General features: G+C 41.5%; 61 protein-coding genes and 9 tRNA genes. 59 read left to right on the top strand and 11 right to left on the bottom strand.

The window, feature by feature from the left end:
- From PFZ69_RS20100 to rocF, 7 genes are all read left to right on the top strand, one after another.
- A tRNA-Thr gene (locus tag PFZ69_RS20100) sits at positions 1-76 on the top strand.
- Between the two features lie 9 nt (positions 77-85).
- Positions 86-170 (top strand) — tRNA-Tyr (locus PFZ69_RS20095).
- Positions 171-174: 4 nt separating this feature from the next.
- Positions 175-250 (top strand) — tRNA-Lys (locus PFZ69_RS20090).
- A gap of 6 nt (positions 251-256) precedes the next feature.
- A tRNA-Gly gene (locus PFZ69_RS20085) sits at positions 257-331 on the top strand.
- Between the two features lie 9 nt (positions 332-340).
- Positions 341-414 (top strand) — tRNA-Gly (locus PFZ69_RS20080).
- A gap of 4 nt (positions 415-418) precedes the next feature.
- Positions 419-494, top strand: a tRNA-Ala gene (locus PFZ69_RS20075).
- A 218-nt stretch (positions 495-712) separates the two neighbouring features.
- Positions 713-1,615: an arginase gene (rocF, locus tag PFZ69_RS20070; RefSeq protein WP_270182877.1), complete on the top strand. Its 903-nt coding sequence runs from the start codon at positions 713-715 to the stop codon at positions 1,613-1,615.
- 24 nt (positions 1,616-1,639) lie between these two features.
- Here the strand turns inward: rocF and PFZ69_RS20065 are convergent, their stop codons facing one another.
- A complete protein-coding gene (locus tag PFZ69_RS20065; RefSeq protein WP_270182876.1) occupies positions 1,640-1,828 on the bottom strand; it encodes an aspartyl-phosphate phosphatase Spo0E family protein in 189 nt (62 codons plus the stop codon).
- 210 nt (positions 1,829-2,038) lie between these two features.
- Between PFZ69_RS20065 and sigW the strand changes: the two genes are divergently transcribed.
- The 6 genes from sigW (at position 2,039) to glmS (ending at position 8,998) form a co-directional block, all read left to right on the top strand.
- Positions 2,039-2,599, top strand: a complete 561-nt coding sequence (gene sigW, locus PFZ69_RS20060) for an RNA polymerase sigma factor SigW (protein WP_270182875.1) — start codon at positions 2,039-2,041, stop codon at positions 2,597-2,599.
- A 19-nt stretch (positions 2,600-2,618) separates the two neighbouring features.
- On the top strand, positions 2,619-3,242 hold the full coding sequence (locus tag PFZ69_RS20055; protein ID WP_270182874.1) for an anti-sigma factor family protein: 624 nt from the start codon (positions 2,619-2,621) through the stop codon (positions 3,240-3,242).
- Between the two features lie 181 nt (positions 3,243-3,423).
- Positions 3,424-4,242 carry a diadenylate cyclase CdaA gene (gene cdaA / locus PFZ69_RS20050; protein ID WP_270182880.1) on the top strand — a complete coding sequence of 273 codons (819 nt, stop codon included), beginning with the start codon at positions 3,424-3,426 and terminating at the stop codon, positions 4,240-4,242.
- Positions 4,242-5,201, top strand: a complete 960-nt coding sequence (locus tag PFZ69_RS20045) for a CdaR family protein (RefSeq protein WP_270182873.1) — start codon at positions 4,242-4,244, stop codon at positions 5,199-5,201. Before cdaA ends, PFZ69_RS20045 begins: the two co-directional genes overlap by 1 nt.
- Positions 5,202-5,384: 183 nt before the next feature.
- Positions 5,385-6,728: a phosphoglucosamine mutase gene (gene glmM, locus PFZ69_RS20040; RefSeq protein ID WP_270182872.1), complete on the top strand. Its 1,344-nt coding sequence runs from the start codon at positions 5,385-5,387 to the stop codon at positions 6,726-6,728.
- 464 nt (positions 6,729-7,192) lie between these two features.
- Positions 7,193-8,998, top strand: a complete 1,806-nt coding sequence (glmS, locus tag PFZ69_RS20035; RefSeq protein ID WP_270182871.1) for a glutamine--fructose-6-phosphate transaminase (isomerizing) — start codon at positions 7,193-7,195, stop codon at positions 8,996-8,998.
- A 250-nt stretch (positions 8,999-9,248) separates the two neighbouring features.
- Here the strand turns inward: glmS and PFZ69_RS20030 are convergent, their stop codons facing one another.
- Positions 9,249-10,292 (bottom strand): metal ABC transporter solute-binding protein, Zn/Mn family, encoded by a 1,044-nt coding sequence (locus tag PFZ69_RS20030; RefSeq protein WP_270182870.1) that lies wholly within the window; start codon positions 10,290-10,292, stop codon positions 9,249-9,251.
- A gap of 315 nt (positions 10,293-10,607) precedes the next feature.
- On the opposite strand from PFZ69_RS20030, the gene PFZ69_RS20025 reads away from it, so the two are divergent.
- The 6 genes from PFZ69_RS20025 (at position 10,608) to PFZ69_RS20000 (ending at position 15,297) form a co-directional block, all read left to right on the top strand.
- Positions 10,608-11,744, top strand: a complete 1,137-nt coding sequence (locus PFZ69_RS20025; protein ID WP_270182869.1) for an FAD-dependent oxidoreductase — start codon at positions 10,608-10,610, stop codon at positions 11,742-11,744.
- Positions 11,745-11,784: 40 nt separating this feature from the next.
- Positions 11,785-12,957, top strand: a complete 1,173-nt coding sequence (locus PFZ69_RS20020) for a GTP-binding protein (protein ID WP_270182868.1) — start codon at positions 11,785-11,787, stop codon at positions 12,955-12,957.
- Between the two features lie 15 nt (positions 12,958-12,972).
- Positions 12,973-13,242, top strand: coding sequence for a 30S ribosomal protein S14 (gene rpsN, locus PFZ69_RS20015; protein ID WP_270182867.1), 270 nt, complete (start codon positions 12,973-12,975; stop codon positions 13,240-13,242).
- Between the two features lie 17 nt (positions 13,243-13,259).
- Positions 13,260-13,598 (top strand): hypothetical protein, encoded by a 339-nt coding sequence (locus PFZ69_RS20010; protein ID WP_270182866.1) that lies wholly within the window; start codon positions 13,260-13,262, stop codon positions 13,596-13,598.
- 260 nt (positions 13,599-13,858) lie between these two features.
- Positions 13,859-14,485, top strand: coding sequence for a LysE family translocator (locus PFZ69_RS20005; protein ID WP_270182865.1), 627 nt, complete (start codon positions 13,859-13,861; stop codon positions 14,483-14,485).
- A 62-nt stretch (positions 14,486-14,547) separates the two neighbouring features.
- The gene (locus tag PFZ69_RS20000) at positions 14,548-15,297 is read left to right on the top strand and encodes a YqcI/YcgG family protein (protein WP_333489754.1); all 750 of its coding nucleotides are present in this window, start codon (positions 14,548-14,550) and stop codon (positions 15,295-15,297) included.
- Here the strand turns inward: PFZ69_RS20000 and PFZ69_RS19995 are convergent.
- Positions 15,294-16,604: an amino acid permease gene (locus tag PFZ69_RS19995; RefSeq protein WP_270182863.1), complete on the bottom strand. Its 1,311-nt coding sequence runs from the start codon at positions 16,602-16,604 to the stop codon at positions 15,294-15,296. The two genes, PFZ69_RS20000 and PFZ69_RS19995, sit on opposite strands and share 4 nt — an antisense overlap.
- 139 nt (positions 16,605-16,743) lie before the next feature.
- On the opposite strand from PFZ69_RS19995, the gene PFZ69_RS19990 reads away from it, so the two are divergent.
- The 4 genes from PFZ69_RS19990 to PFZ69_RS19975 all read left to right on the top strand — a co-directional run bounded on the left by PFZ69_RS19990 (position 16,744) and on the right by PFZ69_RS19975 (position 21,210).
- On the top strand, positions 16,744-17,685 hold the full coding sequence (locus PFZ69_RS19990; protein ID WP_270182862.1) for an arginine deiminase family protein: 942 nt from the start codon (positions 16,744-16,746) through the stop codon (positions 17,683-17,685).
- Positions 17,686-17,778: 93 nt separating this feature from the next.
- Positions 17,779-18,495, top strand: coding sequence for a ZIP family metal transporter (locus PFZ69_RS19985; protein WP_270182861.1), 717 nt, complete (start codon positions 17,779-17,781; stop codon positions 18,493-18,495).
- A 104-nt stretch (positions 18,496-18,599) separates the two neighbouring features.
- On the top strand, positions 18,600-20,702 hold the full coding sequence (locus PFZ69_RS19980; RefSeq protein WP_270182860.1) for a heavy metal translocating P-type ATPase: 2,103 nt from the start codon (positions 18,600-18,602) through the stop codon (positions 20,700-20,702).
- Between the two features lie 160 nt (positions 20,703-20,862).
- Positions 20,863-21,210, top strand: coding sequence for a DUF1516 family protein (locus PFZ69_RS19975; RefSeq protein WP_270182859.1), 348 nt, complete (start codon positions 20,863-20,865; stop codon positions 21,208-21,210).
- 35 nt (positions 21,211-21,245) lie between these two features.
- Here the strand turns inward: PFZ69_RS19975 and PFZ69_RS19970 are convergent, their stop codons facing one another.
- The gene (locus tag PFZ69_RS19970) at positions 21,246-21,758 is read right to left on the bottom strand and encodes an acyl-CoA thioesterase (RefSeq protein WP_270182858.1); all 513 of its coding nucleotides are present in this window, start codon (positions 21,756-21,758) and stop codon (positions 21,246-21,248) included.
- Between the two features lie 146 nt (positions 21,759-21,904).
- Here PFZ69_RS19970 and PFZ69_RS19965 point away from each other — a divergent pair, with 146 nt between their 5' ends.
- Positions 21,905-22,675, top strand: a complete 771-nt coding sequence (locus tag PFZ69_RS19965) for a divergent polysaccharide deacetylase family protein (RefSeq protein ID WP_270182857.1) — start codon at positions 21,905-21,907, stop codon at positions 22,673-22,675.
- Positions 22,676-22,752: 77 nt separating this feature from the next.
- Positions 22,753-23,139 (top strand): DoxX family protein, encoded by a 387-nt coding sequence (locus tag PFZ69_RS19960; protein ID WP_270182856.1) that lies wholly within the window; start codon positions 22,753-22,755, stop codon positions 23,137-23,139.
- 75 nt (positions 23,140-23,214) lie between these two features.
- Here PFZ69_RS19960 and PFZ69_RS19955 read toward each other — a convergent pair whose 3' ends face one another.
- Positions 23,215-24,117, bottom strand: a complete 903-nt coding sequence (locus tag PFZ69_RS19955; RefSeq protein WP_270182855.1) for an aldo/keto reductase — start codon at positions 24,115-24,117, stop codon at positions 23,215-23,217.
- Between the two features lie 658 nt (positions 24,118-24,775).
- On the opposite strand from PFZ69_RS19955, the gene PFZ69_RS19950 reads away from it, so the two are divergent.
- The 6 genes from PFZ69_RS19950 to PFZ69_RS19925 all read left to right on the top strand — a co-directional run bounded on the left by PFZ69_RS19950 (position 24,776) and on the right by PFZ69_RS19925 (position 28,150).
- Entirely contained in the window at positions 24,776-25,210 is a 435-nt protein-coding gene (locus tag PFZ69_RS19950; protein WP_270182854.1) for a disulfide oxidoreductase, read from the top strand.
- On the top strand, positions 25,210-25,674 hold the full coding sequence (locus PFZ69_RS19945) for a thioredoxin family protein (protein ID WP_270182853.1): 465 nt from the start codon (positions 25,210-25,212) through the stop codon (positions 25,672-25,674). The genes PFZ69_RS19950 and PFZ69_RS19945 overlap by 1 nt, the downstream gene beginning before the upstream one ends.
- 118 nt (positions 25,675-25,792) lie before the next feature.
- Complete coding sequence (gene mscL / locus PFZ69_RS19940; protein ID WP_270182852.1) at positions 25,793-26,281, top strand: large conductance mechanosensitive channel protein MscL; 489 nt, start codon at positions 25,793-25,795, stop codon at positions 26,279-26,281.
- Between the two features lie 85 nt (positions 26,282-26,366).
- Positions 26,367-27,089 carry an alpha/beta hydrolase gene (locus tag PFZ69_RS19935; protein ID WP_270182851.1) on the top strand — a complete coding sequence of 241 codons (723 nt, stop codon included), beginning with the start codon at positions 26,367-26,369 and terminating at the stop codon, positions 27,087-27,089.
- Positions 27,090-27,118: 29 nt separating this feature from the next.
- Positions 27,119-27,757 carry a nucleotidyltransferase domain-containing protein gene (locus PFZ69_RS19930; protein ID WP_270182850.1) on the top strand — a complete coding sequence of 213 codons (639 nt, stop codon included), beginning with the start codon at positions 27,119-27,121 and terminating at the stop codon, positions 27,755-27,757.
- Between the two features lie 63 nt (positions 27,758-27,820).
- Entirely contained in the window at positions 27,821-28,150 is a 330-nt protein-coding gene (locus PFZ69_RS19925) for a tRNA-binding protein (protein WP_270182849.1), read from the top strand.
- A 32-nt stretch (positions 28,151-28,182) separates the two neighbouring features.
- On the opposite strand, the gene PFZ69_RS19920 is transcribed toward PFZ69_RS19925, so the two are convergent.
- Both PFZ69_RS19920 and PFZ69_RS19915 read right to left on the bottom strand, forming a co-directional pair.
- Entirely contained in the window at positions 28,183-30,132 is a 1,950-nt protein-coding gene (locus PFZ69_RS19920) for an NADPH-dependent 2,4-dienoyl-CoA reductase (RefSeq protein ID WP_270182848.1), read from the bottom strand.
- A gap of 113 nt (positions 30,133-30,245) precedes the next feature.
- On the bottom strand, positions 30,246-31,100 hold the full coding sequence (locus PFZ69_RS19915) for a DegV family protein (RefSeq protein WP_270182847.1): 855 nt from the start codon (positions 31,098-31,100) through the stop codon (positions 30,246-30,248).
- A 145-nt stretch (positions 31,101-31,245) separates the two neighbouring features.
- Between PFZ69_RS19915 and uvsE the strand changes: the two genes are divergently transcribed.
- Positions 31,246-32,211, top strand: coding sequence for a UV DNA damage repair endonuclease UvsE (gene uvsE, locus PFZ69_RS19910; protein WP_270182846.1), 966 nt, complete (start codon positions 31,246-31,248; stop codon positions 32,209-32,211).
- A gap of 200 nt (positions 32,212-32,411) precedes the next feature.
- Here uvsE and PFZ69_RS19905 read toward each other — a convergent pair whose 3' ends face one another.
- Entirely contained in the window at positions 32,412-33,008 is a 597-nt protein-coding gene (locus PFZ69_RS19905; protein WP_270182845.1) for a TetR/AcrR family transcriptional regulator, read from the bottom strand.
- A gap of 124 nt (positions 33,009-33,132) precedes the next feature.
- Here PFZ69_RS19905 and PFZ69_RS19900 point away from each other — a divergent pair, with 124 nt between their 5' ends.
- On the top strand, positions 33,133-34,131 hold the full coding sequence (locus PFZ69_RS19900; RefSeq protein ID WP_270182879.1) for an NADPH:quinone oxidoreductase family protein: 999 nt from the start codon (positions 33,133-33,135) through the stop codon (positions 34,129-34,131).
- Between the two features lie 55 nt (positions 34,132-34,186).
- On the opposite strand, the gene PFZ69_RS19895 is transcribed toward PFZ69_RS19900, so the two are convergent.
- A complete protein-coding gene (locus PFZ69_RS19895) occupies positions 34,187-34,831 on the bottom strand; it encodes an O-methyltransferase (protein ID WP_270182844.1) in 645 nt (214 codons plus the stop codon).
- Between the two features lie 168 nt (positions 34,832-34,999).
- Here PFZ69_RS19895 and PFZ69_RS19890 point away from each other — a divergent pair, with 168 nt between their 5' ends.
- From PFZ69_RS19890 to PFZ69_RS19860, 7 genes are all read left to right on the top strand, one after another.
- Positions 35,000-36,058, top strand: a complete 1,059-nt coding sequence (locus PFZ69_RS19890) for a hypothetical protein (RefSeq protein ID WP_270182843.1) — start codon at positions 35,000-35,002, stop codon at positions 36,056-36,058.
- Between the two features lie 146 nt (positions 36,059-36,204).
- Positions 36,205-36,687, top strand: coding sequence for a PH domain-containing protein (locus PFZ69_RS19885; protein WP_270182842.1), 483 nt, complete (start codon positions 36,205-36,207; stop codon positions 36,685-36,687).
- Complete coding sequence (locus tag PFZ69_RS19880; protein ID WP_270182841.1) at positions 36,677-38,122, top strand: PH domain-containing protein; 1,446 nt, start codon at positions 36,677-36,679, stop codon at positions 38,120-38,122. The genes PFZ69_RS19885 and PFZ69_RS19880 overlap by 11 nt, the downstream gene beginning before the upstream one ends.
- A gap of 18 nt (positions 38,123-38,140) precedes the next feature.
- Positions 38,141-38,446 (top strand): antibiotic biosynthesis monooxygenase family protein, encoded by a 306-nt coding sequence (locus tag PFZ69_RS19875; RefSeq protein ID WP_270182840.1) that lies wholly within the window; start codon positions 38,141-38,143, stop codon positions 38,444-38,446.
- Positions 38,443-38,811 carry a hypothetical protein gene (locus PFZ69_RS19870; protein ID WP_270182839.1) on the top strand — a complete coding sequence of 123 codons (369 nt, stop codon included), beginning with the start codon at positions 38,443-38,445 and terminating at the stop codon, positions 38,809-38,811. Before PFZ69_RS19875 ends, PFZ69_RS19870 begins: the two co-directional genes overlap by 4 nt.
- Positions 38,812-38,824: 13 nt before the next feature.
- Positions 38,825-39,478 (top strand): cobalamin B12-binding domain-containing protein, encoded by a 654-nt coding sequence (locus tag PFZ69_RS19865; protein ID WP_270182838.1) that lies wholly within the window; start codon positions 38,825-38,827, stop codon positions 39,476-39,478.
- Positions 39,471-40,220: an STAS domain-containing protein gene (locus PFZ69_RS19860; protein WP_270182837.1), complete on the top strand. Its 750-nt coding sequence runs from the start codon at positions 39,471-39,473 to the stop codon at positions 40,218-40,220. Before PFZ69_RS19865 ends, PFZ69_RS19860 begins: the two co-directional genes overlap by 8 nt.
- Positions 40,221-40,265: 45 nt before the next feature.
- Here PFZ69_RS19860 and PFZ69_RS19855 read toward each other — a convergent pair whose 3' ends face one another.
- The gene (locus tag PFZ69_RS19855; RefSeq protein WP_270182836.1) at positions 40,266-41,027 is read right to left on the bottom strand and encodes a rhomboid family intramembrane serine protease; all 762 of its coding nucleotides are present in this window, start codon (positions 41,025-41,027) and stop codon (positions 40,266-40,268) included.
- A gap of 153 nt (positions 41,028-41,180) precedes the next feature.
- On the opposite strand from PFZ69_RS19855, the gene acpS reads away from it, so the two are divergent.
- The 15 genes from acpS (at position 41,181) to PFZ69_RS19780 (ending at position 53,843) form a co-directional block, all read left to right on the top strand.
- Complete coding sequence (acpS, locus tag PFZ69_RS19850) at positions 41,181-41,537, top strand: holo-ACP synthase (RefSeq protein WP_270182835.1); 357 nt, start codon at positions 41,181-41,183, stop codon at positions 41,535-41,537.
- 57 nt (positions 41,538-41,594) lie between these two features.
- The gene (locus tag PFZ69_RS19845; RefSeq protein WP_270182834.1) at positions 41,595-43,121 is read left to right on the top strand and encodes an NAD(P)H-hydrate dehydratase; all 1,527 of its coding nucleotides are present in this window, start codon (positions 41,595-41,597) and stop codon (positions 43,119-43,121) included.
- A gap of 60 nt (positions 43,122-43,181) precedes the next feature.
- A complete protein-coding gene (locus PFZ69_RS19840; protein ID WP_270182833.1) occupies positions 43,182-44,186 on the top strand; it encodes a LolA family protein in 1,005 nt (334 codons plus the stop codon).
- 319 nt (positions 44,187-44,505) lie between these two features.
- Complete coding sequence (alr, locus tag PFZ69_RS19835; protein WP_270182832.1) at positions 44,506-45,672, top strand: alanine racemase; 1,167 nt, start codon at positions 44,506-44,508, stop codon at positions 45,670-45,672.
- A gap of 129 nt (positions 45,673-45,801) precedes the next feature.
- Positions 45,802-46,086, top strand: coding sequence for a CopG family ribbon-helix-helix protein (locus PFZ69_RS19830; protein ID WP_270182831.1), 285 nt, complete (start codon positions 45,802-45,804; stop codon positions 46,084-46,086).
- Positions 46,087-46,090: 4 nt separating this feature from the next.
- Positions 46,091-46,441, top strand: coding sequence for a type II toxin-antitoxin system endoribonuclease NdoA (gene ndoA / locus PFZ69_RS19825; protein ID WP_048312992.1), 351 nt, complete (start codon positions 46,091-46,093; stop codon positions 46,439-46,441).
- Positions 46,442-46,679: 238 nt separating this feature from the next.
- Positions 46,680-47,504, top strand: a complete 825-nt coding sequence (locus PFZ69_RS19820; RefSeq protein ID WP_270182830.1) for an STAS domain-containing protein — start codon at positions 46,680-46,682, stop codon at positions 47,502-47,504.
- A 12-nt stretch (positions 47,505-47,516) separates the two neighbouring features.
- A complete protein-coding gene (locus tag PFZ69_RS19815) occupies positions 47,517-47,873 on the top strand; it encodes an STAS domain-containing protein (protein WP_224885320.1) in 357 nt (118 codons plus the stop codon).
- A 3-nt stretch (positions 47,874-47,876) separates the two neighbouring features.
- Entirely contained in the window at positions 47,877-48,278 is a 402-nt protein-coding gene (locus PFZ69_RS19810; RefSeq protein WP_270182829.1) for an anti-sigma regulatory factor, read from the top strand.
- Positions 48,279-48,293: 15 nt separating this feature from the next.
- Entirely contained in the window at positions 48,294-49,304 is a 1,011-nt protein-coding gene (locus tag PFZ69_RS19805; RefSeq protein WP_270182828.1) for a PP2C family protein-serine/threonine phosphatase, read from the top strand.
- Positions 49,305-49,386: 82 nt separating this feature from the next.
- A complete protein-coding gene (locus tag PFZ69_RS19800) occupies positions 49,387-49,716 on the top strand; it encodes an STAS domain-containing protein (RefSeq protein ID WP_270182827.1) in 330 nt (109 codons plus the stop codon).
- A gap of 23 nt (positions 49,717-49,739) precedes the next feature.
- On the top strand, positions 49,740-50,195 hold the full coding sequence (gene rsbW / locus PFZ69_RS19795) for an anti-sigma B factor RsbW (protein ID WP_442865232.1): 456 nt from the start codon (positions 49,740-49,742) through the stop codon (positions 50,193-50,195).
- Positions 50,164-50,958 (top strand): RNA polymerase sigma factor SigB, encoded by a 795-nt coding sequence (sigB, locus tag PFZ69_RS19790; RefSeq protein WP_270182826.1) that lies wholly within the window; start codon positions 50,164-50,166, stop codon positions 50,956-50,958. Before rsbW ends, sigB begins: the two co-directional genes overlap by 32 nt.
- Positions 50,959-50,960: 2 nt before the next feature.
- Positions 50,961-51,563, top strand: a complete 603-nt coding sequence (locus tag PFZ69_RS19785; protein ID WP_270182825.1) for a SpoIIE family protein phosphatase — start codon at positions 50,961-50,963, stop codon at positions 51,561-51,563.
- Between the two features lie 105 nt (positions 51,564-51,668).
- The gene (locus tag PFZ69_RS19780) at positions 51,669-53,843 is read left to right on the top strand and encodes a Tex family protein (protein WP_442865230.1); all 2,175 of its coding nucleotides are present in this window, start codon (positions 51,669-51,671) and stop codon (positions 53,841-53,843) included.
- A 9-nt stretch (positions 53,844-53,852) separates the two neighbouring features.
- On the opposite strand, the gene cmpA is transcribed toward PFZ69_RS19780, so the two are convergent.
- The gene (gene cmpA / locus PFZ69_RS19775) at positions 53,853-53,966 is read right to left on the bottom strand and encodes a cortex morphogenetic protein CmpA (RefSeq protein ID WP_270182823.1); all 114 of its coding nucleotides are present in this window, start codon (positions 53,964-53,966) and stop codon (positions 53,853-53,855) included.
- A 101-nt stretch (positions 53,967-54,067) separates the two neighbouring features.
- Here cmpA and PFZ69_RS19770 point away from each other — a divergent pair, with 101 nt between their 5' ends.
- The 4 genes from PFZ69_RS19770 to PFZ69_RS19755 all read left to right on the top strand — a co-directional run bounded on the left by PFZ69_RS19770 (position 54,068) and on the right by PFZ69_RS19755 (position 54,962).
- Entirely contained in the window at positions 54,068-54,526 is a 459-nt protein-coding gene (locus PFZ69_RS19770) for a SprT family protein (RefSeq protein WP_270182822.1), read from the top strand.
- A gap of 185 nt (positions 54,527-54,711) precedes the next feature.
- Positions 54,712-54,786 (top strand) — tRNA-Asn (locus tag PFZ69_RS19765).
- A gap of 3 nt (positions 54,787-54,789) precedes the next feature.
- Positions 54,790-54,880, top strand: a tRNA-Ser gene (locus PFZ69_RS19760).
- Positions 54,881-54,887: 7 nt separating this feature from the next.
- Positions 54,888-54,962, top strand: a tRNA-Glu gene (locus tag PFZ69_RS19755).

The following is a 54,962-nucleotide window of genomic DNA, read 5'->3' as shown; positions in this document are numbered from 1 at the left end:
GCCGGTCTAGCTCAATTGGTAGAGCAACTGACTTGTAATCAGTAGGTTGGGGGTTCAAGTCCTCTGGCCGGCACCATCTATTTGTGGAGGGGTAGCGAAGTGGCTAAACGCGGCGGACTGTAAATCCGCTCCCTCAGGGTTCGGCGGTTCGAATCCGTCCCCCTCCACCATTTAGAGCCATTAGCTCAGTTGGTAGAGCATCTGACTTTTAATCAGAGGGTCGAAGGTTCGAGTCCTTCATGGCTCACCATTTTTCGCGGAAGTAGTTCAGTGGTAGAACACCACCTTGCCAAGGTGGGGGTCGCGGGTTCGAATCCCGTCTTCCGCTCCAATATCATATGCGGGTGTAGTTTAGTGGTAAAACCTCAGCCTTCCAAGCTGATGTCGTGGGTTCGATTCCCATCACCCGCTCCATAATGGGGCCTTAGCTCAGCTGGGAGAGCGCCTGCCTTGCACGCAGGAGGTCAGCGGTTCGATCCCGCTAGGCTCCACCATTTATCCTTATATATCGGTATAAGGTTTTTTTTATGTCTAAATTTCCTCAACTATTAAACCTCTTCTCGGAATTACTTCTCCTCTTGTACTTATAAATATCCGAAAATTCGTAGAAATGTTGTCATGACATGAATACTTATTCAAAAAACTGTCCAGTTGAGTCATTAAAAACGGAATGGTTACAATATAGGTAGACATAACTCTAGGAGGACGAGATATGAATAATCAACTATCGATAATTGGAGTACCTATGGATTTAGGTCAAATGAGACGTGGGGTCGATATGGGACCAAGCGCAATAAGGTACGCAGGAATTGTAGAACGATTAGAGAAACTGAATTATGATATAGAAGATCTTGGAGATATTGAAATCGGTAGACCTGAGCAACGTCCAGAGAATCAAGACCATCAGTTAAAGAATCTAAAAGAAGTTGCAGATGCTAGTGAAAAGCTTGCTTCAAGGGTTAACGAAGTGATTGAACGTAAGCGCTTCCCGCTCGTATTTGGAGGAGATCATAGTATCGCAATTGGTACACTCGCAGGAGTTTCGCAGAGCTATAATAATCTTGGTGTGATTTGGTACGATGCTCATGGAGATTTAAATACTGCTGATACATCACCATCCGGTAATATCCATGGTATGCCGCTTGCGGTGAGTCTAGGTATTGGCGATGAGTCGTTAACAGGAATCGCAGGTTACAGTCCAAAGATTAAACCTGAGAACATCGTCATTATCGGAGCTCGTTCTCTTGATGAAGGTGAGCGAGTGTTGATAGAGGAAAAAGGAATCAAAGTGTTTACGATGCATGAAATCGATCGATTGGGAATGACAAAAGTGATGGAAGAAGCAATTGCCCATGTGTCCAATGGCACAGATGGTGTTCATCTAAGTCTTGATCTTGATGGACTAGATCCTCACGATGCACCAGGTGTTGGTACACCAGTTCTTGGAGGAATCAGCTATCGTGAGAGCCACCTCGCTATGGAGATGCTTGCGGAATCCGATATCCTTACTTCTGCTGAGTTCGTTGAAGTGAATCCTATTTTGGATGAGAAGAATAAGACAGCAACAGTAGCTGTTGCACTGATGGGATCTTTATTCGGAGAAAAATTAAAATAACATGATTAACGGCTCTCTAAGAAGTTAGAGAGCCGCTGTTTTATTATTTTTACATTCATCGTATTTATTCAGTAGGTTATCAAGATAAGTGCTGATTTCTACTATTTCTGAGGAACTTAATGGCTGCTTTCTTGCTAAGAGATTCATCTTCTTACGAGAGTCTTCAATTTCCTTAAGTAAAATTTCTTTTTCCCGCCCCTTTGCAAAATCCATTTGCAGACCATCCCTTTCATTCATTTTCCTCTATATACCCGATATGTATGGATTGAAAACCTCTTTTTTAGAAATATATGTATTTTGGTTATTAATAAAGTTTTCTCGTGCTAAAATAGGGGAGGATAAAAAAATTATAAAAAAAACGAAACTTTATTTTTCCTGGAACGTATTGAATAATAGCCGCAGGGAATAGCGGGGGTTGGATATATGGATGCCATTGTAAAAAGAATAATAGTACAAGTAAGGAAAGGGGACCACAATGCTTTTGGTGAGCTTGTGGAGCTCTATAAGGATCGTGTTTTTGCACTTACTTACCGAATGCTTGGTAACCGTCAAGAAGCTGAAGACGTGGCGCAGGAGGCATTTATTCGAGCTTATACAAACATTGATCGCTATCAAATCGATCGGAAGTTCTCAACATGGTTATATCGCATTGCAACAAATTTGGCGATCGATCGAATGAGAAAGAAGAAGCCGGATTATTACCTTGATGCTGAAGTCTCCGGCACTGATGGCCTAACGATGTACTCACAAGTAGCTGCTACTGATCAATTGCCTGATGATGAAGTTGTTTCTCTTGAAGCACAAGAGGGTATTCATCAAGCGATATTAAGTCTTCCTTTGAAGTATCGTTCTGCTATTACACTTAAGTATATTCAAGAGCTTTCACTAAAAGAGATTAGTGAAATTCTTGAATTACCAGTCGGTACTGTGAAGACCCGTATCCACCGTGGGAGAGAAGCACTTAGAAAGAAGTTACGTGAGTGATGTGAAAGGGGGAGAAACTATGAAATGCCCTGAAGAAATTGTACGAATGATGCATGACGTACTTGATGATGAAGCAACGAAAGAAGAACAACTTACGGTGCAAAACCATTTAAAAACCTGTGCTGACTGTAAGCACCATTATGATGAACTTAAAAAAACGGAATCATTTCTCCTCAGCACGCCTTCTCTTAAGGCACCCGATGGTTTTACATCAAAGGTAATGCAGCAACTTCCTCAAGAAAAGAAGACCGTTTGGATTAAGAGATGGATGAAATCTCATCCGCTGATGGCAGCTGCAGTTCTCTTTCTAGTATTAATGGCAGGATCAGTATATTCTTCATGGACGAGTGAAGATCAAATGACAGCATTATCTGGTAATCTGACGTTTGATAAGGAAACAAATACGGTTATCGTTCCGGAAGGTGAAGTAATAAAAGGAGATTTAACTGTTAAGAACCGCAATCTTGAAATCGAGGGGAAAGTCGAAGGTGATGTTCTCGTTATTAATGGAGAGCAATATATGGCTTCTGCGGGTCAAGTAACAGGGGAGATCGAGGAAGTCGATCATATTCTTGATTGGACATGGTATCACTTAAGACAAGTATTTATAGATATTGGTGATGTGTTTTCATCTGATAAGTAATCACACTTAAAACCGCTCTTAACCGAGCGGTTTTTTTTCGATTTTAAATCGATTTGAACAAACACGGTTGACTTTGAACATACTAAAAATATGATATAATTAAAAAGTTACCAACGTTTTCAAGATGTGTAACGGTTAGGAACCACAGGCTAAATTCACTATGTTTGGAGGAAGAGCCGTGCTGCCTGTTGCTAATGTGAATGTACTTGACTACATAACAGAAATTATAGATATTTTGCTAGTTACTTATGTGATTTATAAAATTATCATGTTGATTCGAGGGACTAAGGCTGTTCAGCTTTTAAAAGGAATCACCGTTATTATTGCGGCATGGTTTTTGAGTAGCTTCTTTGAACTTAATACGCTGCATTGGATTCTGGAGCGGGTGGTGCTTTACGGATTACTCGCGATCATCATCATTTTCCAGCCAGAACTAAGACGGGCATTAGAACAGCTTGGTAGAGGTCGATTGTTCACTCGTTCTGCAGTAGAGGAAGAAGAAACGAACAAAATGATCGAAGCGATTATCAAATCTACCTCTTATATGGGGAAGAGACGTATCGGTGCATTAATCTCGATCGAAAGAGAAACGGGGTTAAACGATTATGTAGAAACTGGTATTCAGATGAATGCGAAATTAACTTCTGAGCTTCTCATCAACATCTTTATACCGAATACTCCGCTTCATGATGGAGCTGTTATTTTAAAGAAGGACGAAATTTTGGCAGCTGCCTGCTATCTCCCATTGTCTGAGAGCCCCTTCATTTCGAAAGAACTCGGGACGAGACATAGGGCAGCATTAGGAATAAGTGAAGTGACGGACAGCTTGACTCTTGTTGTTTCTGAAGAAACTGGTAGTATTTCACTCGCTAAAAATGGAGAGCTTCATCGAAATGTATCAGAGGAGGTACTTCGCGACCTACTCACTGGAGAACTCAATACGGCTGTTACGAAGAACGATACTTCCAATCGTTGGAGTAGTTGGAGGGGGAAAAAATAATGGACAAGTTGCTGACAAGTAATTGGTTTGTCAAGATTATCTCGTTTCTTCTTGCCCTCATGCTCTATACTATTGTTGCTATGCCAGACGCTTCAACTTCTGGAGGGGATGGATTGCTTAATCCTGAGGGAGACTCCTATCCTATATCTGATATGAAGCTAGAAGTGCTTTATGATGAAGAAGAAGTCGTCGTTTCCGAACTGCCAGAAACGGTAGACGTGATCGTAGAGGGTAGAACTGATGGAGTAATGATCTCTAGGATGACCAATAAAGAGGTTTACGTCGATCTCCGCAATCTGACTCCTGGACAGCACCTTGTGACGGTTAAACATCGAGATTTCCCTGAGAACGTCGATGTAACGATTGATCCAGCGAGAGTCTCTGTAACGATCGAAGAAAAGAAATCGAACACGTATCAAGCTGGAATCAATCTGTTGAAAGCAGAAGAACTGCCTGAAGGCTACCAGGCTGAAAACCCTGTTGTTACTCCTGAAACAGTAACCGTAACAGGTGGATCTTCAAAACTCGAACAAGTAGCATTTGTAAGAGGATACGTTGATGTGAGTAATGCAAAGGAAGCGATTAACGCTCGGGTTACGCTCAACGTGTACGATGGAAATATGGACGAGATCCAAGGGCTTACGATCGAGCCGGCTATCGTGGATGTCGAAGTGCCGATAAGTAACCCATCTAAGAAGGTTCCTGTTGAAGTAGAGCAAGAAGGCGAGCTTCCTGAGGGATTAAGCATTTCTTCAATTACGGTCGAACCAAAAGAAGTAGCTGTGTTCGGACCGCTAGAATCGCTTGAGAAATTAGAAGTATTGAATGGGGCATCGATCGATCTTTCGGAGATTACAGAAGATACGACGGTGGAGCTTGATGTGCCTGTACCTGATGGAATGACGAAAGTAGAACCACAAAAGGTTAAGGTGAAAATCGCATTGAGTGATGAAGGATAAAAAGCATTTGAGGATATACCCATAAAAGGTAGGAGGCCGACGGATGGTCTTACTGCAACCGTTGCTCATATTTTTTGCGGCTTTATGAGGTATATCTTGCATCCTTGTCAACAAAAGCTGCTTTTATGATATAAAATCGTTAACACATAACTGAACTGCGCGATACAAAGGAGAGAAATTACGATGGGTAAATATTTTGGAACCGATGGTGTTAGAGGTGTCGCAAATACTGAATTAACACCAGAGCTTGCATTTAAATTAGGACGTTTTGGCGGGCATGTACTAACGAAAGGCGCTGAAAAGCCAAAGATTTTAATTGGTCGTGATACACGAATTTCAGGGTACATGCTAGAAGGTGCGCTTGTAGCAGGGTTACTATCGATCGGAGCTGAAGTCATGCGATTAGGTGTGATCTCCACGCCAGGTGTCGCTCACTTAACAAAAGCTCTTAGTGCTCAAGCAGGTGTCATGATTTCGGCATCTCACAACCCGGTAGGTGACAACGGTATTAAGTTCTTCGGACCAGATGGGTTTAAACTTTTAGATGTTCAAGAAGAAGAGATCGAGGCACTTATCGATAGTGATGAAGATACGGTTCCTCGTCCTACAGGTGAAGATCTTGGAATTGTTAGTGATTATTTTGAGGGCTGTCAGAAGTACCTACAATACTTAAAACAAACAATCGATGAAGATTTCTCTGGCCTTCATATCGCGCTCGACTGTGCTCATGGTGCAACTTCTTCGCTAGCACCTCACCTGTTTGCTGATTTAGAAGCGGATATCTCTACGATTGGTACGAATCCTACAGGGACAAACATTAATGCTGGCGTAGGTTCTACACATCCAGAGGCACTAGCTGAATTCATGAAGGATAAGAACGCAGATCTAGGATTAGCGTTTGATGGAGATGGTGATCGCCTGATTGCAATCGATGAAAATGGGGAAATTGTTGATGGCGATCAAATTATGTTCATTTGTGCAAAGTTCATGAAAGAGCAAAAGAACCTTCGTCATGATACGGTTGTTTCAACTGTCATGAGTAATCTTGGTTTCCACAAAGGGATGGAAGAAGCGGGAATTACTTCTCTCAAAACAAAAGTTGGAGATCGTTACGTGATGGAAGAAATGCGTAAGGAAGGGTATAACCTTGGCGGTGAGCAGTCCGGCCATATTATCTTCCTCGATTACATCACAACAGGAGATGGCATGTTATCCGCACTTCAGTTAGCGAATATCATGAAAGTGACACAGAAGCCATTGTCTGAGCTTGCAGCTGAAATGAAGAAGTACCCTCAATCGCTTGTGAATGTTAGAGTGACTGACAAAACAAAGGTTGATTCGAACGAACGTATTCAGGAGACGATCCAACAAGTTGAGAGCGATATGAACGGTGAAGGACGAATCCTTGTACGCCCATCGGGAACAGAGCCTCTCGTACGTGTAATGGCTGAAGCACCTACAAAAGAACTTTGTGATGAGTATGTACAACGTGTCGTATCGATGGTTGAGGAAGAACTAGGAGCGTAATCGACACAAAAATGGATTTAGTACGAATGGTATGCGTGTGTAGCACACAACAAGCTATACATGCATACCTTTTATTATTTAAAAGAAAACTACTAGTAAATCGGACGGAACTAATTTTCGTTTTTTGAAAAAAAGGATTGACCATTATTTTACATCTAATGTATTATTGTAGTTATGTTTAATCCTATTCAAGAAGGGAAAGTGAGGGAAGCGGGTTTATTACTACGATAAGCGCCTGGACTGCTCTCGAGCGGTAGAGAACAGTTGACGAGGAAGAGGTTCATCGAACATCGGCGGATACCTCTCGATTGCTCACCACAATCGTACGGTTTTGCGTTAAAACAGGAAGGTGACTTTCTGTACAAAACCAAAACCTTGGTGAAGAAACGTACTTGATAATCGGAAAAGAAGGGGCAGGTCTGCCCCGAGGTACACCTGTTCCTTCAACTGAAGGAGGACTTTTTATGTGTGGTATTGTTGGATATATTGGAAATAAAGATGCTAGAGAAATCTTATTGCGTGGGCTAGAAAAACTTGAGTATCGTGGTTATGATTCAGCCGGTATCGCTCTTCTTAATAACGAAGGCTTGCACCTTACGAAAGAAAAAGGGCGTATTGCAGATCTTCGTAAACAAGTTGATGAGAGCGTAGAAGCGACTACTGGAATTGGACATACACGTTGGGCAACACACGGTGAACCAAGTCAAATAAACGCACACCCGCATCAAAGTGCATCAGAACGTTTTACGCTAGTGCATAATGGTGTAATTGAGAACTATCAACAAATCAAACGCAACTTCTTATCCGAAACTGAATTCGTTAGTGCTACTGACACTGAAGTCGTGGTACAACTGATTGAGACATTTGTAGTAAAGCACAACATGCAAGTAGAAGAGGCATTTCATCAAGTGCTTCAAGAACTTCACGGTTCTTACGCACTAGCACTGATCGATAATGAAAATCCTGACACGTTATTTGTTGCAAAGAACAAAAGCCCGCTTCTAGTAGGAGTAGGTGATGAATTTAACGTGATCGCAAGTGATTCGATGGCGATGCTTCAAGTAACGAATGAATTCATCGAATTGATGGATGAAGAGGTCGTTCTTGTAACGCGTGATTCAATCACGATCAAAGATATGGATGGAAAAACGGTTGAACGTGAGCCATTCACTGCTGAAATCGATGCAAGCGATATTGAAAAGGGTACGTACCCGCACTATATGCTTAAAGAAATCGACGAGCAGCCGTTTGCAATCCGAAATATCATCACGAAATATAAAGATGAAAATGACAACATCAAGCTAGATGAAGATATTCGAAACGCTGTTAAGGATTCGGATCGAATCTACATCATTGCTTGCGGAACAAGTTACAATGCTGGTCTTGTTGGAAAGCAGCTTATCGAGAACATCGCTCAAGTTCCTGTTGAAACGCATATTGCGAGTGAGTTCCTCTACAATATGCCACTCGTTTCAAAAAATCCACTATTCATCTTTATTTCACAAAGTGGTGAAACGGCAGATAGTCGTGGCGTTCTTGTAAACGTGAAGAAAAAAGGCTACAAGTCACTCACGATTACAAACGTTCCTGGATCAACGCTTTCACGTGAAGCAGATTACACGCTTCACACACATGCGGGTCCTGAGATCGCTGTAGCATCGACAAAAGCTTATACAGCTCAGATGGCGGTATTAACCATTCTTGCGGTTGATACGGCACAAGCTAAAGGCATTAAGCTTGATTTCGATCCTCTTCAGGAATTAGGAATTGTAGCAAATGCAATTGAATCGATCGTCGATCAGAAAGAAAAGATTGAAGCGGTAGCTCGTGAATTCCTTTCTGTAACACGTAATGCGTTCTTCATCGGTCGTGGCGTAGACTACTACGTATGTCTAGAAGCAGCACTTAAACTAAAAGAAATCTCTTACATCCAGGCTGAAGGATTTGCTGGAGGAGAGCTTAAGCATGGTACGATTGCACTGATTGAAAAAGGTACGCCTGTTATTGCGATCGCAACTCAGAAGCACGTGAACGGAAGCATCCGCTCAAACGTTGAAGAAGTAGTTGCTCGTGGCGCGTCTCCTTGTATCGTAACGACGAAGAGTCTTGAAGAGGAAAACGACTCAATCGTAATCGATGAAGTGCATGAGCACTTAACACCACTTGTTTCTGTAGTACCACTACAACTGCTTGCTTATTATGCAGCACTTCACCGTGAATGTGATGTTGATAAGCCAAGAAACCTTGCTAAATCTGTAACTGTAGAATAAATAGAAGCGTCCGTTACCAGTAACAACAAGTTATTTGGTAAAGGTCAGCTAAATTAAAACGTTCCTAAGAGTAATTACTTTTAGGAACGTTTTTATATTCATGAACGTTTGTGTGGTGAAAAATTCTTTTACAATCTCAGTAATCAATGATTATAGGGATTTCTTCCTATCTACTTGCTAATCTTGCAGTCTATAAGAAAAAGGCGTGATTCTGTTAGGGATTACGCCTTTTACTATTAAATTGAATAGATTATTGAAGTGCTTTATCTAAAGTGTCCAGGTTGTTACGCATCAGGCTAAAGTAATCTTCTTCATTTGCAATATCCTCATCCGTCAGGACTGAGAGATTATGAAGACGTAGAGCCTCTGCGCCAATTTCTTTTTGCAGGCTCTTCGCAACCTTCGGCGTTACGTTTTGCTCAAATAGTACATATGATAAATTCTTTTCTTTTGCGGTATGAATGATTTCTTCTAATGCTTTTTGTGATGGTTCATTGGACGGTGAAAGGCCAGAAATCGCAATTTGATGGATTCCGTATCGCTCTTCCCAGTAGCCATAAGCTGCGTGTGAAACAATCATTTCAGGCTTATCTTTTGAATCAGTTAAGCTTTCGAAATCATTATCAAGCTTTTTAAGGTCTGCTTTTACTTCTTGAAAATTGGCTTCGAAATCCTCTTTTGCTTCAGGGTGTAGTTCAACTAAAGCATTTTTTATGTTTTCTGCAATTGCAATTGCTCTAACTGGATCCAGCCATACATGAGGATCTTTGTCCCCATGATGATGGTGTTCATCTTCTTTAGCATGCTCTTCCTCTTCAGAAGCTTCGTGGTCATCATGGTGTTCACCTTCTTCAGCATGTTCCCCATCTTCCGAAGTTCCTTGCTCTTCATGATGGTTATCTTTGTGCTCAATTGCTTCGATTCTGGTAGAAGCTTCAAACATTATTACATTATTTCCTTCAATTGAGTCAGCGATTGCCTCTGCATAGCTTTCCATCCCAAGACCGTTATATATAAAACCATCGGCTTCAGCAATGCTTACCATGGTTTTTGTAGTAGGTTCATAGGTATGTGCGTCCGATCCAGGTGGCAGGATTGATTCCACGTCAACATGGTCGCCACCAATTTTTCTTGTGAAATCCTCAATAGGAAACAATGTGGTATAAACGATTAACTTCTCATCTGAATTGCTGTTTTCCATAGCTGTTGAACTATCCTCATTGCTGCCACATGCTGCTAGAAGCAATACAACAATTAGCATTATCGATGCCATACTTCGGCGCTTGTACGTCATTATATCTCCCCCTTAAATATACATATAAATCATATTATCGTAATGGTTACGATTTGTAAAACGAAATTATTACGGTTTAAAATAAGAATAGTCTCGCATAAGACTGGACCTAGTAAAAGGTTTAAAAAAGACGGAATAGGTGGAGCAAACGATCATTTTGGCTGAAGATGAGATCAACGAGGAGGCATTGAACTAGAATCTTTAAAACTAACACTTCTCATTTTTGCTAAATTTAGTAGCATTCTTTTGTTGTATTTTGTTACTAATTCATATACACTATAAATCGTAATCGATACGATTTGCGGAGTGGTGGATATGTATAATTGGATTATTATAGGTGGAGGCATACATGGTTGTACGATTGCAGCAACACTTTTGAAAAGCGGGAAAGTCAAAAAGGAAGAGCTTCTTATGATTGATCCTCATTCAGTTCCGCTTGCAAGATGGAAAGAGAGAACAGGGCGTATTCAAATGCCTTTTCTTAGGTCTCCATCTGTACATCATATTGATGTTCCTCCTTTCAGTCTGGAGAAATATGCAAAGGAAAAATCGTATACGAATCCTTTTTATGGCTATTATGATCGCCCGGCACTAAATCTTTTTAATGAACATGCAGATTCAGTCTTACGTGAAGTCGGCCTTCAAGAGGTTTGGTGTAGCAGTAAGGTTGTAAATGTTGCGAAAGAAGGTCCATATTGGGAGATTGAAACAGAAGATGGACGCATTTATTTTGCAAAGAACTGCGTGATTGCAATAGGAAACAATGAACTTGCCTATCCGGACTGGGGAGATAAATTGAAAAATGCCTGGCACCTTTTTGACCCTCGTCTTGATATGGAGAAAATTACTCCTCCGATTGCCATCGTTGGGGGTGGCATAACAGCAGCACACGCAGCCATTACAATGGCCAACCGGTTTCCAGGTAAAGTAAGTCTTATTACGCGGCATCCGTTCAGAGTGCATGATTTTGACAGTGATCCTGGCTGGATTGGTCCAAAATATTTAAACGGTTATGAGAAGGTAGCGTGCTATAGAAGAAGACGGAGAATGATTAAGGAAGCACGTCATCGGGGATCCATCCCTTCCGAACTCCATCAGAAATTGAACTGTTTGGAGAAACAGGGGTCCCTTTCAATAATCCAAAGCAATGTGACATCTGTTTGTTGGAAGTCCAATGCGCTTTTTATAACCGAAGGGAGCATGATGCCTGCAACAACGCTTTTTGCCACAGGATTTCAAGCAAAGATGCCTCAGCAGAAGTGGCTGCAAAACCTCATCGAAAATGAAGTGCTTCCATGTGCAGCATGTGGCTATCCAATTGTAGAAAAGACGCTGGAATGGAGCTCACGTTTGTTTGTTTCAGGACCTCTTGCTGAGCTTGAAATCGGTCCTGGCTCACGAAATATCATAGGGGCGAGGAAAGCAGCTGAACGCATTGCAAAAAGTATATGAATCAAATCGTAATTATTTTGATTTAAAGGAGTGAATATGGATGGGGAAAATCCCTGTTACTGTTCTGAGCGGATATTTAGGTGCAGGAAAAACAACGCTCCTAAACCACATTCTCGCAAACAGAGAGCAGAGAAGAATAGCAGTCATTGTAAACGATATGAGTGAAATCAACATAGATGCAGAATTAATCAAAAATGGCTTTTCTAGAACAGATGAAAAATTAGTCCAGCTACAAAATGGATGTATCTGTTGCACCCTAAGAGAAGACCTGATTCTTGAAGTGAAAAAGCTGATGGAAGCAGGGGAAATTGATTATCTTGTGATTGAGTCTACTGGTATTTCAGAGCCCATTCCAGTGGCACAGACATTTACATATATGGATGAGGAACTTGGCATCGACCTCAGTGAGACGTGCAGACTGGATACGATGGTGACGGTTGTTGATGGAAACCGATTCTGGCATGATTTTCATTCCGGTGACTCGTTGCTAGACCGCAAAGAAGGTGCCGATCAGAGTGATGAACGTGATGTTGTTGATTTGCTTGTTGATCAGATTGAATTTGCGAATATACTTCTTCTTAATAAAACGGACTTAATGGAACAAGAAGAAATAGAAAAATTAACTTCGATTCTTAAAACACTGAATCCTGATGCTCTGATTAAGACCAGTACCTATGGAAAAGTGCATCTTAATCAAATACTCAACACTAACCTGTTTGATTTTGAACAGGCAAGTCAAAGTGCAGGCTGGATTAAGGAGTTGAATGAAGAACATACTCCTGAAACAGAAGAATACGGGATTTCATCATTTGTATACCGCAGAAAACGGCCTTTTCATCCTGAAAGGTGGATGGCATGGCTTGAGCAATGGCCTAGAGATGTTGTTCGGGCAAAAGGCTTTTTCTGGCTCGCTACCCGGAATGATATCACTGGCTTGCTTTCCCAAGCAGGACCATCGCTTAGCATTGAATCTGCTGGTAAATGGGTTGCTACCTCTTCAGCTAATGAGCAAAAGGAAGCCATGAGAGATGATCCTGATCTTCTTGAACGTTGGGATGACCTTTACGGGGATCGTCTGACCGAACTTGTGATGATTGGTCTTCACCTCGACCAGGAGCAAATTGAACAGTCACTTGACCAATGCCTTCTAACAGATGAAGAAATGAAGCAGGATTGGTCTTTACTTTTAGATCCATTGCCAGAATACCAATAAGAAAGGAAGATAAATATGGCGAAGAAATCAAAAGTCGCAAAAGAAAAGAAGCGTCAGGAGCTTGTTCAGAAGTATGCGGAGCTCAGAAAGGAATTAAAAGCAAAGGGGGACTATGAGGCTCTTCGTAAGCTTCCGCGCGATTCTTCACCAACGCGCTTAACCAACCGCTGTGAAGTAACAGGAAGACCGAAAGCTCATCTTAGAAAGTTCAAAATGTCGCGGATCGCATTTAGGGAGTATGCGCACAAAGGGCAGATTCCTGGAGTGAAAAAATCTAGCTGGTAAAAGGCGGGTGAAGAGAGGTGAGAGTAAACGAGCATCTGCTTAGGATTATTGTTAGGGATGCTATAGCTAAACTCCCTAGGCAAGAAAGAGAGCTGTATGAGTGGATTGATAAATTGGAAACATCCCTTATCTCCAAAAGTGATTCCCCTGGCGCTTATTTAAATCTGCTTCAAAAGCATAGTCCTTATCATGAAGCAGGGGCATTCTTTCATATGAACCCATCAAAAGTAAGGAAAATCATGCAGCAGGTAGAAGTCTATCTCTCTAATCAGGTGGAGGAAAAAATCATCACGAAAAAATGGTTGGAAGTTCCTTCCTATCACTCTAATCGAAAAAAGTTTATGCTATACATTTAATATGTACAGCGAATGACAAATTGAACACTTTTGACGAGTGCCCAGTTAATGCTTGTGCAAAAGGTGAATAACCAAATAGCTATCGAACGTTTTTGCGCGTGTCATTATGATACGCGCGTTTTTAAAAATGAAATAACATATTGAATTCCAACAATCATGTTCGTTTAACAATGTTTATAACGAAGTCTTTATAAAATACCTCTTTCTCTTTAATACTTCTGGACATGCTTGAATAGGATGTTACGAAGGAGGGGACGGAGATGAGCATTTATTTTAGTTATATCTTGTTAGGTTTATCACTATCTGCGCCTGTAGGTCCGATTAATGCTGCACAGATGGACAAAGGAATTCGGTATGGTTTTTTGAATGCGTGGTTTGTTGGAATAGGTGCGATGGTTGCAGATGCAATCTTCATGCTGCTGATTTACATAGGGATCGGACATATTGTGGATTCTCCATTTATGAAAACGTTCCTCTGGCTGTTTGGATTCTTCGTGTTAAGTTATACAGGTGTTGAAAGCATTGTGAAGTCGAGAGTTCAAAAGAATAGGAGTGGCACAAAGAGTGAAACGAAGGGGAAGTCTTTTCGAACAGGGTTCTTTATGGCCTTTTCAAACCCATTGAACATCTTATTCTGGCTAGGTATTTACGGATCCATCCTTGCTCAGAACGCAAATAACTTAGGCACTTATCATTTCTTGATCTATAGCACGGGTATCTTTATTGGAATCACAATATGGGATTTAACAATGGCGAGTATTGCATCAGGGGCAAGAAGGCTCCTAAACCCTTCTATGCTTCGGATGATATCGATTCTCTCGGGAATCGTGCTTATTGCATTTGGATTGTATTTTGGAAAGCAAGCGATGACTATGCTCCTTAGTTAGACAGACACCTAATGAACATTCTCTCAATAGGATACCGTGTGTAGCTATTGGGAGGGATGTTGATGTTATTTACAAAGAGTATGATAGATGAGAATAGTGAAGCGTTGGAGGGTTGGAATGTGTTAGCCTACCAACAATTTTCAGATATGATGTGCAATGAATCTGAACCCTATCCATGTGTTCCTGGGAAAATGGGCTTTATCGATAACTCTCTCAGGTTTGGGTTTGCGGATCCTCCATGGGAAGAGCATGCTTCTAGGCAACTTGCGGCCATTTTAAAGGAGTATGGGGAAATTTCACGGGAAACAGGGAAGTACGCTTCTTTAGTCGTGTTCTTTGAGGCTGATCATCAAGATGGCAAGAGTATTGAGGATTATCAGGATACGTTTTGGACGTTATTAAACGACGTCCATCAACTAGACGAAAAACCATGGCCTGAAGACATACCGACAGACCCACATAACCAGGCATGGGAGTTTTGTTTTGACGGTGAACCCTATTTTGTATTTTGTGCGACACCCGCTCATCGCGTGCGAAAGAGTCGAAGCTTTCCTTATTTTATGCTTGCTTTCCAACCGAGGTGGGTTTTCGAAGAAATCAATGCTTCAACATCTCTCGGGCAAAAGTTAAAGAAGGTCATCAGAAACAGGCTGGTTAAATACGATGGCAAGAAGCCTCACCCTGCTTTAAAGTGGTATGGACAGCAAGATAATTATGAATGGAAGCAGTATTTTCTCGATGAGGAAGACACGACTCTATCTAAGTGTCCTTTCATGGCAATGAAGAACAAGATAAAGAACTTGCATCCTTAATGCTTTCTTTTTAGTTTAATGACAGTCGCTAACGCGATGAGTACAATAAATCCAATACTTACAAAGAAACCAGGCCTGCTAACCTTATCGAACAATGTGCCGGTGATTGCGAAGGCAATCAATGTAAAAGCAACCCATATACCGATCGTGCTTTTTAACGATTGATCCATAAGCTTTCGAAAAGACAACAAAATAAACATCCAGTTGTATAAAAGCATAAGTCCAGCAGCAGTGGTAAAATATTCGAAAATCTTTCCGGGTACTAAAAGCGCGATGATGATCGAGATCGCAACTACGATACACGTGAGAATGAAAGCGGGAAGGGGAACTTTCTCCTTCTCACTTTGCGCAAAAAGCTTCGGTGCGTCTCCTTCTTCCGCAAGTGTCAAGAGCATCGTCGTAACAGCATAAAGAGAAGCTACCATCGTTGAGAATCCTGCGATGATGAGGATGCTATTAAAGATGTGCGGGACGAAAACAGGAAGTTTATATGAGATTAATACCGTTAGAAAAGGACTCTCATCTGGCGTGATCGCAGAGGATGAAGTCAGTTTTAATACAAAATAAAATGATAATAGGTAGAGGGAAGTTAGCACGAGTAACATGATATTTCCGGATTTCTGTGCATCTTTAGGGTTTTTTAAGTGTTCAGCCATGAGTCCCATAATTTCAATTCCACCAAAGGCATAAAACGCATAAAGAAGAGCGGTCCATAACCCAATCCCGCTTTGTGGGAATAAGTCAGTCAGCGGAGAAGAGGAAGGAGTTGCTCGTTCAAGGGGATTGATCAGCCCGCTTATGACTGCGATCGAAATGATGAGAAACATGGCGATCGCTGCTACTTTCATAATTCCAAATACATTTTCCAGTTGTTCGACTTTGTGAACGCCCATGAGGATGATTGAAAGCCCGGCGATGGCAAAGATCGTTGCGAAAATCCATAGCGGAGTATTCGGAAACCAGTACTGTGCAAAGATCGAGAGAGCCGTTAACTGACTACCCATGATCAGCATTTCAGATGACCAGTATACCCACCCGTTACTAAATCCTGCCCAATCTCCAAATGCATGTTTCGCATAGGTACGGAATGAACCTTTAACAGGGTGGTGAGCGGTTAATTTCGCAAGGGCCTGAAAGACAAACCATGTCCCTAGCCCTGCGATTGCGTATGCGATCAAGATGGCATTATCTGCTTTCTGAATCGCAATACTAGAACCAAGGAAATAACCTGTTCCGATAATGCATCCGACGCCGATCAAAGAAAGCTGCCACCATTGAAGATTTTCAGATTTTGTAGTTTTTCTCATGACCCATTCTCCCCGTTCATAGTTAGTCTTAGTGTGAGAAGGAAAGCAATGGAATATGTGTTCTTAACCGTTTTGGGATGGTTTTATATGGTGAGGAGATAGTAATAAAGTAAATCTTTTAAAAGGAGTTTGCTTTATTATGAATTTATCCCCAAATTGTTGGAATGAATATAGCGAGTTAAAAAGTGTCATCGTTTGTTCCCCAACTTGTCTCGATGTGCCAGATAAGAAAATAGCTTCTTATGTTCAGTGGGAAGCTCCTGTTAACCATGAGAAGGCATGTGAACATCACGAAAACATGGTAAGTGGGCTAAGAGATTCTGGAGTCAATGTAGTGAAGTATGATGCATTTTTATCACCAGAAGATCTAGCTTTTCATAAGCAGTTGATCAATCGAGTCTTTGTGCGAGACCTTGCCTGCGTCTTTGGTAATCATATCGTACCAGGTGAGGCTGGTACGACGATGAGGAAGCCGGAATACGTTACATCACACCTACTCTTCCAACAATGGTTCGATGAAAATACATTTTCCATCACAGGAAACAACGATTGTAAAGCATTAGAATTTGGAGATGTGATGATTGTAAATAAAGATGCTGTATTCATTAATTCTGGAGTGCGGACAAGTATCGATAGCATCGAAGCGATCAAAGAGCAGGTCTTCGCAGCAGGTTTTTCAGAAATTGGCGTCATCGATCTGCCAAGAAGAGCAGATACGCTTCACTTGGATATGAATTGCAACGCAGTGGGACCAGATGTATATCTTGCTAAGAGCTACATGAGATTTTTTCCTGTGAAAGTCTTGTTACAAGGGTCGTCTAAGTACATGATGGTGGAAGCGTTTTTAAATCGTCACGGATGTGAAGTTGTCTGGACGGATGAAATCACCCATACGTTAGCTGATATTAACTTCTTGAATCTAAATCCAGAAACACTCTTGATCAGTACAAAAGCTAACAAGAAAATCTTTAAAAGCCACCCAAAGTTAAAAAAGATGAAATTAGTAGAAGTAAATGTAGGTGAACTCGAAAAAGGTGGGGGCGGTATTCGCTGTATGACGCTACCGATCGAAAGACGATAAGACAGAAGAAGGGTTATTCTTCTGTTTTTTTATTTTGCTCATATATTTTAGTGGACGTGGTATGAGCTTGCCCTATAAAAAGGAGGCAGATTGATGTTTTCCTTATTAACGAACCTTTTCCTTGTTGGCATCAGTGGTTTACTTGTTGGAGCAGCTGTAGGCAGAGGAGCGTATCGTCATTATTCACATAGAATGGAAGAACTTTATTTACTGTGTGGTGGCATGCTGATCGGGGTCATCGTATTTGAATTGATTCCTGAAAGCATGCATTCATTTGAGCCGATGGGCATTCTTTTAGGGGCATTGTTGTCTTTCTTATTGTTCGTATTGATTGAAGCAAGCTTTCATAATCGGCTTGTACATAATAAATATGTGCCTGTTATTGCATTTGTATTTGCTCTCCTTTCACATAGTATTCCAGTTGGAGTTGCGATTGGTATCAATGGAGATGGAGGGGAATTCGGAGGGGTGTTACTGTTAGCACTCTTCATTCATCATATCCCTGAAGGTGTCGCATTAGTTTTGTTCATGGCTATTTCAGGATTAAAGAGTAGGTATTCGATCTTAGCAGCTGCATTGATTTCCTTCGCGTTGGTTTTATCTGCAGCTCTTGGTACACATGTTGCGCCTTCTTATACCGTTAACGGATTTCTTACAGGTGTTGCAATCGGGTCACTTTCTTATGTGGCTTGGTACGAGATCATTTTAAAGGTAAAAGGACGTGTCTTCCTCAGAACTTTATTTTTATATATCTCAATGGGCATACTTATAATCGTTACATATATGAAGATCGTTCATAAACTTTTTTGACAAATCGCAAAAGAATCAGTAAAATTATAAACATCATATATGAACACATGCTCATATATAGAATATAATGACATAAGGTTCCTAATAGAGGAGTGGAAAGCGAGATGAAAGAGTATCGCTTAAAAGGCTTATCGTGCCCAAATTGTGCTTCAGATATGGAGCAACAAATTCAAAAATTAGATTACGGAAAATCGGCTCAAATTCAGTACAACTCGGGAAAGATTCAACTTGATGAGAAGATCGATCTCAAAAAGGTGAAAAAGATTTTAGCAACCGATAATGCTTCGTTACTAACTGAAGAAGATGAGCATGGTCACAGCCATCCATCATCGATTAAAGTCTATCTTGGAATTGCTACTGGTGTGTTTATTCTTGCACTTCTAGTGGATGGAATGACTAGTTTTACAGCTGTACCATTTTACATTACCGCAATTATACTAAGTGGTTATCAAACATTTATTAAAGGGTTAAAAAACCTTGTTCGATTGAAATTTAATATAGAAACCTTGATGACGATCGCATTGGTCGGTGCGGTTGCGATTGGAGAATGGAGAGAGGGTACCCTCGTTGCCATTCTGTTTGGTTTAAACGAATACTTAGAAGGATTAGGCATGCAAAAAGCTAGAAAATCGATGGCTTCACTTCTTAAAATCGCCCCAAAAGAGGCAGTTATCATTCGTAACGGCTCAGAAGAAACAATTCCGATTTCTAATCTAAGTGTAAATGACTTGGTACTCGTGAGGTCAGGTGAAAAGATTCCCTCTGATGGTGTGATCGAAACTGGAAACAGCTCGGTCAATGAAGCAGCGATTACAGGAGAGGCCATGCCCGTTGAAAAAGCCGTTGGAGAAAGTGTATTCGGAGGAAGTATTAACAATGAAGGTGTTCTACGAATTAGAATTACAAAGGCGTACAAAGATTCCTCTCTTGCGAAGATTCTTCATCTTGTAGAAGAAGCTCAGGAAACGAAGACGCCGACAGAACAATTTATTAATCGTTTTTCTAAATACTATACCCCGTTGATCATGATCATTTCAGCACTTGTCATGATTGTTCCACCCGTTTTCTTCAATGCAAGTTTTGGCGAGTGGTTCTATCAAGGATTAGCCGTATTAATTGTTGGGTGCCCGTGTGCATTGATCTTATCTTCTCCTATCGCAAACATATCTGGAATAACGAGAAATGCTCGAAATGGCATTCTTATAAAAGGGTCCGTTCATTTGGAGCAGCTTGGCATGATTGATACGTTAGCGTTTGATAAAACGGGGACGCTGACGAAGGGAACACCATATGTTGAAAGAGTTGAGACATTTGATCACACAAACTTCCTCACGGTTGCTGCAGCCATCGAAAAGCATTCTTCGCATCCTTTAGCAAAAGCGATCATGAATAAGGTGAGTGAGTTCCCTTATCGAGAAAAAGAAGCAGAAGAACTCGAAGCAGTTGCAGGTCAAGGGATCATGGCAAAGATCGATGGGAAACGTTATCGAATTGGAAATGAGAAGAGTGTGGAGGGGGCAGCTATCGATGAGAGTGTTCAGTCTCTAATCACGTCTATGAAGGAAGACGGGTTAACCTTAGTGCTGGTTGCAGATGATACAACCATCTTAGGGATGTTCGGGATTTCAGATGAGATTAGAGAAGAAAGCGAATCAGTGATGAGTGCGCTTCATTCTATAGGAATAAAAAATACTGTCATGCTGACTGGTGATCATCAAAAGACGGCAGAGAAGGTTACAAAACGAGTTGGCGTGCGTTCTTACTATGCAGGTTTGATGCCTGAAGATAAAGTAGAGAAAGTAAAGGAGCTAACAAAGAACGGTAACGTTGCGATGGTTGGAGATGGTATTAACGATGCTCCTGCTCTAGCGACAGCTAACTTAGGCATTGCTATGGGGAAAGGGACCGATAGTGCGATTGAAACAGCAGACATCGTGCTGATGCAAGATCACCTCGGGAAGTTACCTGAAGCAATCGGAATTGCAAAGCGAGTCAATCGTACCATCCGGTTCAATATCGCTTTAGCTCTTGGCTTAAAGCTTGTTGCATTGCTCTTAACGATTCCTGGTCTCCTTACGCTCTGGATCGCTATTTTATCAGATATGGGTGCAACCATACTTGTCACATTGATTAGTTTAACCATTCTATGGAACAAGAAAGAAAAGAAATCTGATGGAAAGCCTTACCCAGAGCTACAGCATTCATAAACGGAAACCCCTGGTCACGTGCTAGGGGTTTTTAAATTATAAGAAATGAAAAATTTGTACCCTTTTCACATTAGGGGCTTGTGTCGTTGGTTATACAATTCTACTATTAGGATATGACACTTATGTCATGATCCATAAAGGATGGGAAGGGGAACACATCATGTACAATATTTTTTATCAGTCTCACGCAGGTTCATGGGCAATTCTTGTGCTTTTGCTATTCGTTAGCTTTTTTGCCTACAAGCAGAACATTTCAATTATGATCCAAAGACTCTTTTATCTCATAATGATTATTTCTGGTGCAGGAATGATCGTTCTACAATTTACAATGGGGTCATTTCCAATTCTCTATATTTTCAAAGGAATCGTTGCGATCGCTCTAATCGGAGTGATGGAGATCATCGTAGGGAAACGAAAGCGGTCAGAATCCACCAAAACACAATGGATTCTATTTGTAGTATTGCTTCTTATCGTACTCTTGATCGGATATGATGTAATAAGCTTCTAACCTAAAAACGACGTCCAATTAGGACGTCGTTTTTTTTATTCCCAAGGCCGTTTTGTTGTTAATAGTCCAGCAAGTTCTTTACTTGCCTGACGATGTTCTCGTCTTTTTTCAGCTCGTGCGGGAGCGGTGTTATGAAGATTTTTTTCTTCTTCTGTTTCAGGGATAATCTGCGGTACTTCTAAAGGACGCTTATTTTCATCAAGAGCAACAAATGTCAAAAACGCAGTAGCAGCAATTTTTCTTTCTCCTGACAAAAGGTGTTCCGCAATCACCTTCACAAAAACCTCCATCGAGGATTTTCCGGTATAAGAAACATAAGCCTCTAGACAGACGGAGTCATCGGGTGTAATGGGATGTAGGAAATCAACAGAGTCGGTCGAGGCTGTTACCACTTCACTTCTGCAAAGTCTCATAGCTGCAATAGACGCAAGGTCATCGATATCACGCATCAACTGACCACCGAATAGTGTGTTGTGATTGTTTGTCGCTTCTGGGAACACGTGGCTCGTTTTTACCACAAGCGTTTCTCTGATGTATCTTTTTTCCATGTTGTCCTCTCCTTTTCGTGCAAAATAACTAGTCTAACTTTACTATGCCCTTCAACACTTTGAAGAAAACATGTGATGAAAGATTAGGTTATACATTCATGAAATTCGTTTATGCTGGGAATTTTAATGGAAAGGAGGTTTGTTGAATGAGAATTTTGTTTCTTACTATAATTGTTCTAAATTTCCTGTGGTCTCCGACTTATGCAGAGAGCGGGGGGCGTTCTGAACTTGCGATCGTAATCGATGATTTTGGAAATAATATGGGTGGAACAGAGGAAATGCTTGAACTTCCTGTACCATTAACGATTGCAATCATGCCTTTTCTTTCAACTACAAAAGAAGATGCCAAATTAGCTCACAAAAAGGGGCATGAAGTGATTGTACATATTCCTATGGAACCACTAAGAGGAAAGTCGAGCTGGCTTGGACCAGGCGCGATAACAACGAACCTCAGTAATAAAGAAATAAGAAAAAGAATTTCGCGTGCGATCGACGATGTTCCATATGCGGTTGGAATGAATCATCATATGGGATCAAAAGCAACCGCAGATGAACGCGTAATGAGAATCGTGTTGGATGTTTGTAGGGAAAGAGGGTTGTATTATCTCGATAGTAAAACAACGGATAAAAGCGTTATTCCAAAGTTAGCGAACGAAATAGGAGTCCCTTATCTCGAGAATGAACTGTTCTTCGATGATATTTATACGATCAGTCACATGAGTAAGAAAGCAAGAGAGCTTGAGAAGCTTCTTAATGACGACGAAAACCATATCGCGATAGGACACGTAGGGATAGCTGGGAAGAAGATGGTTCAAGTGTTAAACGAATACATCCCTATCTACCAATCAGACGCAACGATCGTCCCTTTATCTGAATTAATTCCAAGCTTTGATATGATCGATAAGCAAGTTCCGTAACGATAGTTTGGATTTTAAACTGATCTAATGACGTAAACGCATCGTTAGCTATGAAAACATTAAATGAGGTGCATAATGTGAATCGTAGAGTAGAATGGGGTCTTTTGGCAGGGCGGTTAATATTAGGAGTGATCATGTTTGCTCATGGAATCCAGAAACTCGCTGGCATGGATAATACGGTTGCACTATTTGAAAAGATAGGACAACCTGCTTGGCTTGCTTATTTTACTGCTATCGTTGAAGCAGCAGGTGGGGCTGCACTTATCCTTGGTGTTTTCGTTGTTCCTTCTGCAATCATTCTAGGATTGACGATGCTTGGAGCAATCGTCCTTGCGAAGCTTCAGATGGGGTTGATTGGCGGGTTTGAGTTTCCATTATCATTACTAGGGCTGTCTATTATTTTAGCTGTAACAGGAAGTAGGAAATTTTCGATAGCTGAGATCATAACGAATGAGAAATCATAGCATTCAATCAAACGTTTGTTTAACAGAATAGTGTTCATAAAGAAAGCGTCCGGAATGTGCCCGGACGCTTGTCTTTTATGGAATGTCGTGGCCCATAGAGCTAGTGAGGATGTCAAACCATTGGTCACGTGTTAAGGATAACGAAAGCGCACCAATCGCACTATCGATGCGATGCGTTTTACCTGATCCAACGATCGGCATAATGTCCGCTGGATGGTTAAGAAGCCAAGCATAAAGGACTTGGTCGATTCCCTCCGCACCAATTTCTGAAGCAACCTTTTCTAATGTCTGGCGTAAACGAGCTGCCTTTTCGTCAGTTGCGCTAAATACGTTTCCTCCAGCAAGAGGAGACCAAGCCATCGGTTTTACGCGCTTTTCCTGACATAAGTTAAGAGTGCCATCTTCAAAGTTTTCCAGGTTATATGCCGACAGTTCGATCTGATTCGTGATGAGTGGTTGATCGACATAAGATTGAAGCATGTTGAACTGATGTTGCTTAAAGTTCGATACACCGAAATGGCGTACCTTTCCGTCTCTTTGGAGAGTAGAGAAGGCTTCTGCTACTTGTTCAGGGTCCATAAACGGATCAGGCCGATGAATAAGGAGCGCATCGATATAGTCAGTGCCAAGAGACTTCAGTGATTGCTCTGCTGAAGCAATGATATGTTCTTTGCTCGTGTTGTAAATATGAGATGTATGAGAAGGGCGGTTTGGAGATTCGAGAACGATGCCGCACTTTGTTACGATCTCCATCTCTTGTCTTAAAGACGGTTTAAGAGCTAAAGCCTTACCGAATAGTTCTTCACACTCGTAACTGCCATATATGTCTGCATGGTCAAAAGTAGTGATCCCACGTTCAAGGTTGTGTTCAATTAGGGCTAACGTTTCTTCGCTCGACTGATCCCAGTCTGCAAGACGCCATAGTCCGTGAATAATACGTGAAAAAGATAGATCTTCGCCTAGATTAACGCGCTGCATAGATAAACCTCCTGAATGAGCTATAGTTCGTACACCTACTATCATAAAAAAATACAAGCGTTTGCACAACTATAATGAACTAACACTTTCATTGAAAATGCTTCTCATTATCAACTATGGATGATATAATAAGTTAAAATTTAGACGAGAGGTGAGATGATGGTAGAAACTATACAGCTGTTATTGTTTTTCATGATTCTAATTGCATCGTTTGCTACATTTGCATTCATTCTGAGATCGGAAGCCAAAAAGAGTGGATATTTACGAAATAGAAGCACGCGACTTATAGAAAAAGTACCTCACCTAACAATTAAAAAAGGCTATTGACTTTTTAATTGATAAAGATTATCATTATCACATAAGGAAATGAAAATGAATTGTGTTCCCCGACATTGTTCATTTCAAAGAAGAAGAGAAGTTCCCCCTTCAAATAGCTGCCTGCACCGGTAGCTATTTTACTTAGTTGCAATACATTCACCTTTTATATCTTGACGCTGCTTCTGCAGGGTCTTTTTTCTTTTGGGTTGTGACAACTTATCAAACGTTAGATAGGAAAAGTTGTGCAAAGGAATACATATCACGTATGCTATAGGTGGGCTTTATTAAGTATGCTGCCATATAGATTAGACCATTATATCGTTTAAGAGAGGTTACACGAATGAGTTACGAAAATAAGAAAGAGTACTTATTGTTTGGTGCCTGGGCCACTGCAGTAATGGCTATGGCTGGAAGCTTGTACTTCTCAGAAATCCTGGGGTATGAACCATGTGTGTTATGTTGGTATCAACGCATCTTGATGTATCCTCTAGTGATCGTACTTGGAATAGCAGCTGTAAAGAAAGATGCAGGACAATGGCTGTATGTTCTTCCTATTTCGCTTATCGGGGTTTGCGTTTCGTTCTATCATTACTTGATTCAGAAAACAACCTTCTTCGCTGAGTCCTCTCCGGCATGTGGAAGAGTTCCGTGTACTGGTGAATATATTAACGCATTCGGATTTATTACAATCCCGTTCTTAGCTTTAACTGGGTTTACCATTATTAGTGTTATTATGGTCGTATTGGCTATGCAGAAGAAGGAGGAAGGAAAATAATGAAAAAAATCATCATATTCCTTGGAATCATCATCGTATTATTCGGTGCCTTAGCTTTCATTACAAGCTATTCCAATAGTGAGAAGAGTGAAGACAACCCTTATGGAAAAGATTCATTAGAGCAAGGAACGATCGATCAGCTAGATGATCCTTTGTACCAAAATCAAATCCTACCTGAAGAATTAGATGAAAAGCTTTCGAATGAAGAAGACGTATTTGTTTATTTCTATAGTCCTGATTGTGTACATTGTCAAAATACATCACCTGTATTAGTACCTCTTGCAGAAGACATGGGCATCGACCTTAAGAAATATAACATCCTAGAATTCGAACAAGGTTGGAACGACTACAGAATCGAAAGCACACCTACAGTGGTTAAATTCGAAAATGGTGAGGAAGTCGATCGCATTGTAGGCTCACAGCCTGAGGAAAACTTTAAGACATGGATCGAATCAAATAAATAAAGTGTTAGACTGTCGATACGTTCGGCGGTCTTTTTTTGTGTTTTGCTCTAACTATTGATCGTCATCATAGCTTGTTTACTTTTTGCATAGAAATGAGGTAGTAAGGGAGTGGTTTTCGATGGGTCTTTTACATGAGTTCCGACAGTTTGCAATTAGAGGTAGTGCAGCTGATATGGGAATAGGAATGGTCCTTGGTGCGGCTTTTAGCAGCTTTATAGACTCGCTCGTGACTGATATCATCCTTCCGCCAATAGGTCTCTTACTAGCGAGAATCAATTTCTCTGAGTTATATATAAGCTTGAACGGGCATACCTACTCTTCCTTAGCGGATGCTAGAGAAGCTGGCGCCGCAACGATCAACTATGGGTTGTTTTTATCTACTGGTCTTCGTTTCCTCATTATTTTCTTCGCCGTGTTTCTTGTTGTACGGCAGCTTAATCGATGGCGAAAACCAGGACAAGATCCAATGAACGCGATGACACGCAAAGAGTGTCCTCTTTGTTGTACTGCGATCCCCTCGAAAGCCATTATTTGTCCAAACTGTTCAAGCTCATTGCGGGAAGAGCAACACGAACGCTATACACCGAAAGTTTCATTCAGAAAATAGGGAGAATCTTGATCGTTCACAGGTGAATCACTGCTGGTGATATACTAGTAGTACACGATAACTTGTGAAAGATGAGGTTTTGATCATGGTAGGATGTATGTTGATTCATGGATTTACTGGTGCTCCATATGAGGTAGAACCTCTTGCAGATTACCTTAGAGAACATACCGATTGGAAAATTTCTGTTCCTACGTTACCAGGCCATGGAGAGTACGAAACATTACATGGCGTCTCCTTTCAGGAATGGATCGATACAGCGGAAGAAAAGCTTAAAGAGCTCCTAGAAACATGTGACACCGTTTATCTCGTAGGGTTCTCGATGGGCGGAGTGTTAGCAGGTTATCTTGCTACAGCATACAAAGTTGAGAAACTTGTATTGTTAAGTGCAGCCTATCGCTACATCCACCCCGTTCAGATGGTAAAAGATATCGGCAGAATGGTGTTAGATACGAGCAGAGGGCAAATTAGCCAAAATGAACTTTACATTCGTTATAAAGAGAAACTTAAAGTAACACCTTTCCAAGCATCCCTTCAATTCAGAAAGCTCGTTCAGAAATTAAGACCCTCATTTCGCGATGTAAAGGTACCTACCTTGATCCTGCAAGGGAAGCTCGATAGTATGGTTCCTTATAAAACAGCACATACCATTTATCAGACGATTGGTTCAAAACAAAAGCAATTTCACGTGATGGATTGTTCACGCCACCTAATCTGTCATGGTGATGATCGCGATGATGTTATTCAAAAAGTGTATCAGTTCTTAACAAATGGAACGGACCAGTCTCAACATACGCTTGCTCCTTCTTAGGGTCTCGTTATAAAAAGGAGAAGGAACTTATGTTAAATTCCGAGATAACGCCTATAAGGTTTGCTACATATGCAAAAAGATTAGTGAATCGCTTGAAGACTCCTGCACTACGAGGGGTTATCCTAACAGGCAGTTTTGCCAGGGGAGAAGCGGGTCCGAAATCAGACTTAGATGTATGGTGCTTCTATCATAAAGAAGTGATGAAGCCACTTTATCTACCTCAGCTTCCTGGAGTTCCAGTCCATCTCAGAAGCATGACGATTGAAGAATACGAGCTAACGATGAGTGGAGAAAAAGATGTGGTAGCTCCATATTTCGAGCAGCTTGTTTTATATGGCGATACGCCTTTTCAATTACCAAAGAAAGAGTCCATTCAATCAGGTAAGATCAATTTGTTACATTCGATTGAATCCAGGCTGAATACGAGCGCTACAAATGAGGAGATGTATGATCTTCTCAACGGTGTTATGTATCTGATGCGAATCGAACGATATTTATCCATGTTGGAATACCCGCTGACGATTTCAGACTTGTATTCAACTGAACAGGATAAAACGAATCGCAAGTTGATCGAATGCTTCTCTACTTGTTTGTTAGGTGACGAGATTCAAGATTCAGCTCACATACTCTCGTTGCTTAAGGAATTCGTTATGAAAAGAAGTGAATGAGCAGGACTAATAGAGAAAGAGGTCGAAGGCATTACTTATCTTTTTATAAAGGCAGGTAGAGAGATGGCAACGTTTGAAGATTTTATGAAGCTAGATATTCGAGTTGGAGAGATTGTTGACGTAGAAGCGTTTGAAAAAGCAAGAAAGCCGGCTTATAAACTAAAGGTCGATCTTGGTGACGATGTCGGTGTGAAGAAGTCTAGTGCTCAGATTACAGATCTGTATGAAAAGACAGACTTAATCGGAAAGCAGGTGCTAGCTGTCATTAACTTTCCACCTCGTCAAATCGCAGATTTCATGTCTGAAGTATTGGTGTTAGGTGTTTACGGAGAAAGTGGAGTGGTCTTAATCCAGCCAGATATGAAGGTGAAGAACGGGGACAAGCTAGGTTAACAGAAAAAGACGGGGCGATATGCCCCGTCTTCTTAACGTTGTGTTGTTGGAATGGATTGCGGTTCGAACGCAATCTTTGCTCCTTCATAGATGGCTCGTTTGGCATCTAATTCTCCAGCAAGCCTCGCGCCACCAATAACAGCCACTTGAATGCCCTTTTCGGTCAATCGATCATATTCTTGTGGAAGATTAGACTCTTGACCTGCTGCTAGAATAACAGCATCTGCTTTTAGAAATTCTTTGTTATTCGTCTCACCATCCGTAATCACGAGCCCCTCCTCGGTGATTTCTTCATAGTGGAGGTTTGTACGGAACTTTACTCCATGTTTCTTAAGATCCTGAAGCATAGCCCATTTCGTTGTTTTACCGAGACCTTCTCCCATCCTTCCGTTACGACGAAGCATCAATATTTCGTGATCTCCTCGTTCGATCAAATAGTGAGAGAGGTCGCATCCGATGCCCCCTGCACCGATAATGATGACTTTCTTTCCTACGGTTGCCCTGCCTGAGAGTACATCTGGGTAAGGTATAGCAAATTCGACGCCTGGGATAATAGGCTTTCTTGGTACAACACCAGTTGCAATGACGACAAGGTCAGGAGAATGATTCAACAGGTCTTCAGTAGAAGGTTTGTGATTGAGGCTGATCGATACGCCTAATCGTTTTAATTCAGTTGTATAATACCTAACCGTTTCATCGAACTCTTTCTTGATTGGGATTTGTCGAGCTAGATTGAACTGTCCCCCGATCGAGTCACTCGCTTCATAAAGGACGACGGAATGGCCGAGTTCGGCGTGTGCTCTTGCTGACTCTAGACCAGCAACACCGCCACCGACTACAAGCACTTTCTTCCGTTCGCTCGCTTTCTTATAAACCCACTTGTATTCTCTTCCCGCTCTTGGATTCACAAGACATGAGACGGCTTTTCCTTCAAACGCATGATCCAGACAAGCCTGGTTACAAGCGATACATGTATTGATTTGATCAAGAGATTGAGCCTGAGACTTATGCAATAAGTTAGGATCTGCAAGAAACGGCCTTGCCATCGAGACCATATCTAACTGCTGTAAAAGGTCATCAGCAAGAACAGGATCATTGATTCGGTTGCTACCGATAACAGGTATCGATACTTTTTCCTTAATATCGAGGGCGATTTGAATAAATCCTGCCCTTGGTACCATCATCGATATTGTAGGAGTAGTGGATTCGTGCCAGCCGATCCCTATGTTTAATACGTCTGCGTCGTTCTCTTCAACTAACTTTGCAAAAGCAAGGGTTTCTTCATGTGTAGTAGAGTTTGGTACAAGATCCATTCCTGAAAGGCGATAGATAATGGGATAATCATCTCCAACAGCTTTTCTTACAGCATTCAGCACCGCTAGCGGAAAGCGCGTTCTCTTCTCAAAGCTTCCTCCCCAATAATCTGTACGTTTGTTTGTAGCTGGTGACATGAACTGGTTAATAAGATAACCTTCTGACCCCATAATTTCGACAGCGTCAAACCCAACTTCCTTCGCTTTTCTACCTGCTTCTGCGTAAGATTCAAGCAGGTTGAGAATATCAAGTTCAGTTAGCTCAGTTGGAGTTTCCCTATGAATCGGAGATCTTATCGGCGATGGAGCAACTGCAGGAATGCCGGTTAATTCAGAATAAGCGTATCGACCTGCGTGAAAAAGCTGAGCGGCGATGCGTCCACCTGCTTGGTGCACACGTGTTGTTAACCGTTTCATCGTTGTTAGGTCTTTTTCTCGATAAAAGCCTAAAAAATGATGTCCCCCGTCTCCTTCAGGTGATACCGAGATGCCACCGGTAACCATCAGTCCTGGCCCATACTCCCCAGCACGCTCAGTATAGAAGGAAATCATCGCTTCCTCTTTTTCTGGAACGCCTTCAATGCCTAGGTGCATCGAGCCCATCATCACTCTGTTAGGTAAGGTTAGCTCACGAATTTTGATCGGTTCAAACAAACTTTTCCATTTCATATACAAATCACCACACCTTTTTGTTTATGACTGGATTCGCTGAATGACCATTCATTTCCTTTAAAAGTACCAAAAAAAAAAGAGCGCGAGGGGCGCTCTTCACTCTAGTCGATCTAATTTTTTTTGAAAGCAACAAGAAGGCCGCCTTCACCAGCATAAGTGCCGATCAAAGGTCCCATAGTCGAGAGGACTACGCGCTTAAACTTGTACCTTTCTTGAATTTGTTCCATTAGAGCTCTTGCTTTGTCTTCACAATTACTGTGTGCAATCGCGACTACTTTGTCTTCAAGATTATGCCCGTATTCACCAACTTTTTGGATGAATTGACGAATGGCCCGTTTGTTTCCACGCACTTTATCGAGTACCTCGAGTGAACCATCATCGCCCGCTCTCATGAGCAGCTTAATATTAAGCGCAGAAGCGATCGTACCTTTCACTCGATCAAGCCTTCCACCTTTGATAACGTTCTCTAGCGTATCGAGAAGAAACATCGTTAGCGTTTCATCTGTATACATTTCGGTTTCCCTAACAATGTCTTCAAAGCTTTCACCGTTCTGAGCCATCTCTGCAGCATGACAAACGATAATACCAAGACCGGATGACGCTGTTTTTGAATTGATCACTTCTACATCTCGATCAGGATGTTCCTCATGAAACATCTGCTTTGCCAATACGGCATTCTCGTAAGTGGTGCTTAATGCCTTGGACAACGAAATAACAAGTATTTTATCTTCTGGTTCGGATTGTTCAAATTTTGTTAGGAAGTCCTGTGGTGACGGGGCAGAAGACTTCGGTAGTTCTTTCGCTTGCTTTAATTTCTGATAAAACGTCGGTGTATCGATATCAACCCCAGCTTTGTATTCTTTCTCTCCGAAAAGCAAGTTGAGTGGGACAACCGTTACGTTTAGGTCAGCTAGCATTTCTTCAGGAAAGTCGATGCTGCTGTCCGTAATAATTCGAATCGCCATGGATATTACCCCTTTATACAAATTACCTTTACCAGGTATTACGTTTATTGTACCACGCTTCGACAGAAAATTGATTGTAACCTACAGTTATGAAACAAGAAGGTTTGGAAAGTCTAAGAAAACGACCAGTTATTGGAGGACCAACATGACAATTATAAGACTTGGATACGTAGCAATGAGTATGGAGCTAAAGAATAGTTCTCCTTCTCAGACAATGACGTATACACAATTTCAGAAGCTCACGAACCGCGAAGCAGGTATTCGTAAGCTTGAACGAATTGCTAAATCAAACTTGGAGAACTGTCTGCGTCTTTTGAAACACAACAAAGGGAACGAAATTTCTTTCTTTCGCTTTAGTTCTAGATTAATTCCACTCGCTAACCACGAAGCATTAGAAGACTGGAGTTACATGGAAGCTTTAGAAGATGAACTTTACGCATTGGGAGACTTTGCTAAGAAAGAGAAAATGAGAGTCGACTTTCACCCTGATCACTTTGTATTACTTAATACCCCAAAAAAAGAAACATTAACAACATCTACGACTACACTTGCGATGCACGTCAGGTTGCTAGAGAAAATGGGGATCGATTCGAAACACCGGTGTGTGCTACACGTTGGTGGGGGATACAACGACAAAGAAAAAGCGTTAGAACGTTTTATTCATAACTGGATGTATATCCCTCGAAAAATTCAAGAGACCGTCATGTTAGAGAACGATGATACGACGTTCACAATGCTTGATACCCTTTATTTATGCGAGAAACTAGGGATTCCGCTCGTATTTGATTACCATCATCACCTGGCCTGTCACAGTGAGGAAGAATGGGAGAAAGACTGGTCTAGAGTTGTTTCTACATGGAACTCATCACCCTTACCAGTGAAAATGCATATTTCTTCTCCGAAGAGCGAAAAGGAGTTTCGGAGTCATGCGGATTATGTAGATTGTGATATGTTTTTTCAGTTCTTGAACGCTGTTAAAGGAAGCACACCGCAAATCGATTGCATGATTGAAGCAAAGCAAAAGGATCGAGCATTGTTTCAACTTATGGAAGAGGTAAAGAGAAGGGATGATATCGAAGTAATCGATCAATCTACGTTTAAACTAAAATAAAAACCGGGGACTCCCGGCTTCTATTCAGTGATCTTTTTATCTTTTTGTTTTGTAGATGGATTTGTTTCGTTAGCATGTTCAACAGCTTGAGCAAGCTCTTTTTTCATTCCGCGTTTCTTCTTCTTTGACATGATAACCCCTCCTTACCAAGTATCGTTTCCATGAAGAAGCGGTTTATGCGGACATAGAAAAACGGCGCTTCAAGACGCCGTTTTAGTCATATAAGCTTTGATTGCATGTAGGCATAGGTCTTTGTATGTTGCATGTTGATCGTGATCACCAGTCATCAACCATTGAACCATGAATCCATCGATTAAGCTTCTGATCGTTTTTGAAGCATCATCAATATCACCCACGGTAAAACGACCTTCTCCTTGTCCATGATGGAGGATTGTTTTACAGATCGAAGCACAATTTTGATAAAAGCGTGCATTGATCTCTCTATAACGCTCGTTCCGAGTCGCTTGAGCGAGAAAATCTAAATAAACTTTGTAAAAGCGTTCATTCTCAAGAGGACCAACGAAGACGGAGTTCACGTATGCTCTTAACATGGCTTCTGCCGACGTTTCTTTTTCGACAGCCATTTTTTCTTTTTCGTAGATTCGTTCAGTAATCTGATTTAATAAGTGAGCTAGAACATCTTCTTTATTTTTGAAGTAATAGTTCGATACCCCTTTACTGACATCCGCGTATTCAGCGATGTCTTGGAGAGTAACGGCTTCATACCCTTTATCAGCGACAGCCTCAAAGGCTGCTTTAATGATTTGTTGTCTTCTCATTTCAGCTTTTTGCTTCATTCATCACAACTCCTTGCACTAATCATTATACATAATTGGGTAATGAAGATAAACAATTCAATTTATTTGACCGGTCAGAATAATTTTTGTTACTGTTAGTTCATAACGAGTTTAAAGGAGGATTATTTTGGCACAGTTTAAAGCACTCGTAGTAGATAAAGTAAATGAAGATACAAATGTATCAGTGAAGGATGTAGAAAAAGAAGATCTGTCGACTGGTGACGTTCTTGTTAAGGTGCACTATTCAAGTGTGAACTATAAAGATGGGTTAGCAACACACCCAAAAGGTAAGATCGTAAAGGAATACCCTCATGTTCCTGGGATCGACCTTGCCGGTGAGGTCGTTGAGTCCGACAGCCCGGAATGGAAAGAAGGAGACAAGGTTATCGTAACAAGCTACGATTTAGGCGTTTCCCATTCAGGTGGCTTTAGTGAGTACGCACGTGTGAAATCAGAGTGGATGGTTCCTCTTCCAGAAAACTTAACTTTAAAAGAAGCGATGGTATTCGGAACAGCCGGATTTACAGCTGCCCTTTCTGTCCATCGATTAGAGCAAGCTGGTATCACTCCTGAGAATGGACCGATTCTTGTAACAGGAGCAACTGGCGGAGTGGGAAGCATGGCAGTTTCGATCCTAGCGAAGAAAGGATATGACGTAACTGCAAGTACAGGAAAAGAATCAGAGCATGGCTACCTAAAAGAGCTAGGCGCTTCCTCCATCATCAGTAGAGATGAAGCAGCACCCGAAGACTTTAAACCACTTGGCAAGCAAAAGTGGGCTGGCGCCGTTGATCCTGTTGGAGGCTCAACACTTGCGGCAGTTCTTAGTAACCTAAAGTATGGTGGAGCGGTCGCTGTAAGCGGGTTAACAGGCGGCACGAAAGTTCCTACATCCGTTTTTCCATTTATTCTTCGGGGTGCAAACGTGCTAGGAATCGATTCTGTCTATTGTCCGATGGATGTCCGTACAGAGGTTTGGAGCAAGATCGCGAGCGAGTACAAACCATCTCAACAACTAGAGGCAATGACGAATGAAGTAACGATCAATGAACTACCGGACGTATTGAATACAATTCTAAAAGGACAGGTAAGAGGAAGAACAATCGTTTCTTTCAACGATTAAAAGTCATTTAACTAAAAAGCCTTCTAGCCATTTTACAGGTTAGAAGGCTTTTTTATTATTCTGCTTCCTTTACTCTTCCAACTGTAAGACCGTCGCATAATGGAAGAATGATCGATTCGAGTCGTTCGTCGTTTGCCATTTTCAGGTTAAATTCTCTGATTGCTTCTACATTGTCATCCTTGATCGTTTCGTCAAAAACTCTGTCACCTTGGAGTGTATTGTCAGCAGCGATGATAGCCCCTGGCGATGCAAGCTTGATGGCCATATCAAGATAAGCAGGATAATTCACCTTATCAGCATCGATAAAGAAGAAGTCATACCTTTGACCTGCATTATAAAGAGATTCCATGTTTTGAAGAGCGGGACCAATGACATACTTTACTTTCTCTTTTAGTCCAGCTTTTTCTAAGTTACTATGAGCAACAGTTGCATAAGATTGTTCAAGCTCTAGTGATGTTAATGAGCCTTCCTTACCAAGTGCTCCGGCAAGAATGATTCCGCTATACCCACCTAACGCTCCAATTTCCAGAACATGACGAGGGTTTCTCATCTTTACGAGTATGGAGAGTAAGCGGCCTACCTCAGGTTTAACTGAGATGGATGGCATTCCATTTGCTTTGATTCGCTCGTTGACCTCTTGAAGAAGGGGATCTTCAGAGCCAAATAATAAATGAATATAGTCATCGTGATTTGTTGCCATGCGGATCTCATCCTTTCAACGATCTATTCGCTATTATTGTTGTCTAGTTAGTAGCTACTGTCAAGAAACTTTCCTGAACCAAGGAATTTTAGAAATAAACCCCTGGGAAAATAAGGGTTAAAGGGACTTTAGTCCCTTTCTTTTTAACGAGAGTTGGGAAACTAAGAAATGAAAGTCGCAAATAATGAGTCAAAAGTTATTGCTATTTCCCAATACCCGCTTATATCATTCAATGTTACACTAGTACTAACAGCAAGGATCGGTCTTAAATATCCAACCTTTTTCCTGTTATCGTTGAAAAAGGCGGCTGACTATGGAGGGGGAATTAAGAAAATGGCATACGGTAACAAAGCGTTATACGAAGAACAGGACCCTTTAACCGTTGCGCAACCTATCGATCGGGTCAATGTACCTAAACTACCGATTACTAGTGATGAAGGTTATTCAAATGTTGTCAAAGACGCAAATCATAACTATTGGTTCTCAAAACAATTAGCCCCTAACCATTTTGAGGTGTATGTTTTCATTCATCGTCTCGCTCAGCTGCGCACGTTTCAGGTTAATGGTAGTCCGAGTTTCTATGAGTATCACAAAAGCATCTGCATCGCATGCGAAGGTGAAGAGTGGAATGGGTGGATTTATGAGTTTTCAAAAGACGACCCCCGCATCACTCATCAATGGCATGTGAAGGGAATATTTTGTGATTTGAAGCGAAAGGGAAATAAGCTGATCGTTTCCTCTTATTGCGTGGAAGAAGATAAAGCACTACTTACGGTGTTTGGTGAGAATGGGAAGAATGTCATTGAGTTAGAGAAAGGATATTCTCCAGTGAACATGCTTGTTGAAGATCATGGTATCTATATCGCGGCTCTTTCGATATCGGCAGCTCAACAAGATAAGATTCTACTACTCGACGGAGAGTTTCGTGTTCAACAATCTTTCCTTCTAGACTTCTCCCCACGTACGATCTATTCATGGAACGGCTGCTTGATCGTACATGGTCTGAACGGAAGAACGGGTAAAAGCGATCAGCTCGTCTATATTTGCGCGAAAACAGGCGTCCAAGAAAAATGTTCGATTCCAAGCGTTGAATTGATCGACTGTACGGAGAAGCACCTTACGTTTTATGATGCAGACGATAAAGTTCTATCACTTTGGGACCATCAACTAAAAGAAATAACGAGTATGAGGGAGTCTGAACGACCACATGTTTCAACCCTCTTTTAGATGTAAAAGCCTGAGCATTCGATGCTCGGGCTTTTATTTATTCAAGGAAGAAAGACTCTAGTGGTCATTTATAGATAGCATAAAATAACAGTGATATACTAATTGAAGATATGATGTACTAGATATGCAAGAAAGCGAGGTAAGAGATGCGACCTGATCCTTCAAAAAAAATAGATCGAAGAGGATTAAAAGTATGGCAGATAACAGGTGTCATTCTTTCAATTCTTCTACTCGGAATTGTAGCTGGGATGTTCAGCTTGCACTACTTAGTGGTTAAACTTCCAATTTGGAGTTTGGTTGCAACCTGTGTTGTTGTAGCCGTGTTAATCATGCTACAAATTTGGATACTACCGCTTCTTCGCTACAAAAAATGGCGGTATGAAGTAAGTGAACACGAAATTGAACTAAAACATGGCGTTATCATTGTCAAGCGTACATTGATACCGATGGTACGGGTTCAGCACGTTGATACGAGGCAAGGACCGCTACTGCGCGCTTATAAGCTTTCTTCCGTAACCATTTCAACAGCAGCCACCACACATGAAATACCTGCTCTCTCTAATGAAGTTGCTGATGAGTTAAGAGATAAAATATCGGTACTTGCAAGGGTGACCGAAGATGATGTCTGAGAAAAAACGACTGCATCCTGTTGCCATGCTGCTTGCTTTCTTAGCTTCATTGAAGGAAGTAGCACTTCCACTCATTATTTTCGTCTTTATTGGTAGAGGTGGAGAAGGATATTCATGGTGGCACTTTTTGATCATGGGTGCCTTCTTGTTATTTACGTTAGGAAACGGTGTTTTATCATGGTGGTTTTATACGTATCAAATAAGAAACAACGAACTACAAATTCATCAGGGCTTTATTTTTCGAAAGAAGCGATTTATTCCACGTGAACGAGTTCAATCGATCGATACATCTCAAGGAGTGATTCAACGGATCTTCGGACTAGTAAAGGTTCAAATCGAAACGGCTGGCGGTGGTGGAGAACCAGAGGTGGTCATGTCAGCTCTAAGTCGTTTTGATGCTGAACAATTGAGATCAGAATTATATAAATCCAGAAGGCCGGAAGAGGCTGAGGAAACGTTCGTAAATGAACCTCCTGTAAAGGAATATCGGTTATCGAAGAAAGACTTAATCATCGCTGCATCCACGTCTGGAGGTATAGGGGTATTCTTATCCTTCATCGCTGCGATCGGTTCACAGGTGGATAATATCCTGCCTGATGAATTCTACTCGATCATTACTGAACGAGTCATGGATGCGACACTCACATTTATCTTAGTGATCGCTTTAATTGTTTTACTCCTATCGTGGATTTTTTCTGTATTAGGAACAGTACTGAAATACGGAGGGTTTGTCCTTTCTCGAACAGAGGACGACCTTATTATAAAAAGAGGGATATTAGAGCGTCGCCAATTGACGATTCCTGTGCAACGTGTTCAGGCAATAAGGGTAGTTGAAGGCTTATTAAGGCAACCTTTTGGCTATGCTACGATCTATGTTGAAAGTGGAGGCGGTGGTGGAAAGGATGAACAGTTTTCAACGATCTTATTTCCACTCCTGAAACGTAAGAGAATCCAAGCATTTTTAGAAGAGTTAATTCCTGAAGTACCTGTCCATCAGGAGCTCACGCCGCTTCCTCGGAAGGCAAGAATTCGTTATATGATACGGTTCATGCTACCGTCACTCATTCCTGCTTTGTTGATCACTTATTTCGTTCCATTTGGTTATCTTTCATTTAGTATCCTTCCGGTCGCTTGTTTTCTTGGTTACCTTCACCATAAGGACGCCGGCTGGAGTATAAAAGACACGACATCGCTCCTGCAGTTCAGACAGATCGGCAGGGTTCGTGTTTATGTACCACGTAAGAGGATCCAGGCTATGGAGCTAAATTCAACGCTGTTTCAAAAGCGTAAATCGTTGACGACAATACAGGTTTCAATTCTTTCTAGTCTTGCAGGTAAACAATTTAGGGTTAGAGATATTGAGCTTTTGAATGGACATGACCTGTTGAACTGGTATTCTTACAATAATAGTATAAAAAAACAAACGGATGAATAAACAGCAAGGAGGAAAATTATGTACATTGTGAACTCTGTCATCAACGTACCTAAAGAAAAAGTGGACGAGGTCATCGGGATTTATCAGAAACGTTCAAGAAGAGTCGATGAATTCGATGGTTTTAAATCCTTTACTTTATTACAAAGTGAACACCGCCCAGAAGAGTTGACCGTACAGATGCAGTGGGAGACGAAGGAGCACTTTTTCAATTGGATGAGAAGTCCAGCTTATAAAGAAATACACGAGTTAGAAAAGAAGTATCCAGATGCAGAACTTGCTGCAGTTAAGCCGAAAGTATATCGCTACAAGGTGGTTGCAGAATGAGAAGCACCATCGATCAGGTCGTTGAACGAGTTGTAGAAGGAATATACAAAGATATGCCAGAACTTCTTGAGAAATTCGGTGAACGAGGCAGATCCAAATGCATCGAAGATAACTACCATCATATGAAACACCTAGAGTCTGCTCGCAATTTAGATGCAGATGAGTTCTTTATCGACTACGCACTTTGGCTCAATAATCTCTTAACAACAAGAGGAATGGAAACGAAGCATGTCATAGATAATTTTGAACGGCTTGAACGAGAAATATCGAAAACGACTTTCGAAAATAAAGAGGACTATCTAAGAATTCTTTCAAAAGGTAAAGCTGAGTTAGAAGAATTGAATGTAGACAGTCCTTCATTGTAAAAGAGGTGATCATTTGCCTATAGATATCGAAAAACTAACCAATACCCTTCTAGAAGGGGAAGAAGATCACGCGTGGGAACTGATCGAAAATAAAGCAGAGCTAATGGAAAATAGTCACCTCACTTTCGAAGTGTTAACAAGCGCCATGCAACTAGTAGGGAAGCTGTGGGAGGAGAACAAAATCACCGTTGCTGATGAGCACCTAGCGACGACAACGTGTGACTATGTTCTTTCTCGATACGCATATACAAAAAAGAAATCGAAACAGTCTCCCAACGGGAAGCGTGCACTTTTCTTATGCATCGATCAAGAGCAGCACTATCTAGGTTTGAAAATGATCTCGCTATTATTTGAAGAGTATGGTTGGGAAACAAGGTTATTAGGGGCAAATCTCCCTCTTGAATATGCGGTTCATACCGTCAAAAAGTGGCAGCCTTCGGTAGTGGGGATATCCGTCGCAATTCTGTATCATGCTGAACAGTTAAAGAATTATGTTTCCGAGCTCGGAACTCTGCAGTCTCAACCAGAAATCTTGGTAGGTGGAAGGCTTGCGTCGAATTACGATCTAACCAAGTATTGCTCAGAAAATACGGTGTTAGTTCCTGGTCTAAAAGAAATTAAGTTGTGGCTTGAAGAACAGAAAGGTGATGTCTCTAATCATGGTTGACTTTACTCATCATCCTTTACCTGCATTTCTTGTTGATCACGATTTAAATATTAAGGGGCAATCACGACTGGCAACAGAATTGTTCTCTAAACCTGATTCTTTCCTTGATTTCGTTGACTCCGGAAGCAAGCAGAAAGCACTTGAACTAATAAAGGATCAAGAGGAATTCGAGCTTGTACTCAACACCGTGGAGTCACCTTACATGCTATTTAAAGTTTTTGCACGTTGGCATGACGGCGAAGGGCAACTCTTGTGTGTTAGACAAGATTCTCAAATTATGGAACTTTCTTCAATGCTTCAAATGCAGCGCGATCGGTTAGCAGAAACCAATTTTGATTTACTTGATAAAAAAGAAGAGCTGGAAGAAGCGATGAGTAAAATTAAGAGGTTGTCGAGTCCTTTTCTTCCGATTTCGTCATCCTTAAGTGTTATTCCACTATTTGGTTCTCTTGATGAGGAATTATTTTTGATCAATGAACAGCAATTACTTTCGACCCTTCAAAATGGAAATTATGAATATGTCATTCTAGACTTTAATGGCATAGGTGAAATAGAGGAGAGAGGCGTTTTTGCATTTCAGTCTTTTTACCGCATGATTCAGTTGATCGGCGTTTCTCCAATCCTAAGTGGATTAAAGCCTCAGCATGTTTTTCAATTGATGGAAAATGATTTCAATGTGGATCAAACGTTCCACATCACTGGGAGCTTAAAAGACGCAATTTCACAATATAACCTATCTTGAAAGTAAAGAAACCGGGAACCCACTGGGCCCCCGGTTTCTTTGCCTTTATAGATACCTTCCGATAAAACCAAGTAAGACAAGAACGATGAAAATTCCCCATAGCACTTTTGAAACAGAGCTTTGTCCGCCTCTTGGTCTTCTTCTTTTCCATCTGTTCGGTTTGAAGCGGATGGATCCTGGATCATCTGAATACCGAACCCTCACCATACCTCGATCAACGAAACGACGAGCATTTATTAGTAGCATAGGCGCTAGCGCAGCACCACCTAGGAATCCAAATATATGTCCAAGAATATTGATGTTCGGACTGATGAAGGTCATCAATAGACCGATACCGAGAATCATAAGGATTAACTGTGAGTTAGCCTGATCGATCAGTTCTTTTCTGTAGAACGCCATATAAAAGTAAATCCCAAACAGCCCAAATATTGCCCCAGAAGCTCCAACGTGACTGAAATAGCTGTCCTGGAGGTAAAATGTAGCGATATTAGCAATGATTCCAGCACCAAAGTATCCGATTAAAAACTTTGCCTTGCCTAGCATTTGTTCAAGAGCTGGGCCGAACAAATAGAGTGAAAAGGAATTGAAGAGTACATGAGCAAATCCTGCATGAAGAAAGATCGGTGTAACGAGTCTCCAGTATTCCCCCGCTTCAATATATCCGTTAACTCCCGCTCCCAGGTTAAAGATGGACCGCATACCCAAAAGGTTTATGAGAAGAAAGAGGAGGATATGTATACCAATAAGTGTGGAGATGATAGGATAATAACGAATAAATGAGCGAAAGTCTTCATTTCTCAAGAACATGAAGTCGACCACCTTTAATAAGAAGTATTGAAAAGATGCCTGGTATAGGCTTATCTACTATATAAGTAATTCTAGTTTAGCATAGCTGCTAGAAGAGCACTATTATTATAACTATGGTGCATTACATAGGGTTAGAACAATTGGAGGAGTAAGATGATACAAGGTATAGGCATTGATATGGTCGAGCTAGATCGAATTGAAAAAGCGGTTGAACGAAATGAAAATTTTCCTAAGCGAATTTTAACAGAGGAAGAACTTACTCAGTTTAACAATCTTAAGGGCCATAGAAGGATCGAGTTTCTAGGAGGACGGTTTGCTGCGAAAGAAGCATATGCGAAAGCAGTGGGGACTGGTATTGGGAAACTAAGCTTTCAAGACATATCTGTTCAAAAATCGAAAGAAGGAGCACCAGTTATTCGTGGAGCGGGTGGAAAGATCGTTCATGTCTCGATCTCACATACGAAATATCATGCTATAGCACAGATAATTATTGAAAGCTCGTCAAGCTAGTCTGCATATCATCGAGAGTTGTCTCATATATTTTATCACGGTCAGGAGGGACCTGTTGTGAGAATCGTATCCGGGAAAGAAATGTATGAAGCAGACCGGTTTGCCATGGAGGAGATCGGCTTAAGTGGTGCTATGCTTATGGAAAATGCGGGGAGAGCGTTGTTCGAAGCGATGAAGGAAGAGTTGAAAGGTCAAAGGATTGCAGTTGTCATAGGGACCGGAAATAACGGTGGAGATGGTTTTGTGCTTTCTCGATATTTAAAAGAACATGACTATGACGTAGATGTCTGGGTCGTCCCCTCTTTAGAGAAGCTAAGGGGCGACGCAAAGACTCACTTTACCATCTTCCAACGTTCAGGCTTTGAATGGAAAGCCTTGAATCAAGGTAATGAATGGCTCAGTCATCTTGATCGTTATACCGTTCTTATCGACTGCCTTCTTGGTCTTGGACTATCAGGCCCGATTCGTACTCCTTATAAGGAGTTGATTCAGCGTATGAATGAATCAGGTATCTCTATCTATTCAGTGGATTTACCAAGCGGATTACGATCCGATGGTGGGTATGAAGGAGAAGTAGAGCCTATAAGAGCTGATCGAACCTATACACTTGAAGCTCCTAAAACAGGTGCTTTCCTCCATCCAGATGCTGACTATTATGGAGAGCTTGAAGTTCTACACATTGGCCTTCCTCGAAAAGCATTTGAGAAAGCGCAATCCAAAAAGATTTGGACCGATCGGGATGTAGCAAGCACCCTTAGTGATCGAGCGGCGTCCTCTCATAAAGGTAGCCATGGAAAAGGGCTGGTTATTGGTGGTTCAAGCGGAATGGCTGGGGCTCCTATCATGACGGCAAAAGCAGCATATCGAAGTGGAGCAGGATTAATCCACGTTGCAGTGCCAGAAGAGATTCTTTCGGTTACAGCTGGTGCGCTGATTGAAGCGATGTTTCAAGGATGGCCTTCTGAGGGTGGACATTTCAACGGAACTATTCCAGAAGCGCTTTCGTTTGATGGAATAGCAGCTGGACCAGGTCTTGGACGAGAAAAGGGCGGGAGAAAGCTCGTTCAGACCTTGATGGAAGAAGATTGTCTGCTTGTCCTCGATGCTGATGCTCTGTTTCACTTGAGTGGATTAAAAGATCAGCTTTTACAAAGGCAAGCTCCGACCATATTAACGCCTCATCCAGGGGAAATGGCAAGGTTAGCAGATTGTTCAATTGCAGATGTGCAACGCAATCGTTTTGAGTTATCCTACCGATTTGCTCGGGAGTATGGCGTGTATCTCGTGTTGAAGGGGCCTTATACTCTTGTAACTGATCCTAATGGTAACCAGTTCGTGAACCCGACTGGGAATCCAGCTCTAGCAAAAGGTGGATCAGGAGATGTATTGACAGGTATGGTGCTTAGCTTTGTTATGCATAGTAATTCCATTCAAGAGGGAATCAGTAATGCAGTTTATTTACACGGAAAAGCAGCAGATATGCTCGTCCAGTCTGCGCATTCTACGCTTGATGTACTGGCAACCGACGTCATTGAACAGATTCCGGCTGTTCTGCATTCATTTCTGAAACATCATTACGGATAAGTTTTTCATTACGCAGGAACCTTCTTTGTCGTTTTAAATGAGGCAAAGGAGTTGAATACAGTGAAAAGGTTCAGTTCCGTTTTACTTCTTGGCGTATTGATGATGGTCGTGCTTATAGGGTGTGGACAAAAAAGTCAGCAGGATGTGGTGGATTCACTCGATCGAAAGCTAAATGAGATGGATAGCTATAAAGTCAACGCCAAGATGACACTCGAGACAGGTGAGGAGCCGCAGCGTTACGATGTTGAAGTATGGTATCAGAAGCCATCTTATTATCGCGTTGAATTAAAGAATGCGTCAAAAGAACAGAGTCAAATCATCCTAAGAAATGATGAAGGGGTTTTTGTTCTTACCCCGGCTCTGAATAAGAGCTTCCGCTTCCAAAGCGACTGGCCAGAGAATGGAAGTCAAGCGTATCTTTACAACACGCTTGTACAGGATATTCTAAATGATTCTACGGCTAAGTTTGAAGCGAGGGATAAAGACTATGTGTTTACAACAAATACGAACTATCAAAACAAAAACTTATCGAAGCAGTCTATTACCCTCAACAAAAAGGATCTTGCTCCTGAAAAAGTTTCAATCATGAATCAAGACATGAAGCCGCTCGTAACGATCGAGTTTTCTGATATGAAGTTCAACGCTTCATTCGATAAAGGCTCGTTCGACATGGAACGTAACATGACGGCTGCTCAGTTAGAAGTACCAGTGATCGCAGCTACGAATGAACCATTCGAAGTCGTGTATCCAATGTATGAGCCACAGGGTACAGGGCTAACTGATGAAAAAGAAGTGTCTCAGAACAAAGTCATCCTAAGCTTCACAGGTGAAAAATCCTTTACGCTTATCGAAGAAAAAAGTGAAGCGGCGCTAGAAACGAGTACGCCAGTTACGATGAGTAATGGTGAGCCGATCGACCTTGGATTTACGATGGGTGTTATGACAGATACAACGATATCCTGGCATTATGACGGAGTCGACTTCTTCCTTGCATCGACCGACCTATCGATGGAAGAAATGGCGGCAGTCGCACGGTCAGTATATGGTAAGACGGTAATTAAATAAGACTTCATGAGGGTTCAGCTGTGAGTACATGGCTGAGCCTTTTTTCAAAAAACAAGATTTCCATTTGACGGCTTGAGTGATTTTTAGGAGTTCTTAAATTGGGGGTTCGCGGATAAATTCTCAGATTAGCGGATAATGGTCCTCGTTTCGCGGATATAAATTGAAAAGCGCGGATAAATCTAATTTATCGCGGATAAAAAGAGAAATTCGCGGATATCATGCATAATCCTGCCCTCTCAAGGTTTTAAAAGTAGCATCTTTTATCAAAAACTCCTAAAATAGAAGCCAGAGTGATTCGCTTCTGATGGAGGAAATAATTATGGAAAATCAATCGTTCTATCGAGAGACATGGGCAGAAATTGACCTCGATGCAATAACCAAAAACATTTTATCATTTAAGAAACACGTACCTGACCATGTTTCGATCATGGCAGTTGTGAAAGCAGACGGATACGGTCATGGAGCAGTGGAAACCGCTAGAACTGCGCTCCGAGCTGGAGCGAAATATCTTGCTGTCGCTATTTTAGACGAGGCGCTTAGCTTAAGAGAATCTGGTATCGATGCTCCGATTCTCGTATTAGGCTACGTACCAGCAGCATACGCCGATCTTGCATCTGAGCACAATATTACACTTACAGCCTTTCAAAGCGAATGGATCGATCAAGTTTCGGACGTGCTAGATGGAAAAAGCCTTCGTGTTCATCTGAAAGTGGATACAGGGATGGGAAGATTAGGTATAAAGGGTGAAGAAGAAGCAAAACATATAGGAGAATGTCTCAAGCGTAATCCTTCTATTATTCCTGAAGGTCTTTATACGCATTTTGCAACTGCAGATGAGCCTGAAAATCCATTCATCGAAACACAGCTCAAGCGGTTTGAAAGGTTCGTTACGATTCTTAAAGAGTTCGGAATCGATCCTAGCTGGATTCATCTTGGAAATAGTGCGGGTTCTATGCGAATTCCGGATCGCATCGGTAATCTTGTTCGAGTCGGTATTTCGATGTACGGACTCATCCCTTCACCAGATATGGAAGAGGGAAAGCCATTTGAGCTAAATCGAGCGTTTAGTCTTCATAGCCGTCTTGTTCACGTGAAGCAGATGAATGAAGGTGATCCGATCAGCTATGGGTCTACCTATACAACGTCTGCAGGAGAGTGGATCGGGACAGTTCCAGTTGGTTATGCTGATGGGTGGATCAGAAAGCTTAACAAAATGAGCGTGTTAGTAAACGGCATTAAGGCACCTATTGTGGGAAGAATCTGTATGGATCAATTTATGGTGAGCCTTCCACATGAACTACCTATTGGAACACAAGTTACATTAATAGGATCACAGGGGTCTCAAGAAATTACAATAGACGACATTGCGGAACAGCTAGAGACGATAAACTATGAAATTCCTTGTATCATCAGTCATCGTGTCCCAAGAGTATTCATTGAAAATGGAGAAAAAAAAGGCGTAATGAATACAATTTTAAAAAAATAATAAAATATAAACAGGAATTTGCAAGAATTTGTTGAAATAGTTTTGTGGAAAGTTGTTTTGCAATGAGACGCTTACAATGGTAGTATTAATAGTGGAATTATATTATGAGTAGCAGTGCTTCGGAGGTGTATGTTTGTGACAGAGGCAAACAAAAAATCGATTGTTGTAACTCTCCCACAACATATTTTGAATGAGGTGGATGGTATTATTCAACAGGAACAGGTCGATCGTAACGAGTTCATTTCACAGGCCACGTCAATGTATATTCGCGAACGAAAGAAGCGGCAGATTCGTGACGCCATGCGCCAGGGGTACATGGAGATGGCAAAGATTAATTTGAACCTTGCAGCAGAAGCCTTTCTTGTTGAGGAGGAAGCAGAGCACACCGTGGACCGCTTAGTAAGCGGGGTGTAACGGCTTGATTGTCAAACGAGGTGACGTGTATTTTGCTGACCTTTCTCCTGTTGTTGGTTCTGAACAGGGAGGAGTACGTCCTGTCCTAATCATTCAGAACGACATCGGGAATCGTTTTAGTCCAACTGTCATCGTTGCCGCAATTACTGCACAAATTCAAAAGGCAAAGCTCCCTACGCATGTAGAGATCGATGCCAAACGGTACGGATTTGAACGTGATTCGGTTATTTTATTAGAACAAATACGCACGATTGATAAACAGCGTTTAACTGATAAAATCACTCACCTTGATGAGGGTATGATGCAGCGGGTGCAAGAAGCCCTGCAGATCAGCCTTGGGCTTATTGATTTTTAACAATTTGATATTCGCAAACGAAGCTGCTCTAAGAGCAGTTTTTTTTGTTTATCTTCCCTATTATTAAGCTGTAAAACTTTTCATGTTTATTAAAGAAGGGAATTTTCTAGCTCTGTCGAAAAGTGTGTTAAGATAAAAGTGATGAAATAGGTGCATATTCGGTAAGTATATTTATTGCGAGTCGTTACTCGTAATGAGAAGATAGAAGGTAAGCACGTTGATTGTAGGGAGGAGCACCATGGACAAGCTAATTATTCAGATTTTGAACGAAAGTCGCCAGCGCATCTATACCATGTGGATGGATGAGATGGACCGAGTACGTGAAGATCATAGGCTGCAGTCGATTACAGACGCAACTTATGAAGATACAAATAAGGAACTTTTTGAGATTATTTATACACACATCGAACAAAATGTTCATAAACCCACTGAACGGATGACAGAGTTTGCTGAGAGATTATTAAAGGTTGGCTGGAGACTGAGTTACATCACACAAGGTCTTCAAACATTCCGCAGAATTATCTTAGCAGTCCTGCTCGATGCGGATCATTCGAATGAAAAAGTCTTCAATATGTATGACGAAATCGACCGATGGATCGATCCGATCATCAACCAATTGATAAACGAGAGCGCAAAAAACTGGGAGAACACGGTTTCGATTCAGAAAGTAGCTCTTCAGGAATTATCGGCTCCGTTGATCCCTGTTTTTGAGAATATCAGTGTGATGCCACTGATTGGAACAATCGATACAGAGAGAGCCAAGTTAATTATGGAAAACCTATTGACCGGCGTGATCAAGCACCGCTCTCAAGTCGTGTTGATCGACATCACGGGTGTTCCGGTTGTCGATACGATGGTGGCTCATCATATTATACAGGCTGCAGAAGCAGTGCGACTTGTAGGAGCTCAGTGTATCCTCGTTGGTATCAGACCAGAGATTGCACAAACAATTGTTAATTTAGGTATAGATCTAGGACAGTTTCCGACAAAGAGTACCTTATTCAAAGGTATGAAAACGGCATTAGAAATGACAAAACGACAAATGATCGACCTTGATGAATAGGGGGGAAATACAGTGCGAATTCCTATTTTAAAACTCAATGAATATCTATTAATAACAATTCAAGTTGACTTGGATGATAAGACCGCCCTGCAATTCCAAGAAGATTTGCTCGAAAAAATTCATGAAACAGGAGCAAAGGGGGTTGTCATTGATCTGACATCTGTTGATATGATTGACTCCTTCATTGCAAAAGTACTTGGCGATGTCGTACGTATGTCCAATTTAATGGGGGCTAGAGTTGTATTGACGGGCATTCAACCTGCCGTTGCAATTACTCTGATCGACCTAGGTATCATGATGAAAAATGTCCCTACAGCATTAGATTTAGAACAGGGGTTAGAGAAATTACAACAGGAATTGGGGGGATAAGCAATGAATATCCAATCCTGTGTGGAAGTCCGAAACGAGTGGGATATCGTTAAAGCGAGACAATCGGGTAGAAACATTGCTAAAGAACTGGGGTTTGGTACAGTGGATCAAGCTAGAATCACTACTGCAATCTCAGAACTCGCCCGTAACATTTATCTCTATGCCGGTAAAGGTGAAGTATCAATTGAACGGACAGAGACTGGGAGTAAAGTAGGCTTGAAAATAATAGCTGCTGATTCTGGTCCTGGTATAAAAGATATTAGAAGAGTTATGGAAGACGGTTTTACGACTTCTGGAGGTCTCGGAGCAGGTCTTCCAGGTGTGAAACGACTCATGGATGAATTTACAATCGATTCAAAAGAAAATGAAGGTACAACTATTACAGCGATAAAATGGCTCCGTTAAGGAGGATAGACAAGAATGGACGACCGAGATCTTCAGTATGAAAAATACAAATCTATATTAGAAAATTATTTGGAAGAACAATCAGAACAGACGCTCTATAAGGGACAACAGTTCAGTAGAAAAATGATTGAGCAGCAGATTTCTCCTGAAGAAGCGGTTAGTCTTCATGTCAGTGTCCTAGAAGAGCTCTTTCCTGATTTACCTGAGCCTCTTAAGAACTCGTATGATTTTCTTCTAGAAATGATGATTGGCTATGGGTTTGCATACCGCGAACATCAAAGCCTTCGAAATAGACAGCAGCAACTTGAATCAGAGATAGAAGTTGCTGCTAACATGCAGCAGACCCTTTTGGCTGGAAAAAAACCAGAAGTCGATAGCCTAGATATCGGAGCGATCAGCAAGCCTGCCAAAAAGATGAACGGTGATTATTATCACTTTGTGCAGGATGAGAACGATTGCGTGAGTGTTGCGATTGCGGACATCATAGGTAAGGGAATTCCAGCTGCACTTTGTATGAGTATGATTAAATACGCCATGGACAGTGCCCCTGAGCAACGGATGCAGCCTGGTGCCGTGCTAGAGAATTTGAACCGAGTTGTCGAACAAAATGTTGATCCCAATATGTTTATCACAATGTTTTATGGTTTGTATGATTCAAGGGTTCATTCATTTTATTATGCAGGCGCCGGTCATGAACCGGGCTTTTTTTACGACTCGGAAAAAGATCAATTCGAGGAACTCTTCACAAAGGGTCTTGTACTAGGGGTCTCAAAGAAAACCTCTTATCGAGAATATCAGCGCGTACTAAATGGGAACGATATGGTTATCATGCTCTCGGATGGTGTAACGGAATGTCGGTCGAGCCGAGGATTCATCGAACGTGATGAAATCGTCGCTATGATACGGAAATACATTCACCTCTCTGCGCAAGAAATCGTGGATTCTGTTTATAAAGAACTTGAGCGACTGCAAGAATTTGAACTACGAGATGATTTTACATTGTTAATTTTGAGAAGAAAGGTTTAGATTTCTCTCAGACGTGGAATAAGACATTAGTATTCATTTCGTGAAAATATCATTATGTAACGACCTATAAGGGGGAAATGTTATGAATTTGCAGATCAAACAAGAAGATCAAGGAAATACACATCATTTATATATTGCAGGAGAAGTTGATGCATATACTGCACCCCAACTGCGAGAAGCTTTGCTTCCGTTAACAGGCAAGGAAAGTCATGAAACACTCGTTCACCTTGGTGATGTTAATTATATGGACAGTACAGGGCTTGGCGTTTTCGTCGGTGCACTTAAATCCTCCAAAGAACACGGTAGTACTCTGAAACTTCGTGGTATGACATCTAGAGTTCAGCGTCTTTTTGAAATCACAGGGCTTGATGAAGTGATTGATATCGAAGACGTAAAGGGGGGATCAAAGTGATCAATATTTCTGATTTTGTTGAAATGAAAATACCAGCTCAGGCTGAGTTCGTAGGTGTAGCTCGATTAACAGTATCGGGTATCGCGAACCGAATGGGCTACTCTTATGATGAAATCGAAGATATCAAAATTGCGTTATCAGAAGCATGTACGAATGCTGTTAATCACGCTTATAAAGAAGACGAAAAAGGACAGATCACGATCGGTTATGGAATTTACGAAGACCGACTTGAAATGATGGTTCTAGATCGTGGACAAAGTTTTGATTACTCTAAGGTCTCAGAGAAGCTCGGACCTGTTGATAGTGAGAAATCCATTGACCAACTCAGTGAAGGAGGATTAGGGCTCTTTCTTATAGAATCGCTGATGGACAAAGTGGAAATCAGTGGAGAGGATGGGGTTGTTGTCATGATGACGAAGTTCCTCCACAGAGATGGGGTGGAAGTAGATGCCAGCACAATCTCATCAACCCCAAAATAAAGACAACAAAAATGAAGTATACGAATGGATTGAACAATATCAAAATGACCCGACGAATGAAGAGGTTCAGCTTAAATTAGTCGAACGGTACGAAGATTTAGTTCAATCACTGGCACGAAAGTTCTCAAAAGGGAAAAGCATTCATGACGATCTATCTCAAGTGGGCATGATCGGATTGCTAGCAGCACTTCGACGTTTTGATCCTTCTTTCGGAAGAAGTTTTGAGTCGTTCGCAGTCCCAACAATCGTTGGGGAGATCAAGCGATTCATTCGTGATAAAACTTGGAGTGTACATGTTCCGAGAAGAATTAAAGAGCTTGGCCCGCGCATTAAGAAAGCTGTAGAGGACCTTACAAACGAATTGCAACGTTCGCCAAAAGTAGATGAGTTGGCTGAATACCTAAATGTATCTGAAGAAGAAGTACTTGAAACGATGGAAATGGGCAAAAGCTACCAAGCATTGTCTGTTGACAGTTCGATCGAGGCAGATCAAGAAGGCAGTACAGTTACACTCCTCGATTTGGTTGGAGACCAAGAGCAAGGCTTTGATCTTGTTGACCAGCAAATGGTTCTTAAAAAGGCGTTTGCTGTATTGAGCGAGCGAGAGCAAGAAATATTAAACTGTACGTATTTCGAGAACATGAGCCAGAAAGAAACCGGCGAAAAATTAGGCATCTCCCAAATGCATGTTTCTCGATTACAGCGTAGGGCTCTAGAAAAGCTGAGGCAGGCAATTCGTATTGAACCTACGGAGGCCTTTTAGATATGTTTGAACAACACGAATTTGACCAGTTGACTGTTGCAGCATATCAAAAGCCGAAAGATGGCAATCAGATGTGTGGAGATAGCTACTTCGTGGAAGAAACGGAAGAGCATTTCATCTGTGCAGTAGCTGATGGACTTGGAAGCGGCGATCTAGCAAGAGATTCGTCGCTCGCCGCTATTAACGTCGTTAAAGAACATCAGGATAAAGATGTAGAGACATTGATGAAGCTCGCGAATGAAGAGATGAGAGGAAAAAGAGGATGTGTGTTATCAGTATTTAAGTTGAATCTTCAAACACGACAAATGGAGTTCAGCGGCATCGGTAACATCAACTTGATTGTTTTCCACCCTGATGGTCGCGTTATTCGCCCGATATCCTATTCAGGCTATCTTTCAGGAAAGCTTCAAAAAGTGAAAGTCCAAACAATAGAATACCCTAAAGGTTCTTCTTTCGTTACGTTTTCTGATGGCGTTCAAATCAGTTCAAGAAACCATGCGATGATTGCGAAGTTTGACACAGTGGAAGAGTCCTTCCGCCACTTAACAAATGCATTACCCCCTACGAATGATGACGTGACATTACTCGTAGGCAAACCTGTCTAAATAAAAGTTCTTCCGTAACGATGGAAGGCTTTTTTATTTTGGATAGACTTTTATCAAAGGGTCTATTCCTGTAAACTTATACTACTATGTTTTTGATAAGGAGGAATGGATTTGGGAATTACCGCAGAAAAACAACCGGAACTTTTTAATAAAGTAGGACAAAAGCTGAAGATATCAGAGGAGCGTGTACGTCAAGTCATCACACTTTTAGATGATGGAAACACTGTTCCGTTCATCGCGAGATACAGAAAAGAACTCACGGGTGGTCTTGATGAGGTTGAGTTAAGAGAGATTCAAGAGTCTTGGACATATCTCCAAAACCTCGAAAACCGAAAAGAAGAAGTCATTCGTCTTATTGAAGAACAAGGCAAGCTAACAGATGAGTTGAAAGGTAAGTTAGTAAAAGCAGCAAAACTTCAGGAAGTCGAAGACCTTTATCGTCCGTACAAACAAAAGAAGCGTACACGAGCTACTGTTGCAAAAGAAAAAGGATTAGAGCCTTTAGCGGAATGGTTATTGAATGATGGAAAAGGTAATCCAGAAGAAAAAGCTGCAACGTTTATCTCTGAGGAAAATGAAGTGGCGACAATAGAAGATGCGCTTCAAGGTGCAAAAGACATCATCGCAGAATGGATTTCTGATGATGCGGAAGCGAGAAAGTGGATCAGAGCGAAAACATTTCAAAACGGGACGCTTCAAACAAAAGTGAAGTCTGAGGAAGATGACCCTAAGAAAATCTTTGAAATGTACTACGATTACCAGGAAGGAATCGCAAAGATTGTTCCTCACCGTGTGCTCGCCATCAACAGAGGAGAGAAAGAAGGTGTCATAAAGGCTTCGGTCGCTTCACCTACTGACACAATCTTTGAATACCTACGTAAAAAACTAATTCGTCAAGAGAGCGAAAGTGTTTCTATATTAGAAGAAACAATTGAAGATGCGTATAAACGTTTGATTCAGCCTTCCGTAGAAAGAGAAATTCGTAAGGAACTTACAGAAGTGGCAGAAGACCAAGCGATACATATCTTCTCAGAAAACTTAAAGCATCTATTGCTTCAGCCGCCTCTAAAAGGAAAGCGAGTACTTGGATTAGATCCGGCTTATCGAACAGGTTGTAAACTTGCAGTCGTTGATGATACAGGGAAGATGCTCCATGTTTCTGTTATTTATCCAACTCCACCTCGATCAGAGATTGAAAAATCGAAAGAAATCGTCAAAAAGCTGATTAAAGAATTCGATATTGAGATGATCGCAATTGGAAATGGTACGGCCTCAAGAGAGTCGGAGCAGTTCGTTGCAGAGGTTATTAAAGAAGTAGATGATGAAGTCGTGTACTTAATCGCCAATGAAGCTGGAGCGAGTGTGTACTCTGCATCAGATCTTGCAAGAGAGGAGTTTCCTTCCCTTCAAGTAGAAGAGCGCTCAGCTGTTTCGATCGCAAGGCGCGTTCAAGATCCACTAGCGGAATTAGTGAAAATTGATCCCAAGTCAGTAGGTGTTGGCCAATACCAACACGATGTTTCACAAAAGAAGCTGAATGATCAACTGACGTTCGTAGTAGAAACAGCAGTAAACCAGGTAGGCGTGAACGTGAACACTGCTTCTGTGTCTCTCCTCCAATATGTTGCCGGACTTTCTAAATCGGTCGCAAGTAATATTGTGAAAAGAAGAGAGGAAGAAGGGAAGTTCACAAGCCGCGTTCAGTTGAAGAAGGTTCCGAGGCTTGGAGCGAAAACCTATGAGCAGTGTATTGGTTTCCTACGAATAATGGAAGGAAAGCAACCACTTGATCAAACAGAGATTCATCCTGAAAGCTATGATGTGACGAAAGCATTGCTTGTCCAAATCGGGTGTGACCCAAATGACATTGGTTCAGATAAACTTGTTCAAGCACTTTCCACCCTTTCGATTAAAGAAACAGCACAGGCTCTTGAAATTGGTGAGCCTACTTTAAAAGACATCATTAAATCACTTCAAAAGCCTGGAAGAGATCCTCGTGATGAACTTGCAAAACCACTATTGAAAACGGACGTCTTAAAAATGGAAGACCTTGAAAAAGGAATGGAGTTAGAAGGTACGGTACGGAATGTCGTTGATTTTGGCGCGTTCGTCGACGTCGGTGTCAAACAAGATGGACTCGTGCACATCTCAAAGTTATCAAACCGCTACGTTAAAAACCCGATGGATATCGTGCACGTCGGTCAGGTTGTGACTGTCTGGGTAGACAGTGTCGATCTTCAAAAGGAAAGAATCGCTCTTACAATGTTACAACCATCATAAGCACTGCCCTTAGGGGCGGTGTTTTCTTTTGTAGAAAAACCAGCACTGATTTAACAATTTGATTTGGTAGCGGTCTTTCTGTAAATAAGCCTGTTGAAGCTGTCTCTTAAACCAGACAGGCATCAGGATCTCCTCCTTTTAATCTCGTGACACATTTGATAAGATGCTGTAAATTAGTTTATGAAATACTGCTTGTAAGTGTTCGAATCACAGGAGGGGCGTTTATGGATAACAAAAGCCTGCAGCTAATGGTAGAAAAAACATCACTTGAATCATTCGGATTGCCTTTCCTTCACGAAGCAACGTTTAATCCACGTTTACGAACAACGGGCGGTCGGTATTTATTAAGATCTCATAATCTCGAATTCAACCCTAAGCATTATGAGGAGTACGGTTTTGATGAGCTGATCGGTATCATCAAGCATGAGCTCTGTCATTACCACCTTCACCTTCAAGGGAAAGGATACAAACATAAGGATCGAGATTTCAAAGCACTCCTGAATCGTGTAGGCGGCTCGAGATACTGTCAGGCTGTTCCTGGCCAAAGGCGTACGGAGAAAATCAAACACATCTATCAATGTTCGAATTGCAAGACCTCCTACAAACGAAAAAGGAGAATAGATACGGCGAGGTTTGTCTGTGGGAAATGCAGGGGGAAACTCTTATTAACTTCTTCTAATTAATTATTGACGGTGTAAAAGCTATGTGTTAAATTAATATAGTCTCTTTGAGAGACTTGTCCGAAACGCATCATTAGCTTCTCAAAAACAGCCAAAAAAACTTTTGAGAATGTGTTGACTTTGCTTTCTGGATGGGTTATTATATTAAATGTCGCCGATAACGACGGCAACAACAAACAACATATTATTCCACAGTAGCTCAGTGGTAGAGCTATCGGCTGTTAACCGATCGGTCGTAGGTTCGAATCCTACCTGTGGAGCCAAACGGAGAAGTACCCAAGTGGCTGAAGGGGCGCCCCTGCTAAGGGTGTAGGTCGCGTGAGCGGCGCGAGGGTTCAAATCCCTCCTTCTCCGCCATTTTTATGGCCCGTTGGTCAAGCGGTTAAGACACCGCCCTTTCACGGCGGTAACACGGGTTCGAATCCCGTACGGGTCACCA

It is taken from the genome of Alkalihalobacillus sp. CinArs1, from assembly GCF_947387515.1.
Classification (GTDB): domain Bacteria; phylum Bacillota; class Bacilli; order Bacillales; family Guptibacillaceae; genus Guptibacillus.
This window is presented reverse-complemented; position numbering and strand designations above follow the sequence as displayed.

Excerpts from the sequence above, each read along its gene's own strand:
- PFZ69_RS19855 (WP_270182836.1), bottom strand. The coding sequence starts at position 41,027 with ATGTTCTTGAGAAATGAAGACTTTCGCTCATTTATTCGTTATTATCCT.
- glmS (WP_270182871.1), top strand. The coding sequence starts at position 7,193 with ATGTGTGGTATTGTTGGATATATTGGAAATAAAGATGCTAGAGAAATC.
- PFZ69_RS19975 (WP_270182859.1), top strand. The coding sequence starts at position 20,863 with ATGTACAATATTTTTTATCAGTCTCACGCAGGTTCATGGGCAATTCTT.
- sigW (WP_270182875.1), top strand. The coding sequence starts at position 2,039 with ATGGATGCCATTGTAAAAAGAATAATAGTACAAGTAAGGAAAGGGGAC.
- PFZ69_RS19970 (WP_270182858.1), bottom strand. The coding sequence starts at position 21,758 with ATGGAAAAAAGATACATCAGAGAAACGCTTGTGGTAAAAACGAGCCAC.
- PFZ69_RS19895 (WP_270182844.1), bottom strand. The coding sequence starts at position 34,831 with ATGGCAACAAATCACGATGACTATATTCATTTATTATTTGGCTCTGAA.
- PFZ69_RS19890 (WP_270182843.1), top strand. The coding sequence starts at position 35,000 with ATGAAAGTCGCAAATAATGAGTCAAAAGTTATTGCTATTTCCCAATAC.
- PFZ69_RS19770 (WP_270182822.1), top strand. The coding sequence starts at position 54,068 with ATGGATAACAAAAGCCTGCAGCTAATGGTAGAAAAAACATCACTTGAA.
- PFZ69_RS19995 (WP_270182863.1), bottom strand. The coding sequence starts at position 16,604 with ATGAGAAAAACTACAAAATCTGAAAATCTTCAATGGTGGCAGCTTTCT.
- cmpA (WP_270182823.1), bottom strand. The coding sequence starts at position 53,966 with ATGCCTGTCTGGTTTAAGAGACAGCTTCAACAGGCTTATTTACAGAAA.
- PFZ69_RS19810 (WP_270182829.1), top strand. The coding sequence starts at position 47,877 with ATGAATATCCAATCCTGTGTGGAAGTCCGAAACGAGTGGGATATCGTT.
- PFZ69_RS20030 (WP_270182870.1), bottom strand. The coding sequence starts at position 10,292 with ATGACGTACAAGCGCCGAAGTATGGCATCGATAATGCTAATTGTTGTA.
- mscL (WP_270182852.1), top strand. The coding sequence starts at position 25,793 with ATGGGTCTTTTACATGAGTTCCGACAGTTTGCAATTAGAGGTAGTGCA.
- PFZ69_RS19875 (WP_270182840.1), top strand. The coding sequence starts at position 38,141 with ATGTACATTGTGAACTCTGTCATCAACGTACCTAAAGAAAAAGTGGAC.
- sigB (WP_270182826.1), top strand. The coding sequence starts at position 50,164 with ATGCCAGCACAATCTCATCAACCCCAAAATAAAGACAACAAAAATGAA.
- PFZ69_RS19805 (WP_270182828.1), top strand. The coding sequence starts at position 48,294 with ATGGACGACCGAGATCTTCAGTATGAAAAATACAAATCTATATTAGAA.
- PFZ69_RS20055 (WP_270182874.1), top strand. The coding sequence starts at position 2,619 with ATGAAATGCCCTGAAGAAATTGTACGAATGATGCATGACGTACTTGAT.
- PFZ69_RS19820 (WP_270182830.1), top strand. The coding sequence starts at position 46,680 with ATGGACAAGCTAATTATTCAGATTTTGAACGAAAGTCGCCAGCGCATC.
- PFZ69_RS19930 (WP_270182850.1), top strand. The coding sequence starts at position 27,119 with ATGTTAAATTCCGAGATAACGCCTATAAGGTTTGCTACATATGCAAAA.
- uvsE (WP_270182846.1), top strand. The coding sequence starts at position 31,246 with ATGACAATTATAAGACTTGGATACGTAGCAATGAGTATGGAGCTAAAG.
- PFZ69_RS20065 (WP_270182876.1), bottom strand. The coding sequence starts at position 1,828 with ATGGATTTTGCAAAGGGGCGGGAAAAAGAAATTTTACTTAAGGAAATT.
- PFZ69_RS20005 (WP_270182865.1), top strand. The coding sequence starts at position 13,859 with ATGAGCATTTATTTTAGTTATATCTTGTTAGGTTTATCACTATCTGCG.
- PFZ69_RS20045 (WP_270182873.1), top strand. The coding sequence starts at position 4,242 with ATGGACAAGTTGCTGACAAGTAATTGGTTTGTCAAGATTATCTCGTTT.
- PFZ69_RS19830 (WP_270182831.1), top strand. The coding sequence starts at position 45,802 with ATGTTTGTGACAGAGGCAAACAAAAAATCGATTGTTGTAACTCTCCCA.
- rpsN (WP_270182867.1), top strand. The coding sequence starts at position 12,973 with ATGGCGAAGAAATCAAAAGTCGCAAAAGAAAAGAAGCGTCAGGAGCTT.
- PFZ69_RS19880 (WP_270182841.1), top strand. The coding sequence starts at position 36,677 with ATGATGTCTGAGAAAAAACGACTGCATCCTGTTGCCATGCTGCTTGCT.
- PFZ69_RS19780 (WP_442865230.1), top strand. The coding sequence starts at position 51,669 with ATGGATTTGGGAATTACCGCAGAAAAACAACCGGAACTTTTTAATAAA.
- PFZ69_RS19800 (WP_270182827.1), top strand. The coding sequence starts at position 49,387 with ATGAATTTGCAGATCAAACAAGAAGATCAAGGAAATACACATCATTTA.
- PFZ69_RS19920 (WP_270182848.1), bottom strand. The coding sequence starts at position 30,132 with ATGAAATGGAAAAGTTTGTTTGAACCGATCAAAATTCGTGAGCTAACC.
- rsbW (WP_442865232.1), top strand. The coding sequence starts at position 49,740 with ATGAAAATACCAGCTCAGGCTGAGTTCGTAGGTGTAGCTCGATTAACA.
- PFZ69_RS20020 (WP_270182868.1), top strand. The coding sequence starts at position 11,785 with ATGGGGAAAATCCCTGTTACTGTTCTGAGCGGATATTTAGGTGCAGGA.
- PFZ69_RS19885 (WP_270182842.1), top strand. The coding sequence starts at position 36,205 with ATGCGACCTGATCCTTCAAAAAAAATAGATCGAAGAGGATTAAAAGTA.
- PFZ69_RS19935 (WP_270182851.1), top strand. The coding sequence starts at position 26,367 with ATGGTAGGATGTATGTTGATTCATGGATTTACTGGTGCTCCATATGAG.
- PFZ69_RS19860 (WP_270182837.1), top strand. The coding sequence starts at position 39,471 with ATGGTTGACTTTACTCATCATCCTTTACCTGCATTTCTTGTTGATCAC.
- PFZ69_RS19785 (WP_270182825.1), top strand. The coding sequence starts at position 50,961 with ATGTTTGAACAACACGAATTTGACCAGTTGACTGTTGCAGCATATCAA.
- PFZ69_RS19915 (WP_270182847.1), bottom strand. The coding sequence starts at position 31,100 with ATGGCGATTCGAATTATTACGGACAGCAGCATCGACTTTCCTGAAGAA.
- glmM (WP_270182872.1), top strand. The coding sequence starts at position 5,385 with ATGGGTAAATATTTTGGAACCGATGGTGTTAGAGGTGTCGCAAATACT.
- PFZ69_RS19980 (WP_270182860.1), top strand. The coding sequence starts at position 18,600 with ATGAAAGAGTATCGCTTAAAAGGCTTATCGTGCCCAAATTGTGCTTCA.
- rocF (WP_270182877.1), top strand. The coding sequence starts at position 713 with ATGAATAATCAACTATCGATAATTGGAGTACCTATGGATTTAGGTCAA.
- PFZ69_RS19955 (WP_270182855.1), bottom strand. The coding sequence starts at position 24,117 with ATGCAGCGCGTTAATCTAGGCGAAGATCTATCTTTTTCACGTATTATT.
- PFZ69_RS19945 (WP_270182853.1), top strand. The coding sequence starts at position 25,210 with ATGAAAAAAATCATCATATTCCTTGGAATCATCATCGTATTATTCGGT.
- alr (WP_270182832.1), top strand. The coding sequence starts at position 44,506 with ATGGAAAATCAATCGTTCTATCGAGAGACATGGGCAGAAATTGACCTC.
- PFZ69_RS20025 (WP_270182869.1), top strand. The coding sequence starts at position 10,608 with ATGTATAATTGGATTATTATAGGTGGAGGCATACATGGTTGTACGATT.
- PFZ69_RS19870 (WP_270182839.1), top strand. The coding sequence starts at position 38,443 with ATGAGAAGCACCATCGATCAGGTCGTTGAACGAGTTGTAGAAGGAATA.
- PFZ69_RS19950 (WP_270182854.1), top strand. The coding sequence starts at position 24,776 with ATGAGTTACGAAAATAAGAAAGAGTACTTATTGTTTGGTGCCTGGGCC.
- PFZ69_RS20000 (WP_333489754.1), top strand. The coding sequence starts at position 14,548 with ATGTTATTTACAAAGAGTATGATAGATGAGAATAGTGAAGCGTTGGAG.
- acpS (WP_270182835.1), top strand. The coding sequence starts at position 41,181 with ATGATACAAGGTATAGGCATTGATATGGTCGAGCTAGATCGAATTGAA.
- PFZ69_RS19985 (WP_270182861.1), top strand. The coding sequence starts at position 17,779 with ATGTTTTCCTTATTAACGAACCTTTTCCTTGTTGGCATCAGTGGTTTA.
- PFZ69_RS19965 (WP_270182857.1), top strand. The coding sequence starts at position 21,905 with ATGAGAATTTTGTTTCTTACTATAATTGTTCTAAATTTCCTGTGGTCT.
- PFZ69_RS19990 (WP_270182862.1), top strand. The coding sequence starts at position 16,744 with ATGAATTTATCCCCAAATTGTTGGAATGAATATAGCGAGTTAAAAAGT.
- PFZ69_RS19925 (WP_270182849.1), top strand. The coding sequence starts at position 27,821 with ATGGCAACGTTTGAAGATTTTATGAAGCTAGATATTCGAGTTGGAGAG.
- PFZ69_RS19905 (WP_270182845.1), bottom strand. The coding sequence starts at position 33,008 with ATGAAGCAAAAAGCTGAAATGAGAAGACAACAAATCATTAAAGCAGCC.